At 60.3% G+C, this 51,008-nt stretch carries 48 protein-coding genes; 32 read left to right on the top strand and 16 right to left on the bottom strand.

The window, feature by feature from the left end; all coding sequences use genetic code 11:
• Positions 1 to 127: 127 nt before the first annotated feature.
• Together ACW9IB_RS19895 and ACW9IB_RS19900 are read right to left on the bottom strand one after the other, a co-directional pair.
• A complete protein-coding gene (locus ACW9IB_RS19895) occupies positions 128 to 1,348 on the bottom strand; it encodes a CaiB/BaiF CoA transferase family protein (protein WP_457415087.1) in 1,221 nt (406 codons plus the stop codon).
• Between the two features lie 13 nt (positions 1,349 to 1,361).
• A complete protein-coding gene (locus ACW9IB_RS19900; RefSeq protein ID WP_457415088.1) occupies positions 1,362 to 2,543 on the bottom strand; it encodes an acyl-CoA dehydrogenase in 1,182 nt (393 codons plus the stop codon).
• Between the two features lie 157 nt (positions 2,544 to 2,700).
• Here ACW9IB_RS19900 and ACW9IB_RS19905 point away from each other — a divergent pair, with 157 nt between their 5' ends.
• From ACW9IB_RS19905 to ACW9IB_RS20000, 20 genes are all read left to right on the top strand, one after another.
• Positions 2,701 to 3,594 carry a LysR family transcriptional regulator gene (locus tag ACW9IB_RS19905; RefSeq protein WP_457367343.1) on the top strand — a complete coding sequence of 298 codons (894 nt, stop codon included), beginning with the start codon at positions 2,701 to 2,703 and terminating at the stop codon, positions 3,592 to 3,594.
• Between the two features lie 457 nt (positions 3,595 to 4,051).
• Positions 4,052 to 5,173 (top strand): Re/Si-specific NAD(P)(+) transhydrogenase subunit alpha, encoded by a 1,122-nt coding sequence (locus tag ACW9IB_RS19910; protein WP_457367344.1) that lies wholly within the window; start codon positions 4,052 to 4,054, stop codon positions 5,171 to 5,173.
• Positions 5,174 to 5,188: 15 nt separating this feature from the next.
• A complete protein-coding gene (locus tag ACW9IB_RS19915) occupies positions 5,189 to 5,509 on the top strand; it encodes an NAD(P) transhydrogenase subunit alpha (RefSeq protein WP_457367345.1) in 321 nt (106 codons plus the stop codon).
• Positions 5,509 to 6,945 (top strand): NAD(P)(+) transhydrogenase (Re/Si-specific) subunit beta, encoded by a 1,437-nt coding sequence (locus ACW9IB_RS19920; RefSeq protein ID WP_457415090.1) that lies wholly within the window; start codon positions 5,509 to 5,511, stop codon positions 6,943 to 6,945. The genes ACW9IB_RS19915 and ACW9IB_RS19920 overlap by 1 nt, the downstream gene beginning before the upstream one ends.
• A 179-nt stretch (positions 6,946 to 7,124) precedes the next feature.
• Positions 7,125 to 8,618 (top strand): acetyl-CoA hydrolase/transferase family protein, encoded by a 1,494-nt coding sequence (locus tag ACW9IB_RS19925; protein WP_457367347.1) that lies wholly within the window; start codon positions 7,125 to 7,127, stop codon positions 8,616 to 8,618.
• Positions 8,619 to 8,936: 318 nt separating this feature from the next.
• Positions 8,937 to 9,152 carry a DUF1127 domain-containing protein gene (locus ACW9IB_RS19930; RefSeq protein ID WP_003214752.1) on the top strand — a complete coding sequence of 72 codons (216 nt, stop codon included), beginning with the start codon at positions 8,937 to 8,939 and terminating at the stop codon, positions 9,150 to 9,152.
• 255 nt (positions 9,153 to 9,407) lie between these two features.
• Positions 9,408 to 9,593: a DUF1127 domain-containing protein gene (locus tag ACW9IB_RS19935; protein WP_457367348.1), complete on the top strand. Its 186-nt coding sequence runs from the start codon at positions 9,408 to 9,410 to the stop codon at positions 9,591 to 9,593.
• Between the two features lie 134 nt (positions 9,594 to 9,727).
• On the top strand, positions 9,728 to 10,048 hold the full coding sequence (locus ACW9IB_RS19940) for a DUF2388 domain-containing protein (protein ID WP_457415092.1): 321 nt from the start codon (positions 9,728 to 9,730) through the stop codon (positions 10,046 to 10,048).
• A 105-nt stretch (positions 10,049 to 10,153) separates the two neighbouring features.
• Entirely contained in the window at positions 10,154 to 10,462 is a 309-nt protein-coding gene (locus tag ACW9IB_RS19945; RefSeq protein WP_457415094.1) for a DUF2388 domain-containing protein, read from the top strand.
• Between the two features lie 26 nt (positions 10,463 to 10,488).
• Positions 10,489 to 10,809 carry a DUF2388 domain-containing protein gene (locus ACW9IB_RS19950; protein ID WP_457367351.1) on the top strand — a complete coding sequence of 107 codons (321 nt, stop codon included), beginning with the start codon at positions 10,489 to 10,491 and terminating at the stop codon, positions 10,807 to 10,809.
• Positions 10,806 to 12,767: a DUF7844 domain-containing protein gene (locus ACW9IB_RS19955; RefSeq protein ID WP_457415096.1), complete on the top strand. Its 1,962-nt coding sequence runs from the start codon at positions 10,806 to 10,808 to the stop codon at positions 12,765 to 12,767. The genes ACW9IB_RS19950 and ACW9IB_RS19955 overlap by 4 nt, the downstream gene beginning before the upstream one ends.
• Positions 12,768 to 13,104: 337 nt before the next feature.
• Complete coding sequence (locus tag ACW9IB_RS19960) at positions 13,105 to 14,412, top strand: CitMHS family transporter (RefSeq protein ID WP_457367353.1); 1,308 nt, start codon at positions 13,105 to 13,107, stop codon at positions 14,410 to 14,412.
• Positions 14,413 to 14,476: 64 nt separating this feature from the next.
• On the top strand, positions 14,477 to 15,244 hold the full coding sequence (locus ACW9IB_RS19965; RefSeq protein ID WP_457367354.1) for a TerC family protein: 768 nt from the start codon (positions 14,477 to 14,479) through the stop codon (positions 15,242 to 15,244).
• Between the two features lie 221 nt (positions 15,245 to 15,465).
• On the top strand, positions 15,466 to 17,124 hold the full coding sequence (locus ACW9IB_RS19970) for a Na/Pi cotransporter family protein (RefSeq protein WP_457415098.1): 1,659 nt from the start codon (positions 15,466 to 15,468) through the stop codon (positions 17,122 to 17,124).
• Positions 17,125 to 17,181: 57 nt separating this feature from the next.
• Entirely contained in the window at positions 17,182 to 18,567 is a 1,386-nt protein-coding gene (locus ACW9IB_RS19975; RefSeq protein WP_457415100.1) for a M16 family metallopeptidase, read from the top strand.
• 68 nt (positions 18,568 to 18,635) lie between these two features.
• The gene (locus ACW9IB_RS19980) at positions 18,636 to 19,667 is read left to right on the top strand and encodes a DUF5924 family protein (RefSeq protein WP_457415102.1); all 1,032 of its coding nucleotides are present in this window, start codon (positions 18,636 to 18,638) and stop codon (positions 19,665 to 19,667) included.
• A gap of 53 nt (positions 19,668 to 19,720) precedes the next feature.
• Positions 19,721 to 20,869 carry an MlaE family ABC transporter permease gene (locus tag ACW9IB_RS19985; protein ID WP_457367358.1) on the top strand — a complete coding sequence of 383 codons (1,149 nt, stop codon included), beginning with the start codon at positions 19,721 to 19,723 and terminating at the stop codon, positions 20,867 to 20,869.
• Positions 20,866 to 21,669, top strand: coding sequence for an ABC transporter ATP-binding protein (locus ACW9IB_RS19990; RefSeq protein ID WP_071490959.1), 804 nt, complete (start codon positions 20,866 to 20,868; stop codon positions 21,667 to 21,669). Before ACW9IB_RS19985 ends, ACW9IB_RS19990 begins: the two co-directional genes overlap by 4 nt.
• Before the next feature lies 1 nt (position 21,670).
• Positions 21,671 to 22,609, top strand: coding sequence for an MlaD family protein (locus ACW9IB_RS19995; protein WP_457367359.1), 939 nt, complete (start codon positions 21,671 to 21,673; stop codon positions 22,607 to 22,609).
• The gene (locus ACW9IB_RS20000) at positions 22,606 to 23,217 is read left to right on the top strand and encodes an ABC-type transport auxiliary lipoprotein family protein (RefSeq protein ID WP_457415104.1); all 612 of its coding nucleotides are present in this window, start codon (positions 22,606 to 22,608) and stop codon (positions 23,215 to 23,217) included. The genes ACW9IB_RS19995 and ACW9IB_RS20000 overlap by 4 nt, the downstream gene beginning before the upstream one ends.
• 92 nt (positions 23,218 to 23,309) lie before the next feature.
• Here the strand turns inward: ACW9IB_RS20000 and ACW9IB_RS20005 are convergent, their stop codons facing one another.
• From ACW9IB_RS20005 to ACW9IB_RS20025, 5 genes are all read right to left on the bottom strand, one after another.
• Positions 23,310 to 24,539: a nucleoside recognition domain-containing protein gene (locus ACW9IB_RS20005; protein ID WP_457367361.1), complete on the bottom strand. Its 1,230-nt coding sequence runs from the start codon at positions 24,537 to 24,539 to the stop codon at positions 23,310 to 23,312.
• A gap of 96 nt (positions 24,540 to 24,635) precedes the next feature.
• On the bottom strand, positions 24,636 to 25,967 hold the full coding sequence (gene gltP / locus ACW9IB_RS20010) for a glutamate/aspartate:proton symporter GltP (RefSeq protein ID WP_457415105.1): 1,332 nt from the start codon (positions 25,965 to 25,967) through the stop codon (positions 24,636 to 24,638).
• 726 nt (positions 25,968 to 26,693) lie between these two features.
• On the bottom strand, positions 26,694 to 27,161 hold the full coding sequence (locus ACW9IB_RS20015; protein WP_457367363.1) for an inhibitor of vertebrate lysozyme family protein: 468 nt from the start codon (positions 27,159 to 27,161) through the stop codon (positions 26,694 to 26,696).
• 2 nt (positions 27,162 to 27,163) lie between these two features.
• On the bottom strand, positions 27,164 to 27,328 hold the full coding sequence (locus ACW9IB_RS20020) for a DUF1328 domain-containing protein (protein WP_003170804.1): 165 nt from the start codon (positions 27,326 to 27,328) through the stop codon (positions 27,164 to 27,166).
• 80 nt (positions 27,329 to 27,408) lie between these two features.
• The gene (locus ACW9IB_RS20025; RefSeq protein ID WP_457415107.1) at positions 27,409 to 27,708 is read right to left on the bottom strand and encodes a hypothetical protein; all 300 of its coding nucleotides are present in this window, start codon (positions 27,706 to 27,708) and stop codon (positions 27,409 to 27,411) included.
• Positions 27,709 to 28,086: 378 nt separating this feature from the next.
• Here ACW9IB_RS20025 and algB point away from each other — a divergent pair, with 378 nt between their 5' ends.
• Positions 28,087 to 29,433: a sigma-54-dependent response regulator transcription factor AlgB gene (gene algB / locus ACW9IB_RS20030; protein ID WP_457367365.1), complete on the top strand. Its 1,347-nt coding sequence runs from the start codon at positions 28,087 to 28,089 to the stop codon at positions 29,431 to 29,433.
• A gap of 10 nt (positions 29,434 to 29,443) precedes the next feature.
• Positions 29,444 to 31,231, top strand: coding sequence for a KinB sensor domain-containing domain (locus ACW9IB_RS20035; RefSeq protein WP_457415109.1), 1,788 nt, complete (start codon positions 29,444 to 29,446; stop codon positions 31,229 to 31,231).
• Here the strand turns inward: ACW9IB_RS20035 and ACW9IB_RS20040 are convergent.
• From ACW9IB_RS20040 to ACW9IB_RS20065, 6 genes are all read right to left on the bottom strand, one after another.
• Positions 31,228 to 32,004, bottom strand: a complete 777-nt coding sequence (locus tag ACW9IB_RS20040; protein WP_457415111.1) for an N-acetylmuramoyl-L-alanine amidase — start codon at positions 32,002 to 32,004, stop codon at positions 31,228 to 31,230. The genes ACW9IB_RS20035 and ACW9IB_RS20040 overlap by 4 nt on opposite strands.
• Before the next feature lie 100 nt (positions 32,005 to 32,104).
• Positions 32,105 to 34,156 (bottom strand): diguanylate cyclase, encoded by a 2,052-nt coding sequence (locus ACW9IB_RS20045; protein WP_457415113.1) that lies wholly within the window; start codon positions 34,154 to 34,156, stop codon positions 32,105 to 32,107.
• A complete protein-coding gene (locus tag ACW9IB_RS20050) occupies positions 34,153 to 35,031 on the bottom strand; it encodes an endonuclease/exonuclease/phosphatase family protein (protein ID WP_457367369.1) in 879 nt (292 codons plus the stop codon). Before ACW9IB_RS20050 ends, ACW9IB_RS20045 begins: the two co-directional genes overlap by 4 nt.
• A gap of 9 nt (positions 35,032 to 35,040) precedes the next feature.
• Positions 35,041 to 35,676: a thiol:disulfide interchange protein DsbA gene (dsbA, locus tag ACW9IB_RS20055; RefSeq protein WP_457367370.1), complete on the bottom strand. Its 636-nt coding sequence runs from the start codon at positions 35,674 to 35,676 to the stop codon at positions 35,041 to 35,043.
• A gap of 169 nt (positions 35,677 to 35,845) precedes the next feature.
• Positions 35,846 to 36,451 (bottom strand): c-type cytochrome, encoded by a 606-nt coding sequence (locus ACW9IB_RS20060; protein ID WP_457367371.1) that lies wholly within the window; start codon positions 36,449 to 36,451, stop codon positions 35,846 to 35,848.
• Positions 36,452 to 36,484: 33 nt separating this feature from the next.
• On the bottom strand, positions 36,485 to 36,787 hold the full coding sequence (locus tag ACW9IB_RS20065) for a c-type cytochrome (protein ID WP_457415114.1): 303 nt from the start codon (positions 36,785 to 36,787) through the stop codon (positions 36,485 to 36,487).
• A 192-nt stretch (positions 36,788 to 36,979) separates the two neighbouring features.
• Between ACW9IB_RS20065 and yihA the strand changes: the two genes are divergently transcribed.
• A complete protein-coding gene (yihA, locus tag ACW9IB_RS20070) occupies positions 36,980 to 37,621 on the top strand; it encodes a ribosome biogenesis GTP-binding protein YihA/YsxC (protein ID WP_457367373.1) in 642 nt (213 codons plus the stop codon).
• A gap of 270 nt (positions 37,622 to 37,891) precedes the next feature.
• Here yihA and polA read toward each other — a convergent pair whose 3' ends face one another.
• Entirely contained in the window at positions 37,892 to 40,675 is a 2,784-nt protein-coding gene (gene polA, locus ACW9IB_RS20075) for a DNA polymerase I (RefSeq protein WP_457415116.1), read from the bottom strand.
• Positions 40,676 to 40,749: 74 nt separating this feature from the next.
• Here polA and ACW9IB_RS20080 point away from each other — a divergent pair, with 74 nt between their 5' ends.
• Together ACW9IB_RS20080 and ACW9IB_RS20085 are read left to right on the top strand one after the other, a co-directional pair.
• Positions 40,750 to 41,040: a DUF2782 domain-containing protein gene (locus ACW9IB_RS20080; RefSeq protein WP_457367375.1), complete on the top strand. Its 291-nt coding sequence runs from the start codon at positions 40,750 to 40,752 to the stop codon at positions 41,038 to 41,040.
• Positions 41,041 to 41,096: 56 nt separating this feature from the next.
• Entirely contained in the window at positions 41,097 to 42,050 is a 954-nt protein-coding gene (locus ACW9IB_RS20085) for a homoserine kinase (protein ID WP_457415118.1), read from the top strand.
• A 61-nt stretch (positions 42,051 to 42,111) separates the two neighbouring features.
• Here ACW9IB_RS20085 and ACW9IB_RS20090 read toward each other — a convergent pair whose 3' ends face one another.
• Positions 42,112 to 43,041 carry a zinc ABC transporter substrate-binding protein gene (locus tag ACW9IB_RS20090; RefSeq protein WP_457415120.1) on the bottom strand — a complete coding sequence of 310 codons (930 nt, stop codon included), beginning with the start codon at positions 43,039 to 43,041 and terminating at the stop codon, positions 42,112 to 42,114.
• 58 nt (positions 43,042 to 43,099) lie between these two features.
• Between ACW9IB_RS20090 and ACW9IB_RS20095 the strand changes: the two genes are divergently transcribed.
• Genes ACW9IB_RS20095 through ACW9IB_RS20110 form a run of 4 tightly spaced genes read left to right on the top strand, consistent with a single transcriptional unit; the run spans position 43,100 to position 45,899 of the window.
• Positions 43,100 to 43,582, top strand: a complete 483-nt coding sequence (locus ACW9IB_RS20095) for a Fur family transcriptional regulator (protein WP_457367378.1) — start codon at positions 43,100 to 43,102, stop codon at positions 43,580 to 43,582.
• On the top strand, positions 43,582 to 44,361 hold the full coding sequence (gene znuC / locus ACW9IB_RS20100) for a zinc ABC transporter ATP-binding protein ZnuC (protein WP_457415122.1): 780 nt from the start codon (positions 43,582 to 43,584) through the stop codon (positions 44,359 to 44,361). Before ACW9IB_RS20095 ends, znuC begins: the two co-directional genes overlap by 1 nt.
• Complete coding sequence (gene znuB / locus ACW9IB_RS20105; protein WP_457367380.1) at positions 44,354 to 45,142, top strand: zinc ABC transporter permease subunit ZnuB; 789 nt, start codon at positions 44,354 to 44,356, stop codon at positions 45,140 to 45,142. The genes znuC and znuB overlap by 8 nt, the downstream gene beginning before the upstream one ends.
• 37 nt (positions 45,143 to 45,179) lie before the next feature.
• The gene (locus ACW9IB_RS20110) at positions 45,180 to 45,899 is read left to right on the top strand and encodes a PA5502 family lipoprotein (protein WP_457367381.1); all 720 of its coding nucleotides are present in this window, start codon (positions 45,180 to 45,182) and stop codon (positions 45,897 to 45,899) included.
• A 99-nt stretch (positions 45,900 to 45,998) separates the two neighbouring features.
• On the opposite strand, the gene katE is transcribed toward ACW9IB_RS20110, so the two are convergent.
• Positions 45,999 to 48,212 (bottom strand): catalase HPII, encoded by a 2,214-nt coding sequence (gene katE, locus ACW9IB_RS20115; protein WP_457415123.1) that lies wholly within the window; start codon positions 48,210 to 48,212, stop codon positions 45,999 to 46,001.
• A gap of 193 nt (positions 48,213 to 48,405) precedes the next feature.
• On the opposite strand from katE, the gene ACW9IB_RS20120 reads away from it, so the two are divergent.
• The 3 genes from ACW9IB_RS20120 to ACW9IB_RS20130 are packed head-to-tail and all read left to right on the top strand — an operon-like array spanning position 48,406 to position 50,916.
• Positions 48,406 to 49,413: a methionine ABC transporter ATP-binding protein gene (locus ACW9IB_RS20120; protein WP_457415125.1), complete on the top strand. Its 1,008-nt coding sequence runs from the start codon at positions 48,406 to 48,408 to the stop codon at positions 49,411 to 49,413.
• Positions 49,413 to 50,087: a methionine ABC transporter permease gene (locus tag ACW9IB_RS20125; RefSeq protein WP_236411345.1), complete on the top strand. Its 675-nt coding sequence runs from the start codon at positions 49,413 to 49,415 to the stop codon at positions 50,085 to 50,087. The genes ACW9IB_RS20120 and ACW9IB_RS20125 overlap by 1 nt, the downstream gene beginning before the upstream one ends.
• 55 nt (positions 50,088 to 50,142) lie before the next feature.
• The gene (locus ACW9IB_RS20130) at positions 50,143 to 50,916 is read left to right on the top strand and encodes a MetQ/NlpA family ABC transporter substrate-binding protein (RefSeq protein ID WP_457415126.1); all 774 of its coding nucleotides are present in this window, start codon (positions 50,143 to 50,145) and stop codon (positions 50,914 to 50,916) included.
• The last annotated feature ends 92 nt before the right edge of the window (positions 50,917 to 51,008 follow it).

Below are 51,008 nucleotides of genomic sequence, written 5' to 3' on the forward strand. Positions count from 1 at the left end.
TCGACTGCGCCGGAAGTGGGGCGAATTATAGACAGATAAAATTCGCCGTCAACACTTAATTTGAGTTTCTATCAAATAACCAAGACCGACCCACACAGCATCGTAGCGACTATATAGAAGAGGAACTTCAAATAACCCCAGCCTCCCTAAGCGCCTCCACATTCGCCGCTCCCAACCCTAATACCTGCTGCAACACCTGGACCGTGTGCTCCCCCAACAACGGCGGTGCAAGACGATATTCCACGGGCGTCTTGGACAGCCGTATAGGACTGGCAACCTGAGGCACGCTCCCAGCCAAGGCATGGGGTAACTCAATCGCCAAACCGCGAGCCTTTACCTGAGCGTCCGCGAAAACCTGCGCCAAGTCATTGATCGGCCCACACGGCACACCGACTTGCTCCAGCAGCGAAACCCATTCTGCCGTCGTCTTGAACACTGTCGCTTGGCGAATCAGCGGAATCAGCTGCGCCCGATTGGCCACCCGCAGCTTATTGGTCGCAAACCGAGGGTCATCCGCCCACTGCGGTTGACCCGCCGCTTCAGCGAACTTGCGAAACTGCCCATCGTTACCCACTGTCAGAATGAAATCACCGTCAGCCGTAGGAAAATCCTGATACGGCACGATATTCGGATGCGCATTCCCCAAACGCTTGGGCGGCACGCCCGTCGTCAGATAATTCATCGCCTGATTGGCAAGGCAAGCCACCTGCACGTCCAGCAAGGCCATGTCGATATGCTGACCACCACCGTCATGATCACGATGGGCCAATGCCGCCAGAATGGCCACGGTCGAATAAAGCCCGGTCAGAATATCCGTCAGCGCAACCCCAACTTTTACCGGCCCAGCGCCCTCGTCCCCCTCAGGGCGCCCGGTCAGGCTCATCAACCCACCCAACCCTTGAATCATGAAGTCGTAGCCCGCTCTCGCGGCATAAGGCCCTGTCTGGCCAAAACCCGTGATCGAGCAGTAGATCAACTCCGGATTGATCTCCTTGAGCGACTCATAATCCAGACCATACGCCGCCAACCCGCCAACCTTGAAGTTCTCGATCAAGATGTCCGACTTGGCCGCCAAGTCACGCACCAGCTTCTGCCCCTCTGGCTGCGTGAAGTCGATCGTCACCGACTCTTTATTACGATTGGCCGACAGGTAGTACGCCGCCTCACTGGTATTCTCACCAGAGGCGTCCTTAAGAAAGGGCGGCCCCCATGCACGCGTATCATCACCACTGACCGGCCGCTCGACCTTGATCACTTCAGCGCCAAGGTCTGCAAGGATCTGCCCGGACCAGGGCCCCGCCAGCACCCGTGATAAATCCAGTACCCGTAGGTGCGAAAGCGCGCCCATGTCCGTGCTCCTATTAATAGAACGCCTGAAGACCGGTCTGTGCACGCCCCAAAATCAGCGCATGCACGTCATGGGTACCCTCATAGGTATTCACCACCTCGAGGTTAACGAGATGACGCGCCACTCCAAATTCATCGGAAATACCGTTGCCACCCAACATGTCTCGGGCCATGCGCGCGATATCCAAGGATTTCCCACACGAGTTACGCTTCATGATCGAGGTGATCTCCACCGCCGCAGTCCCCTCATCCTTCATACGCCCCAGGCGCAAGCAGCCTTGCAGGGCCAGGGTGATCTCGGTCTGCATATCGGCCAGTTTCTTCTGGACCAGTTGCATCGCAGCCAGCGGACGGCCGAATTGCTGGCGATCCAGGGTGTACTGGCGTGCGGTGTGCCAACAGAATTCAGCAGCCCCCAGGGCCCCCCAGGAAATGCCATAACGCGCCGAATTCAGGCACGTGAACGGCCCTTTAAGACCCCGGACATCCGGGAAGATATTTTCTTCCGGCACAAACACGTTATCCATCACGATCTCGCCGGTGATGGACGCCCGCAGACCGACCTTGCCGTGAATCGCCGGGGCACTCAGCCCCTTCCAACCCTTCTCCAGGACAAACCCTCGGATGTCACCCGCATCATCCTTGCCCCACACCACAAACACATCCGCGATAGGGCTGTTGGTGATCCACATCTTGGCGCCTGTCAGGCTGTAGCCACCGTCTACCTTGCGCGCCCGCGTAACCATCGCGCCGGGATCAGAACCGTGGTTGGGCTCAGTCAGGCCGAAGCACCCAATCCATTCGCCAGACGCCAGCTTCGGCAAGTACTTCTGCTTCTGCGCCTCAGTGCCAAACTCGTTGATCGGCACCATGACCAATGACGATTGCACACTCATCATCGACCGATAACCGGAGTCGACCCGCTCCACCTCACGCGCAATCAGCCCATAGCTGACGTAATTCAAGCCGCTGCCGCCGTACTGCTCGGGAATCATCGCGCCCAGGAGGCCGGTTTCACCCATTTCACGAAAGATGGCGGGATCGGTTTTTTCATGACGGAAAGCTTCGAGTACACGCGGCGCCAACTTGTCCTGCGCGAATTGCTCAGCGCTGTCACGCACCATGCGCTCTTCTTCGGTGAGCTGCTGATCCAACAGCAATGGATCGATCCAATTGAAGCTTGCCTTGCCAGCCATGAATGAGCCCTCGTTGAAAAATTCAAAAGTCGTGCATGGAGCCTAGGCCGGACGCTCACAGAGGGCAAACGAGGTTTGCGCATAGGGTTGTGCTAATTTCTCACTTCGAAACATTTCACAGGGGCGCAGCAGCGCTTGATCAGTGAGTACTAGGTACATGCGCAGAAAAATTCCCAGCACCACCGCCCTCGTCAGCTTTGAAGCTGCGGCCCGCCACGAAAGCTTTACCAAAGCGGCGAACGAGCTTTCCCTCACCCAGGGCGCCATCTGTCGGCAGATCGCCAGCCTTGAGGAGTTCTTGAGTGTCGAGCTGTTTCGCCGCTCGCGACGCGGGGTCAAGCTCACCGAAGCGGGACTCTCATACAGCCGTCGTGTTGCCGCGCAACTGGACGCCGTCGAGCGCGATACCCTGTCAGTCATGGGGCAACAGGGTGCAAACACCATTGAGTTGGCCGTCGTCCCCACTTTCGGCACTCAGTGGCTGATCCCACGCCTAAAGGATTTTCAGCGCCAACACCCTGAAGTCACGGTCAACCTCACCAACCGAACGCGTCCGTTCCTGTTTGCCGATACCGAATTCGACGCCGCTATCTACTTTGGGGATGCCGACTGGTCCGGCACCGAATCTCACAGGCTAATGGGAGAAAACCCCGTGCCCGTGTGCAGCCCGCGGCTATTGGGGACTCGAACACGGTTCAGCCCTCAGGAAATCGCCGAACTGCCATTACTGCAACAGACCACTCGGCCCTATGCATGGCGCCAGTGGCTCAACGCGCAACAGCTCAACGTTCCCCGCGACATGACAGGTCCTCGTTACGAGCTATTCTCGATGTTGTCCCAGGCGGCCATGCATGACATGGGAATTGCGTTGATTCCACCCTTTCTGATCCAGCGAGAGCTGGAGGAGCAGCGACTGGTCATCGCACACCCAGAGGCATTGAGCAGCTCAAAGGCCTATTACCTGATGATTCCCGAAAGAAAGGTCGAATCTGCATCCTTGCAAGCCTTTAGAGACTGGCTGATTGACCAGTCCCAACGTTATAACCCCTGAATTTAAAGGATATGGCCGATTCTTGACCCTGTAGTCAGATAAAAATAAGACCTACAGATATAAGTGAATGTCGCATTTAAACAGACTGTACTTGTCAGCCTGAAATCGACGTATTAGCCAGTAATTTCATGGCTTGTAGCGACTTTCACAAGCCAATGCACGACCATTCACGCCAATCATGGAAAAAGCCGTATAAATCACCTGAAACCCTTTAAACACTTGTATTTAAAGCGGTTATTTTGGCGTGTTGCGACAATCAGTCACAGGGTGACTTGTAGTTAATTTTTCGTCACCCGTCATAATCTCTTGAAGGCCGTAAAGTTCGCCTGCAAAATGCCGCGCCCCGCTGTCATTTCAGCGGGATCGTGCTGATCGGCCGCCCCAGCTGCGCCACTCACGGTGCACTGGCCTTTTTACAAAAAGATCAAAAGCAAAAAGATCATGCAGGAGATTTGACGTGCACATTGGTGTTCCTCTCGAAACCCAGACCGGTGAAACGCGGGTGGCAGCCACCCCGGAAACCATCAAGAAGCTGATCGGCCAGGGCCATAAGGTCACTGTACAAAGCGGAGCCGGCATTCAGGCCAGCGTCGTGGACAGTGCCTATGAAACGGCAGGCGCAACCATTGGCAGTGCCAGCGATGCGTTTGGCGCAGAGCTGATTCTCAAGGTGGTAGCCCCCAGCGACAGCGAACTTACGCTGATCAAAAGCGGCACTGTTCTGGTGGGCATGCTCAACCCGTTCAGCAACGAAACCATTAACAGGCTGGCCGAACGCGGCATCACCGCCTTCGCTCTCGAAGCGGCCCCGCGCACCTCGCGCGCCCAGAGCCTTGACGTGCTGTCCTCGCAAGCCAACATCGCCGGCTACAAGGCCGTGCTGCTGGCGGCCCATCACTACCCACGCTTCATGCCGATGCTGATGACCGCCGCTGGCACCGTGAAAGCTGCGCGCGTGTTGATTCTGGGTGCTGGCGTTGCAGGCTTGCAGGCCATCGCTACAGCGAAACGTCTGGGCGCCGTGATCGAAGCCTCCGACGTGCGCCCAGCCGTGAAAGAGCAGATCGAATCCCTCGGCGCCAAGTTCGTCGACGTGCCCTACGAAACCGATGAAGAACGCGAATGCGCCGTCGGCGTCGGCGGTTATGCGCGCCCGATGCCCACAAGCTGGATGCAGCGCCAGGCCCTGGCCGTGCACGAACGCGCCAAGCAGGCCGACATCGTCATCACCACCGCACTGATCCCGGGCCGCAAGGCACCGACCCTGCTCAGCGCCGACACCGTCGCGCAGATGAAACCCGGCTCCGTAGTGATCGACCTCGCTGCCGCCCAAGGTGGTAACTGCCCGCTGACTGTTGCCGACCAAGTGGTTGTCGAGCACGGCGTGACTATCTGTGGCCCGACCAACCTGGCCGGTGCAGTCGCCGCCGACGCATCAGCCCTCTATGCGCGCAACCTGCTGGACTTCCTGAAGCTGGTCTTCACCAAGGAAGGGCAGTTTGAAATCAACCTCGAAGACGACATCGTCGCCGCGTGCTTGATGTGCCGCGACGGCCAAGTCATCCGCAAAAACGCCTAAACAGGGATTCAGACGATGGAAGAGCTTATCTCCCCCGGTATCTACAACCTGATCATCTTTGTGCTGGCGATTTATGTCGGTTACCACGTGGTCTGGAACGTGACCCCCGCGCTGCACACGCCATTGATGGCGGTGACCAACGCGATTTCGGCAATCGTGATCGTCGGCGCCATGCTGGCTGCGGCCCTCACCGTGACCCCGCTGGGCAAAATCATGGGCACCCTCGCGGTGGCTCTGGCGGCGGTCAACGTGTTCGGCGGTTTTTTGGTGACACGTCGCATGCTTGAGATGTTCAAGAAGAAAGCCCCGAAAGTAAAAGAAGAGGCGTCCAAGTAATGAGCATGAATCTCGTCACGACGCTCTACTTGATCGCGTCGATCTGTTTCATCCAGGCTCTCAAGGGCCTGTCGCACCCAACCACTTCACGACGCGGCAACCTGTTCGGCATGCTCGGCATGGCGCTGGCGGTGTTCACCACCGTCGGCCTCATCTATAAGCTGGGGGCCGAGCTGGCAACTGCTGGCATTGGCTACGTGATTGTCGGCCTGCTGATCGGCGGCACCGCCGGGTCGATTATGGCCAAGCGCGTAGAGATGACCAAAATGCCGGAGCTGGTGGCGTTCATGCACAGCATGATCGGCCTGGCTGCGGTCTTCATCGCAATCGCCGCCGTGGTCGAGCCGCAGTCTTTGGGCATCGTCAAACACCTGGGCGATTCGATTCCTGCCGGTAACCGCCTGGAGCTGTTCCTCGGTGCCGCCATCGGTGCAATCACCTTCTCCGGTTCGGTGATCGCCTTCGGCAAACTGTCAGGCAAGTACAAGTTCCGCCTGTTCCAGGGCGCACCGGTACAGTTCGGCGGCCAACACAAACTGAACCTGGTTTTGGGCCTGACCACCCTCGGCCTGGGCCTGGTGTTCATGTTCACCGGCAATCTCACTGCCTTTGCGCTGATGCTGGCGCTGGCTTTCGTGCTTGGCGTGCTGATCATCATCCCGATCGGCGGCGCCGACATGCCAGTGGTCGTCTCGATGCTCAACAGCTATTCCGGCTGGGCGGCGGCGGGAATCGGCTTCTCGCTGAACAACTCGATGCTGATCATCGCCGGCTCTCTGGTGGGCTCGAGCGGCGCAATCCTGTCGTACATCATGTGCAAGGCGATGAACCGGTCCTTCTTTAATGTATTGCTCGGTGGTTTCGGCAATACCTCGGATGCCACGGCGGCAACCGGCTCAAAAGAAGCACGTCCGGTGAAGTCCGGCTCGGCAGACGACGCCACCTTCCTGCTGACCAACGCCGACACCGTGATCATCGTGCCGGGCTACGGTCTGGCAGTGGCGCGCGCGCAGCATGCCCTCAAGGAACTGACCGAAAAACTGACCCATCACGGCGTCACCGTTAAGTACGCCATTCACCCGGTCGCCGGTCGCATGCCCGGGCACATGAACGTGCTGCTGGCCGAGGCCGAAGTGCCTTACGACCAGGTGTTCGAGATGGAAGACATCAACTCCGAATTCGGCCAGGCCGATGTGGTTTTGGTACTGGGCGCCAACGACGTGGTCAACCCGGCTGCCAAGAACGACCCGAACTCGCCGATTGCCGGCATGCCGATCCTCGAAGCGTTCAAGGCCAAGACCATCATCGTCAACAAGCGCTCAATGGCCAGCGGCTATGCCGGCCTGGACAACGAGCTGTTCTACCTGGACAAGACCATGATGGTGTTCGGCGACGCCAAGAAAGTTATCGAAGACATGGTCAAGGCCGTCGAATAACACTGCTTCAGCGCAATACCCGAAACCCCGGCCTCTTGTAGGCTGGGGTTTTTTATTGCCGCATGAAACCCGACCAAAGGCTCTAAATCGCTGCCTGGCATTCGACCATGGTAGCGGGCCGAAATTTTTTGAAATCACTAAACTGCGCACCTTGCCTCCGTAGCCCGAGATAACAATCCATGTACCGTGATCGTATCCGCTTGCCTTCATTGTTGAACAAGGTCATGAGCGCGGCAGAGGCCGCCGCTCTGATCGAGGACGGCATGACCGTCGGCATGAGCGGCTTCACCCGTGCCGGTGAAGCCAAGGCCGTCCCCCACGCCCTGGCCGAACGCGCCAAGACCTCGCCGCTGAAAATCACCTTGATGACCGGCGCCAGCCTGGGCAATGACCTGGACAAGCAACTGACCGAAGCCGGCGTGCTGTCCCGACGCATGCCGTTCCAGGTCGACAGCACCTTGCGCCGCGCCATCAACGCAGGCGAAGTGATGTTTATCGATCAGCATTTGTCGGAAACCGTCGAACAACTGCGCAACAACCAGCTCAAGTTGCCGGACATCGCCGTGATCGAAGCGGTCGCGATCACCGAACAAGGCCATATCGTGCCCACGACCTCTGTCGGCAACTCGGCCAGCTTTGCGATTTTCGCCAAACAAGTGATCGTGGAGATCAACCTCGCGCACAACCCGAACCTGGAAGGGCTGCACGACATCTATATTCCGACCTACCGGCCAACCCGAACACCGATTCCATTGGTAAAGGTCGACGACCGTATTGGCAGCACCGCGATTCCGATCCCACCGGAAAAAATCGTCGGCATCGTCATCACCCAGCAAGCCGACTCAGCCTCCACCGTGACGCCGCCGGACGTTGACACCCAAGGCATCGCCAATCACCTGATCAACTTCCTCAAGCAGGAAGTCGAGGCCGGACGCATGACCAACAAGCTCGGTCCGTTGCAGGCCGGGATTGGCAACATTGCCAATGCGGTGATGTGCGGGCTGATCGAATCCCCGTTCGAAGCACTGACCATGTATTCGGAAGTGCTGCAGGACTCGACTTTCGACTTGATCGACGCCGGCAAGCTGAGCTTTGCGTCCGGCAGTTCGATCACGCTGTCGGAACGGCGCAACGCCGATGTGTTTGGCAATTTGGAGCGCTATAAAGAGAAGCTGGTATTGCGCCCGCAGGAAATTTCCAACCACCCGGAAGTGGTGCGCCGGCTGGGCATCATTGGCATCAACACGGCGCTGGAGTTCGACATCTACGGCAACGTCAACTCAACCCACGTCTGCGGCACGCGCATGATGAACGGGATTGGCGGCTCCGGCGACTTCGCTCGCAATGCTCACCTGGCGATCTTTGTGACCAAGTCGATTGCCAAGGGCGGCGCGATTTCCAGTGTGGTGCCCATGGTGAGTCACGTGGACCATACCGAGCATGACGTCGACATTCTTGTCACCGAAGTCGGTCTGGCCGACCTGCGTGGCCTTGCCCCAAGGGAGCGGGCGCGTGTGATCATCGACAACTGCGTACACCCTGCCTATCGCGATGCACTGAACAGCTACTTCACTGCCGCCTGCGCCCTCGGCGGGCATACACCTCACATCCTGCGGGATGCGCTGAGCTGGCACATTAACCTGGAAGAAACCGGGCACATGCTCAAGGGTTGATTGATACAGATTCGGGCTGATGCAAACACAGTTTCATCAGCTCGATTTCACCAGGGCTAGATTATTAAAAAACTGTACTACTGTACCGGCCTTTTCTTACCGAAATATCCTACCTCTCAGACTGAAAACACTTATTTTGCACTATTTCAGTGCAGACAAGTACAGTTGCCCCATTTACGAACAGTACAGCCCTCTTAAACAGTTAACTGGCCCCTCACAATACAGGTGAACTGTATCTAGAGAGTCTTGCCCGGGAAGAGGATCATTGGCATCAGTTAAACCACTACCTAATCCCGCCACAAGCGGAAGGATGTCATCATGGAACGTACACTCAGTTCCGATCTGTTCTTCGAAGAAAAAGCTGTAAACACCCAGGCTTCCCTGCCTTTGCGCGTTCTCGCCAACCTGATGTTGTGGCAGCGCCGCATCTCCAGCCGCCACCAACTGGCTCGTCTGGATTCGCGTCTGCTGGCTGACGCCGGTATCAGCGAAGCTCAACGCTACGAAGAGCTGAGCAAGCCGTTCTGGCGCTGATTGGCGCCCGCTGGCCCTGACCCGACGGGTTAACCGCCAGCACCCTGATTCGACAAGACAAAGCCCGCCCCGGGAAACCGGAGGCGGGCTTTGTTGTTTCTGGAGGTTTACCATCTTGAACAGATGTCGTTTTGAACAATAGGTACAGTTTAAAAAATATAACAGTTAAGCAGTACAATTTGACTTCTGTGTATCTGTATCGGTTACTGCATGCCCCTCAACATGGTGTCCCAATACCCTTGAAAGGTGCTCACCATGGATACGCACACCTCTTTCTTTAAGCGATGGTTACTCCGCGTCGCCTGCAATCTGGTCAGGTGGGCACGCCACGCTCAGGAGCGACGCCAGCTCGCTCAACTGGATCCCCGGGAATTGTCGGATGCGGGCATCAGTCAGGGCGACCGGATGGCCGAGCTGGCCAAGCCGTTCTGGCGTGACTGATCGGTCAAGGTACTTTCCGAACGGACAAACGGCGGATTAATATCCCGCCATCAGGTGGCGAACCTTTTGGAACAGGCGTCTGATCCACAATGGCTGCATTGCACCACCTCATTTGTCCATCCAGGAGCTATCCCATGTCTCGTCTTCGCCTGTTGAGCGCCGCCGCCCTCTTGACCTTGGCAGCCAACGCCAGTGCAACCAGCTTCATCGTGACCACCGACTCCATCGTCGGCGCCCTGAAAGCCACGTCCGACGCAAGCTCCGATGCCACTTCGTCCTTGCGCGACAACAAGATCGTGCGCGCCGCCCGTGACGACGCTGCCAGCTTTGTCGCCAGCGAAGGCGCCATTCGGGGCGTGAAGCTGGAAAGCGCCCTGGCACAGATTCGCCAACAGGCCCCGCAATTGAATGCAGCGACAGATACCCAACTGGCCCAGGCGATCCTGGCTATCTAAGCAAAGAGGTTGCGCCGGGAGTGCTCGCCGCTCCCCGCGCCTTCGCGCTGGCTCTCGCCCGGGCATTGCGCTAGCCTTGGCACTCGCTTTCCGTAGTCGAGTCCCATGGCTTTTTCTTACCGCCGTTTGATACTCCCTGTATTGTTTTGCGCCTGCGGGTCACCTTTGGCTTCGGCTTTTGACCTGACCACCCAGAACACCGTCGTGACCGCCTACGCCACCAGCAAGGTGACCTCTGCGCCCTTCGACAGGAAAGTGGTACTGGCCGCCCGAGAGGACGCTGCCGCGTTCATCGCCACTGACGGTCGATGGCGTGGGGCGAGGCTGGAATCCGCTCTGGACCGCCTGCGCCACATCCGGCCAAAACTTAACGCCAGCGACCTTGAACTGGCGCAAGCAATTCTCGTCCAATAATCATCTTTGTATTTCGGAGTCTTTCCATGCGTAGCCCGCTGATCGCCGCCGCTCTCGGCCTGCTGTTGTTGGCCGATGTCGCCCACGCACAAACCCTGAAGGCCACCAGTAACATCATCGTTCGCGCCTCGGCCCGCACGATCGATTTCACGTCCGATACCACCACCTCCATCCGCGACTCCAAAATCGTGCGCGAAGCCCACGATGACGCCGCCAGCTTCGTCGCCACCAACGGCGAAATCCGCGGCGCGCAACTGGAAGCCGCGTTCGACACCCTGCGCACCCGTGTGCCGGAAGCCCGTGACGCCTCTGACCAGACCCTCGCCGAAGCCATCCTCGCACTGTGAGGCGGCTCAACGCCTGGCTGCTGGCCGGGGCGGTACTGCTCAGCGCAGGTACCGCCCACGCCAGCCTGCAACTGCGGCTCAAGACCGAAGGCTTGAGCCCGGCCGAACAGCAGGCCAGCCAGACGTTGCTCGATGACGCGATGCGCGCACTGCCGCCGCGTTTCATCGAGCAGTTGGACCGGCGCATCGATGTCGGCTGGACCGACAAGATGCCCAAAAACGCCTACGGCCAGGCTTCGCTGGTGTCCGAACTGGACCTCAACAGCAACCTCTTGGCCGGCTTGACCGACGGCAGCGCCGCCAGTCAAAAAACCAACCGCCCCCACGGCACCGTGCGCGAGGAAATGCTCGCCACCGTGCTGCACGAACTCACCCACATTTATGACCGGGCGCGACTCTGGTCCGGCGACGAACGCGCGCTGATCCAGCGCTGCAGCCGCCAGAACAGCATCACCGGGCTGATCGGTCTGCCTGACCAATGTCGGGGCCAGAATGACCGTCGCTTCACCCTCAGTGATGACCCGCGCCTGCTGGACCTCGCCGGCTGGCCGCAATACGTGGGTCGACGCGGTGAGCGCGAGCAGCATAACCGCCAGGTGGCCCGCAGCCCGGACATCTACGAAACCACCAGCCCGCTGGAGTTCGTGGCGGTCAACATGGAGTACTTTCTCCTCGACCCGAGCTACGGTTGCCGTCGCCCCGCGCTGTTCCGCTATTACCAGCAACACTTCGGCTGGGCCCCGCCCAAACAGGACACTTGCGCCAAGACCTATGCATTCCTCAACGCCGGCAACGACTTCGCCAAGACCCCTCTGGGCCAGGTCGACCCGGAGCGGGTGTATGAAATCGATTACCTGTTGGCCGAAGCCAACCAGAACCTGGTAAGCCGCTGGGGCCACAGCATGCTGCGTCTGGTGATCTGCGCGCCTGGGCGCCCGCGCGGCCCGGATTGCCGGCTGGACCTCGACCAGCACCTGGTGCTGTCCTATCGCGCCTTCGTGGGTGATGTGCAGTTGTCGAGCTGGGATGGCCTGGTCGGTAAATACCCATCTCGGCTGTTCGTTTTGCCACTGGCCCAAGTGATCGACGAATACACCAAGACCGAATTGCGCGGCCTGGCTTCCGTGCCGTTGAAGTTGAGCCGGCAGGAAATCAACGACACCGTCGAACATGCCGCCGAAATGCACTGGAGCTACGACGGCAGCTACTACTTCCTGTCGAACAACTGCGCCGTCGAAAGCCTGAAACTGTTACGCAGCGGCAGCGCCAACCCGCAACTGACCGGCCTGGACAACATCACCCCCAACGGCCTGCTGGAAGTACTCCAGGCCCGCGGCCTGGCCGATACCAGCGTGCTGAACGACAAACGCGAGGCCTTGCGCCTGGGTTACCACTTCGACTCGTTCCGCGAGCGTTACCAGGCCATGTTCGATGTGCTGCGCAAACACCTGCCGATCAAACAAACCCAAGTCGAAGACTGGCTGTCACTCAGCGCCGAGGAGCGTCGCCAGTGGTTTGGCCAAGCGGACTTGCGTACCAGTGCCGCGCTGCTGTTGCTGGAGCAAGCCAGCTTTCGCAAGCAACTGATGCTGGCCCAGGACGAGGTCAAACAACGCTACCTCGGCGCCCGTGAACTGAAAAACGGCGGCATGGAGCAGGCCAACGCCACGCTGCAACAGATCCTCGCCAACAGTGGCTTCCTGAGCCGTCCGGCAGAACTGCTGGGTAGCGGCGGCTACGGTCTGCCACAGCCGTCCGAGTCCAAGCGATTGGAGTCCGAAAGCGCCGAGCGCCAGAAACAATTGCAGTCGCTGACGGGTGAACTGGACAAACAGGTGAGGGCGCTGCTGGACCCTTCCCGCGCAGCCGAAATCGCCGCCTGCGAGGCCAACCTCAAGCAGGTGGGCGAACACCTGCGGGCGCTGCATAAAGCCTCCGGCGGGCTCGAACTGCCCTAAAATGTGGGAGCTGGCTTGCCTGCGATAGCGGTGGGCAAGGCAACGATGCGGCGACCCGACAAGCCAGCTCCCACATTGAATCTCCATCTATTGAGTGATTGTGTTTTTTCCCTTCGTCACCTGTTTTTCCGGCGAAAGCTGGCTGAAAGCTTCCAGGACTAGGATCGCCCCCACTGTCGGCAACAGACCGGCTGTTAACAACAACAATGGTGATTCCCGATGTCCGCTCCTACCCGCCTTTTTGCCCCGACTCCACCCGCACGTCTCGTGACTTTCGTTCTGCGCTGACCCGACCCGGTTCGCCATTCCCTAGCCGCGCTACGCCTGGAGTACTCCTATGCTGACTTTCCTTGGCTTTGCCATGGTCATTACGTTCATGTTCCTGATCATGACCAAGCGCCTGTCCGCGCTGATCGCCCTGATCATCGTGCCGATCCTGTTCGCGCTGTTCGGTGGTTTCGCGCCGAAGATCGGCCCGATGATGCTCGAAGGCATCACCAAGCTCGCGCCGACCGGCGTGATGCTGATGTTCGCCATCCTCTACTTTGCCCTGATGATCGACTCCGGCCTGTTCGACCCGGCCGTGCGCAAGATCCTCAAACTGGTGAAGGGCGACCCCCTGAAAGTATCCGTTGGTACCGCCGTGCTGGCCCTGGTCGTGTCCCTCGACGGTGACGGCGCCACCACCTACATGATCTGCGTGGCCGCCATGCTGCCGCTGTACCAGCGCATCGGCATGAGCCCGCGGATCATGGCCGGCTTGATCATCCTCGCCGGTGGCGTCATGAACATGACCCCCTGGGGCGGCCCGACCGCCCGTGCCGCCAGTGCGCTGCATGTCGACCCCTCGGATATTTTCGTACCGATGATTCCGGCGATGCTGGCGGGTGTGATCGCGATCCTGGTGATCGCCTATATGTACGGCAAACGCGAACGGGCACGCCTGGGTGAACTGCACCTGCAGGGCGATGAAATCGACCACAGCGAAATCAGCGTGTCGCAGTACCCGGACGCCCGCCGTCCGAAGCTGATCTGGTTCAACGGCGCCCTGACTTTCGCCCTGATGTGCACGCTGATCGCCGGCCTGCTGCCGCTGCCTGTACTGTTCATGGTGGCATTCAGTATCGCGATGATCGTCAACTACCCGTGCCTGCAACAGCAAAAAGACCGCGTCGCCGCCCACGCCGGCAGCGTACTCGCCGTGGTCGGGCTGATCTTCGCCGCCGGTATCTTCACTGGCATTCTGTCGGGCACCGGCATGGTCGACGCCATGTCCAAGAGCCTGCTGGCCGTGATCCCGCAAGCCATGGGTCCTTACCTCGCAGTGATCACTGCGCTGGTGAGCATGCCGTTCACCTTCTTCATGTCCAACGATGCCTTCTACTACGGCGTATTGCCGGTACTGGCCGAAGCCGCCAGCCACTATGGCATCACCGCCGTGGAAATGGCCCGTGCCTCCATCGTTGGCCAGCCCGTGCACTTGCTCAGCCCGTTGGTCCCTTCGACTTACCTGCTGGTCGCCCTGGCGGGGATCGAATTTGGCGATCACCAGCGCTTTACCCTGAAGTGGGCAGTGCTGGTGTGCCTGTGCATAATGTTCGCCGCTTTGCTGATGGGGATTTTTCCGCTGTTCAGCACTCTATAATCCTACCGACTCACCGCGCGGCGCTGCAGCTGGCGCGGTTTAACACTTGCTCAAAGGAATACACATGGAATGGCTGACCAATCCGGAAATCTGGATTGCCTTCTTCACCCTGACGGCCCTCGAGATCGTCCTGGGCATCGATAACATCATCATGATTTCGATCCTGGTCAGCCGCATGCCCAAGCATATGCAGGCCCGCACCCGGATCTTCGGCCTGGCGCTGGCCATGGTCACGCGAATCCTGCTGTTGTTGTCGATCACTTGGGTCATGCAACTCACCGCCGACCTGTTCGTGGTCTTCGGCCAGGGCATTTCCGGTCGCGACCTGATCCTGTTCTTCGGTGGCTTGTTCCTGCTGTGGAAAAGCTCCCAGGAGATGTACCACGCCCTGGAAGGCGAAGATGAAACCCACGACGAACCGAAAGGCGCCGGCGGCAAGTTCATCTACACCATCGTGCAGATCGCGATCATCGACATCGTGTTCTCCCTGGACTCGGTCATCACAGCTGTCGGCATGGTCTCCCATGTGCCGGTCATGGTTGCCGCAATCATCGTCGCCGTGCTGGTGATGATGCTGGCCGCGGGTACCATCAGCGCGTTCATCGACAAGCACCCGTCGCTGAAAATGCTGGCCCTGTCGTTCCTGCTGGTAGTGGGTACCGTGCTGATCGCCGAATCCTTCGACGTGCACGTACCAAAAGGCTACGTCTACTTCGCCATGGCGTTCTCGCTGGCGGTGGAAGCGGTGAACATCAAGATGCGCACCGCCATCGCGAAAAAGAAGAAACAACAGGACCCGGTGAAACTGCGCAAGGACATTCCGGGTCAATAACCCGAACGCCGCGTGATCATTCCCGCGCTCTGCGTGGGAATGCCTCGTGGGACGCTCTGCGTCCCGCAGGTTTCATGACAGTTTTGTTTCAATCCCCACTTCAGCTATGCGATGCTGGCGCAGAGCCCATTCGCCAACTACAGCTTAAGTACAAGACGTAGAGCGGCACGCGGCAAATTTCCTTCGCCCTGATTGGGGCGCACCCACACGGGGGGCCGAGCATGCTGACCTTGCTCAATCTGCTTTCCGCCGTGACCCTGTTGATCTGGGGCACGCACATCGTCCGTACCGGCATCTTGCGGGTCTACGGCTCCAACTTGCGTCAAGTCATCGGGCAAAACATGTCCAGGCGCTGGCTGGCATTTGTCGCCGGCATCCTGGTGACCGCCATGGTGCAAAGCAGCAACGCCACCGCAATGCTGGTCACGTCTTTTGTCGGCCAGGGCCTGATGGGCCTCACCCCCGCATTGGCCACCATGCTCGGCGCCGATGTCGGTACCGCACTGATGGCGCGGGTACTGACATTTGACCTGTCCTGGCTGTCGCCGCTGCTGATCTTTCTCGGGGTGATCTTCTTCCTGTCGCGCAAGCAGACGCGGGCAGGGCAGATGGGACGTGTCGGCATCGGCCTCGGGCTGATCATCCTCGCCCTGCAACTGATCGTCGAAGCGGCCGGGCCGATTACCCATGCCCAGGGCGTGAAGGTGCTGTTCGCGTCACTGACCGGCGACATCCTGCTCGACGCCCTGGTCGGTGCCCTGTTCGCGATGATTTCCTACTCCAGCCTGGCCGCCGTCCTGCTGACCGCCACCCTGGCCGGTGCCGGTGTAATCGGCTTGCACGTCGCCATCGGCCTGGTGATCGGCGCCAATATCGGCAGCGGTGTGCTGGCCTTTCTCAGCACCAGCATGCAAAACGCCGCCGGTCGTCAGGTGGCCCTGGGCAGCCTGTTGTACAAACTGATCGGCCTGCTGCTGATCATCCCGGTCCTTGATCCGCTCGTACGCTGGATGGATGGCCTGGACTACAGCGCCCAAGGCATGGTCATCACCTTCCACCTGCTCTACAACGTCAGTCGTTGCCTGATCCTGCTGCCCACAATCAGCCCGATGGCACGCTTGTGTGCCTGGCTGCTGCCCGAGCGCGAAGAGAGCAACGGCAAGGCCAAGCCGCGCCACCTCGACCTGGCCGCCCTGACCACGCCCAGCCTGGCGTTGGCCAACGCGGCGCGGGAAACCCTGCGCCTGGGCGACCTGATCGACAATATGCTCGGCGCCATGCAGGAGGTGTTGCGCGGCAAACAAACCGCCATCACCCAGGAAATGCGCAGCCTCAGCGATGACGTCGAATCGCTGTACAGCGCGATCAAACTCTACCTGGCGCAAATGCCCCGGGAGGACCTCAGCGAGCAAGACAGCCGGCGCTGGGCGGAAATCATCGAGCTGTCGATCAACCTCAAGCTGGCCGGCGACCTGATCGAGCGCATGCTGCGCAAAGTCCAACAGCAGAAAACCTCGCAACGCCGGCAGTTCTCGGAAGTCGGCCTGGAAGAACTCACCGGCCTGCACAGCCAGTTGATCGCCAACCTGCGCCTGGGCCTGTCGGTGTTCCTCAGCGCCGACCCGGAAAGCGCACGCCAGTTACTGCGTGAGAAACGCCGCTTCCGCGCCCAGGAGCGCCGCCTGGCCCATGCCCACGTCAGCCGCCTGCAACGCAAAATCGTGCAGAGCCTGGAAACCAGCTCGCTGCACCTGGAACTGATTGCCGACATGAAGCGCCTCAATTCACTGTTTTGCAGCAGCGCCTATGTAGTGTTGGAAACGTCCGACACCGGCGCACTCTCCGCCGAAGATATTGCCGACATCACACATTCGCCCTGAACGGATGATGGCCCGTGAAGTCAGTTAACACTGACCTCACTCGCCAGGAAGCTTGTTATGCGTCGCCTGTTACTTGCCTGCCTGCTCGTGGGTTCTGCCCACACCTTTGCCTTTGACCGCCTGCAAGTCGAGGGTTACGCCCTGCCCAATGGCCTGCAATTGCTGCTCAAACCGGGCACCGAGCGCGGGCATGTGGCCATCCGCCTGGTGGTCGGCGTGGGCCTGGATGACTTCCGTTGCGAGGACAAGGAACTGCCGCACCTGCTGGAACATTTGCTGTTCAGCGGCATCGATGGCGGCGGCGAGGGCGATCTGGAAGACCGCATGCAAGCCCTGGGCGGCGAGTGGAACGCCTACACCAGCAATGCCGACACCACCTTCGTGATCGAGGCGCCTGCGCAAAACCAGCGCAAAGTGCTCGACCTGCTGCTGGCAATCCTGACCCGTACCGAACTGACCGATGCAAATATCAAGGCCGCCAAACAGGTGGTCGAACGTGAGGACGGCGGTCACTACTCACACCTGCAACGCCTGCTGGATCGCCAGGACCTGGGCCACAACGCCAGCAACCAGCTCGCAGTCGAACTGGGCCTCAAATGCGCCGAGCGCGCCGAGGTCGATCACTTGACCCGCGACCAGTTGGAGAGCCTGCGCAAAAACTGGTACGCGCCCAACAACATGACCCTGATCATCGTCGGCGACCTCGACAAGCTGCTGCCGGCCTACCTGGAACGTACCTACGGCCAGCTCGAACCGGTAGAGCCCAGCGAACACCTGCCACTCCCTGAAATCCAGCACGCCGCCGCCGACCGCCGCGAACTGATCCATGGCTGGCTCGGTGACGGCGCCAAGCTGCACTGGCTGTTCCCCGAGCCGGTACTGGACGATCAGCACGATGAAACCTATGACTTGCTCAAGGACTATTTCGACTGGGCGCTGTACCGCCAACTGCGCCTCAAGCACGCGTTGTCCTACGGTCCCTGGAGCGAACGGGAAGTACTCGGTGGCGTCGGCTTCCTCAGCCTGAACGCCGATCTCGAGCGCGAAAACCTCCCCGAAGCCGAACAGGTGCTGCGCGATCTCAAGGCCGACTTGCTCAAGAACGGCCTCGATCCAACGGTCTTCGCCCGCCTGCAACAAGCCGCCATCGCCCGCCAGGCCTGGGCCGTGCAAGGCAACAGCGCCCTGGCCGATTACTACTGGAGCGCATCCGGCGACTACAACAACGGCCACTTCAGTGACCCGGTCAAACGCATCAAGGCGGTGAGCCTGAAGCAAACCAACCAGGCTTTGCGCCAAGTACTCAACCAACCGGGCTACTGGCGCATCGAAAAGCCGCTGCTCAGCTATGACACGCTGACCTGGATCGGTGCCGCCATGCTCGGGCTGATCACCGTTGTGCTGATCGGCGTGCGGTCTTATCGCAAACGAGTTGCGCAATGAGGCACCGAACGACGGGCTAAGGCGTTATTCTGTCGGGGATTTTTCCTACCCAGACTGTGAACCGCCGAATGCCGAACCTGACCCGCCATATCCAGCGCATCCTTGAACTGATGAAGCGCTACCCAGGGGTGATTGCGCTCGGCGGTTTTATCTCGGGCGTGTGCAGTTTCATCCTGGTGGACCGCCAGCAGGGCATGGCCAGCTGGATCGCGGTGATCATGCTGGTGAGCTGGCTGTGGCTGATGCTGGAAAACAGCTTTACCCAGCTGTTCACCAAAGTCTTCAAGCGCGAAATTCCCGAACCCTTGCTGCGCTACGCGACCCAGATGATCCACCAGGAAAGTCTGTTCTTCGTGCTGCCATTCTTTTTCGTCACCACCGCCTGGAATAGCGGGCAATCGGTGTTCACCGGCTTGCTCGGCGCGGCGGCGCTGGTGTCGATCACTGACCCGCTGTATTACAAATGGCTGGCGCCCAAGCGCTCGCTGTTTCTCGCGCTGCACACCCTGACCCTGTTCGCCGCGCTGCTCACTGCGCTGCCGATCATCCTGCACCTGACCACCGCCGAGAGTTACAAACTGGCCCTCGGCGTCGCCATGGCCTTGTCGATCCCGAGCCTGGCAGTGAGCCTGCCGCTGCGCAGCCTCAAAGGCTGGGCGATGCTGCTGGGCGTCACCGCGGCGATCGGCTGCGCCGGCTGGTTCCTGCGCAGCTGGGTGCCGCCGGCCACCCTGTGGATGACCGAAGTGGCTATCAGCACCCAACTGCAGGACCGCACGCCCGGCGATGACCTCAAGGAAGTCAACGCCGCCCAGTTGCGCAGCGGCGGACTCTACGCCTACACCGCCATCAACGCCCCGCGCGGGCTGGATGAGCGGATCTACCATGTGTGGAAATTCAACGGCAAAGAGGTCGACCGCATTGCCCTGGATATCCACGGCGGACGCAAGGAAGGCTATCGCGCCTGGACCCACAAGCAGAACTTCCCGACGGATGCCGTGGGCCGCTGGCAAGTGCGGGTGCTGACCGAGGACGGACAGGTGATCGGGGTATTGCGATTCAACGTGACGGACACAGCACAAACGGACAACCCAAAGTAGGCCGGATCGTGCTATTACGTAGGAATTGTGGATAGCAGACACGCTCGGAGCTTATGACCAACAGTACGATGGCCGGCGCAGCCCACCTCGATACGTCCTCCGTTCCTCCGTTACTCAGGATTACGGGGGACTGGACACTTGCCCACTACACCCACCTGAAGAAGCTGTCGGACACCCTCGACGGCCAGTACGATGCCGGTGCCCGCATTGACCTCAATGGCCTCGGTGCCCTGGACACCGCCGGGGCGTCACTGCTGGTGGAGCTGCTGGGCCCGACCCGCATCGAACAGTCCGCCGAGCATAACGATTGCAGCTTGTCCGCCGCCGACCGCGCACTGCTCAAGACCGTCTACCGCTCCCTGAATGATTTCTGCGTGCCGGACAAGGCACCGGAAGAAGCCACTGGCATCCAGGTGCTGGCGCGGATCGGCCGGGCAGTGGACACCGTGTGGCAAGACAGCAAGAAACTGCTGGGCTTCGTCGGCCTGATCCTCGAGACCTTCGCCCGCAGCATTCTCAGGCCCCGGCGCTGGCGCGTCACACCGATGGTCGCCCATATCGAACAGACCGGTCTCGACGCCGCGCCCATTGTGGCCTTGCTGACCTTTCTGGTCGGCGCGGTGGTGGCCTTTCTCGGCGCTACCGTGCTCGAAAGTTTTGGCGCCACGATCTTTACCGTCGACCTGGTCGCGTTCTCGTTCCTGCGCGAGTTCGGCGTACTGCTCACCGCCATCCTGATGGCCGGCCGGACCGCCAGTGCCTTTACCGCACAGATCGGCTCGATGAAAGCCAACGAAGAAATCGACGCCATCCGCACCCTGGGCCTGGACCCGATGGAGCTGCTGGTGCTGCCCCGCGTACTGGCGCTGCTGGTGGCGCTGCCGATGCTGACCTTTCTGGCGATGCTCTCGGGCATCATCGGCGGCGGCGTGGTGTGCGCCGTGGCCCTGGATATTTCGCCGGCGATGTTCCTCTCGGTGCTGCATTCGGACATTGGCGTGCAGCACTTTGTGGTGGGCATGATCAAGGCGCCGATCTTCGCGTTCCTGATCGCGGCCATCGGTTGCCTGGAAGGTTTCAAGGTCAGCGGTAGTGCCGAGTCGGTCGGCGCCCACACCACCTCCAGTGTGGTGCAATCGATCTTTGTGGTGATCGTGCTGGACGCGGTGGCTGCACTGTTTTTCATGGAGATGGGCTGGTGAGTCGGCTACACCGGGCGCCCAGCGAGGCGGTGATTGAAGTGCGCGGCCTGTGCAATCGCTTCGGCAGCCAGAGCGTGCACGAAAACCTCGACCTGGACTTGTACAAAGGCGAGATCCTGGCAGTGGTCGGCGGCTCCGGCAGCGGCAAGTCGGTGCTGCTGCGCAGCATCGTCGGCCTGCGCCGCCCCAGCGAAGGGGAAGTGCGGGTATTCGGCAAGAACCTGCCAAGCCTGCCAGAACATGAACGCTCCCTGGTCGAACGGCGCTTTGGTGTGCTGTTCCAGAAGGGCGCGCTGTTCTCTTCGCTGACGGTGACCGAAAACGTCGCACTGCCGTTGATCGAACACGCCGGTCTCAGCCGCCGCGACGCCGAGCATCTGGCGGCGGTCAAACTGGCCTTGGCCGGACTGCCGTTGTCCGCCGCCGACAAATACCCGGCGTCGCTCTCCGGCGGCATGATCAAGCGTGCCGCACTGGCCCGCGCGCTGGCGCTGGACCCGGACATTTTGTTCCTCGACGAACCCACCGCCGGGCTCGACCCGATCGGCGCGGCGCAATTCGACCAGTTGATCCTGACCCTGCGCGACGCGCTGGGCCTGAGTGTGTTTCTGGTCACCCATGACCTGGACACGCTGTACACCATCACCGACCGCGTGGCGGTGCTGGCACAGAAGAAGGTATTGGTGGCCGACGCCATCGATGTCGTCTCGGAAACGGACGATGCCTGGATTCACGAGTATTTCCACGGCCCCCGAGGCCGCGCGGCACTGGATGCCGCCCAATCGCTCAACGAGGTATGACATGGAAACCCGAGCCCATCATGTGATGATCGGTTTGTGCAGTGTGATCGTGGTGGTCGGCGCGATGCTGTTTGGCCTGTGGCTGGCCAAATCCAGCGTCGACACGGCCTTCCAGGACTACGAAGTGATCTTCAACGAAGCCGTCAGCGGCCTGTCCCAGGGCAGTTCCGTGCAGTACAGCGGCATCAAGGTGGGCGACGTCACCAGCCTGCGCCTGGACCCTAAAGACCCGCGCCGCGTCCTGGCCCGCATCCGCCTGGCCGGCCAGACGCCGATCAAGGAAGACACCCAGGCCAAGCTCGCACTCACCGGCATCACCGGTACCTCGATCATCCAGCTCAGTGGCGGCACACCGCAAAGCCCCGAACTCAAGGGCAAGGACGGCGAATTGCCGCAGATCATCGCCTCGCCGTCGCCTATCGCGCGCCTGCTCAATAACAGCAACGACCTGATGACCAGCGTCAACCTGCTGCTGCACAACGCCAATCACATGTTCTCCCGGGAGAACGTCGAGCGCCTGAGCAACACCCTGGACAATCTGCAACAAACCACCGGCGCCATTGCCGACCAGCGCGGCGATATCAAGGTGGTGATGCAACAACTGGTACAGGTGAGCAAACAAGCCAGCGCAGCGCTGGAACAGACCACCGTGTTGATGCGCAACGCCAATGGCTTGCTCAACGAGCAAGGCAAACAAGCCTTCGGCAGCGCGGAGCAAGCCATGAAATCCCTGGAGCAAAGCACCGCCACCATCAACACCTTGCTGAGCAACAACAAGGACTCGGTGAACAGCGGCATGCAGGGCCTCAATGAACTGGCGCCGGCGGTGCGCGAACTGCGCGAAACCCTCGCGTCGCTGCGCGCCATTTCCCGCCGCCTGGAAGCCAACCCCAGCGGTTACCTGCTGGGCAGCGACAAGAACAAGGAGTTCACGCCATGAAGCGTGCTTATCAAGTGATCGTCCCCGTGGCGCTGGCCCTGATCAGCGCGTGCTCAATCCTGCCCAAAGCCGACCCTTCCAACGTGTATCGCCTGGCCAGCGCACAGACGTCCAGCCAGGGCACCCCAGTCAGTTGGTCACTGCGTGTGAACAAGCCGCAAACCAGCGAGTTTCTCGACAGCCCGCGCATCGCCGTGGTGCCCAATGGCGATCTGATCAGCAGCTATGCACAGTCGCGCTGGAGCGATCCCGCGCCCGTGCTGCTGCGCAACCGCTTCATGGATGGTTTCCAGCGCGATGGCCGAGTGACGCTGCTGAGTACCGACGAGACCAATCTGCAGGCCGACTATGAGCTGGGCGGGCAATTGCAGGCGTTCCAGAGTGAATACCACGGCAGCGCGGTGGAGGTAGTGATTCGACTGGATGCGCGGTTGGTGCGTGGGAGTGATCAGCGGATCATTGCCAGTCGGCGGTTTGAGGTGAGGCAGCCGGTGGCAGATACCCAAGTGCCGGAGGTGGTGGCCACGTTTGGGCGGGCGGGGGATCAGTTGAACAAGCAGGTGGTGGATTGGGTGGTGCAGCAAGGCAATAGTGCTGCGAAACGCTGAGGGCCTCTTCGCGGGCAAGCCCGTTCCCACATTTTTGATTTGTAAACCAGTCAAATGTGGGAGCCGGCTTGCCTGCGATATCAATTCAAGCCTTAACCAAAGAACCAGTAGCACACCGCAATAGCTGCCACCACACCGGCAAACTCCGCCAGCAACGCACACCCCACCGCATGCCGGGCGCGCTGGATGCCTACCGAGCCGAAGTACACCGCCAACACATAAAAGGTGGTTTCCGTGCTGCCCTGGATCGTCGCCGCCGCCAGTGCCGGGAAGCTGTCCACACCCTGGGTCTGCATGGTTTCGATCAGCAGCGCCCGCGCGGCACTGCCGGAAAACGGCTTGACCATCGCCGTCGGCAAGGCGTCGACGAAGCGCGTGTCCAGGCCGGTCCACGCCACCAGATGGCGAATGCCTTCCAGGCCGAAGTCCAGTGCGCCGGACGCACGCAGCACGCCGACGGCACACAGCATCGCCACCAGGTAAGGCAGCAGGTTCTTGGCCACGTCGAAGCCTTCTTTGGCGCCTTCGACAAACGCCTCGTACACCTTCACCTTGCGTAACGCGCCGATTACCAGGAACAGCATGATCAGACCGAACAGCGTGAGGTTGCCGAGGATCGACGACAAACCCGCCAGCGCCGTGGCAGACAGCGTCGCCAGCAACGCCATGAAACCGCCCAGCACCAGCGCCCCCGGAATCAGGTAGGCCAGCACCACCGGATCCCACAGGCGCAGGCGCTGCATGATCGCCACCGAAAACAGGCCGACCAGGGTCGAGGCGCTGGTGGCCAGCAGAATCGGCAGAAACACCAGCGTCGGGTCCGGCGCGCCTTGCTGCGCGCGGTACATGAAGATAGTCACCGGCAGCAGCGTCAGCGAGGACGCATTGAGCACCAGGAACAGAATCTGCGCATTGCTCGCGGTGTTGGGGATGGGGTTGAGTTCTTGCAGCGCCTTCATCGCTTTCAAGCCGATGGGCGTCGCGGCATTATCCAGGCCCAGTCCATTGGCGGCAAAGTTGAGGGTGATCAAGCCGATGGCGGGGTGGCCGGCAGGCACTTCCGGCATCAGGCGGCGGAACAGCGGGCCAAGGGCCTTGGCCAGCCAATCGACGATTCCGGCTTTTTCGGCAATGCGCAAGAAGCCCAGCCACAAGGTCAGGGTGCCGAACAACAGCACCATCACTTCCACCGACAATTTGGCCATGGCAAAAATGCTTTCGACCATCGCCGCGAAAATACCGGCGTTACCGCCGACCAGCCATTGCGCCAGTGCCGACACCGCTGCCACGACAAAGAAGCCAAGCCACAGGCCATTGAGCATCAGTTGAATCCCCCGAATGATGGGGCGAATGATAGCGGGGCTGGCAGAAACGACAAACCCCGGATTTTCCGGGGTTTGTTCAGCATCACACGCGTATCAGCCGCGGCTGATCTCGCCGACCGGCAAGGCTTCCTTGCTGCGCCAGTGCGGCAGGGAGTTCCAGTAGCGCTGGCCCTTGGCCTCGTCGTACATGCCTTCCCAACGGGCGATGACCAGCACGGCCAGAGCGTTGCCGATCACGTTCAGAGCGGTGCGCGCCATGTCCATCACACGGTCGACGCCGGCAATGAACGCCAGGCCTTCCAGCGGAATGCCAACACTGCCCAGGGTGGCCAGCAGCACCACGAAAGACACACCCGGCACACCGGCGATGCCTTTGGAGGTAACCATCAGGGTCAGCACCAGCATCAGTTGCTGGCCGATCGACAGGTCGATGCCGTACAGCTGGGCGATAAAGATCGCAGCGATACTCTGGTAGAGCGTCGAACCATCGAGGTTGAACGAGTAACCGGTCGGGACCACGAAGCTGCAGATGGCCTTGGGCGCGCCGTAGGCTTCCATCTTCTCGATCACACGTGGCAACACGGTTTCGGAGCTGGCGGTGGAGTAGGCCAGCACCAGCTCATCCTTGAAGATGCGCATCAGCTTGATCACCGAGAAGCCGAACAGGCGTGCGATCAGACCCAGTACCACAAAGGCGAAGAACAGAATGGCCACGTAAACCAGGATCACCAGCTTGGCCAGCGGCAGCAGGGAGGCAAAGCCGAAGCTGGCGACGGTCACGGCGATCAGCGCAAACACGCCGATCGGGGCGTACTTCATGATCATGTGGGTGACTTTGAACATGCTCTCGGACACGCCCTGGAACATATTCACCAGCGGCTCGCGCAGCTCGGGTTTGAGGCTCGACAGGCCCAGACCGAACAACACCGAGAAGAAGATGATCGGCAGCATTTCGCCACGGGCCACGGCGGCGAAGATGTTCGACGGGATCAGGTTGAGGATGGTCTGGATGAACGCATGCTCATGCTGCACTTCCGCCGCAGTGGCGGTGTACTTGGAAATATCGACGGTACCCAGGGTACTCATGTCGATGCCGGCACCCGGGTGGAACAGGTTTGCCAGCAACAAACCGACCACGATGGCGATGGTGGTGACGATTTCGAAGTAAAGGATGGTTTTGACACCGATACGCCCAAGCTTTTTCGCGTCACCGACACCGGCAATGCCGACGATCAGCGAGGAAATCACAATCGGGATCACGATCATCTTGATCAGGCGGATAAAGATATCGCCCGCCGGCTGCAACACATTGCTGATCCACCAGGCCTTTTCAGCACTGAAATGGTTGAGCACTGCGCCGATTGCGATCCCCAGCACCAGGCCGATGAGGATCTGCCAGGCGAGGCTTAGCTTTGCCTTCTTCATGTCATTACCCTTACTTCAAGTGGACTTAAGGCAGATGCGCCATCTGGAACGCCCGGGAGCGAAAAAATGTGTGCATCGGCCTCCGTAGAAGGTCACCGCCGCATGGCCGAAATGGCTTACCGGCAGGCGAAAAAAGGCGCAACTATTCCGATGCAAGGGATCGACGTCTAATGCCGTAAACGCCTACCCCATGCATAATCGGCATGAGTTTTTTTGGAAATATCTGTCCAAACGGTCAGTACAAATGTGACTTTTTTGCCGGCAAATATGCCGTGAACCGGCCAAAACCGGCTCGCGCAGAGATTCAGGACGTCTCGGGACCGTTGGCGGAAATGTCTGGAAATTCAGGTGTGCCACGTCAGAAATGTCCTATGACGCAGGCAAAACTTTATCGATAGATGGTCGCCGCGAAACACCAGGCAACGGTTCGCGACAGGCAAAATTGGAATTCTCGGCTATGCGATGCATGAGCGCGAAAATGACAGACACAAGCCCGTCGCAAGTTCAGCAAGCCTCGGACTTGTGAACTTGCGTCGCAGCTTTTCGCCTGACCCGGCCCTTGCGCAGGCACTCCCTGTACCCGTAGGTCACGCCGATCCCATTCGATCAGAACAACCCGGCCCCCTGGTCATGCACCGCCCTTGGCGAGCGGCGCAGACAGAAAGAAGCGTGAGGCTTCTTTCTATGGACGCAGGCTCCGTGGCCGACTAAAGCGTCGGACGGAACCTAGTACCAATTCGGGTCTTTCTTCAGCTGCTCCATCAGCAGCTTTTGCATGCCTTCATCCGGCTTACCGATGTATCGGTAATCGGCGTGCCGCGTGGGGGATTTGTCCGCCGGCAGGCCAGCAGGAACCTCCACCAACATGGCGTAGGCGTCTTTCTTGTCGAAGCTGAAGGCCACGATCAAGCGCTTGTTCAGACAACTGTCTGCGGTTTCGCAGAGTGGCCCGACCAAGTACTTATCGCCATCTTCTTCAACGGCGTTCATTTGCTCCGCCGCACCCGACAGGTTCATTACCCACTCGGGCAGGCGCTCTTCTTTCTTCACCACGCCTTGCCAGGTTTCGCGGTACTGCGGGTCCGCAGTGAGCAATTCGTTGGCCCGGGCCTGGCCGTCGTTGGCGGCCATTGCCCAGCCACTGCCGCCCAGAAGCAGGACGGCAGCCATGGCCTTGAGGGACAGAGTGGTCATAATCAGCCTCGGCCGCGACGACCAAAGAAGAACGAAGCGATGAACATCACCAGGAAGACGACAAACAGGATCTTGGCGATACCCGTGGCGGTGCCCGCGATACCACCGAAGCCCAGGACAGCAGCCACAATGGCGATGATCAGAAATGTGATTGCCCAACTCAACATGGTGATTCTCCTTACGCTTTCATAGAGGTAACAGCGGTAGTGCCAGACGGACGCTCAACACAAACGGTCGTCTTTCTTGCTTAGAACACCCAGCGTTCCTCAGTAGGGAGCGCGTTCAGGGTGGAATCTTGCCCAGCCACTCTCAACTGTGGCGCCGTCACATCTGCAACTGCGCTGCCAACGGAATGGCTCTCAATAGGACGGAAGTGGGTCTGGGTCATGGCCGGGCGCGAGAATTGCGGGATTTGCTGCTGACTCTGCTGCCAATGCTGGATTTGTTGGCTGGCAATCAAAGTGACCATCAGGGCCAGGCTGGCGAACAGGCCTTGCTGCAAGCGCAGGGGCGATACGTACAACTGGCTGAGGGCTTGGCGAGTCATGCTGCATTTCTCCCGCATTCTGATTATTCGTTGGGAGAGGTATTGCAGAGCGCATGCCAGGTTTTTTACAAAATAAAACCTAACAAAATCAAAGAGTTAAATATTATCGATCGTCCATACGCCTAGCATCCTGCACGATGACCCGCCCAGGGCCGTGCGAAATGCACGATCACCAGCGGTCGGCTCGATGGATCGAAAGGGAGTGGAACGCTGCCGAAGTGGCAAGACGGCATGAAAAGGCCATCAGCCGGGGCTTTGCGGGCAGTCACGCAGAATAGATGCACAGCCAGGCCGTTTATCGATCAGAATAAACCATGCAACTTGCCCGATTATTCCGGGACTAACCAAGATCACTCAATATTAAGGAGCGCGGGACAGATGGAATCAGCCAAGGAGCTTCAAGGCCGCATTCTTTTAGTGGATGACGAATCCGCGATCCTTCGCACTTTCCGCTACTGCCTGGAAGATGAAGGCTATACCGTAGCCACCGCCAACAGTGCCGCCCAGGCCGATGCGCTGATGCAACGCCAAGTGTTCGACCTATGCTTCCTGGATCTTCGTCTGGGCGAAGACAATGGCCTGGACGTACTGGCCCAGATGCGGATTCAAGCCCCGTGGATGCGCGTGGTGATCGTCACGGCCCATTCGGCGGTCGATACGGCGGTCGATGCCATTCAGGCGGGTGCCGCCGACTACCTCGTCAAACCCTGCAGCCCTGATCAACTGCGCCTGGCCACCGCCAAGCAGTTGGAGGTGCGTCAGCTCTCCGCGCGACTGGAAGCGCTGGAAGGCGAAGTCCGTCAATCCAAGGACGGTCTCGACTCCCACAGCCCATCGATGATGGTGGTGCTGGAAACCGCGCGCCAAGTGGCGGGTACGGACGCGAATATCCTGATCCTGGGTGAGTCAGGCACCGGTAAGGGCGAGTTGGCCAGGGCCATCCACGGTTGGAGCAAGCGCTCGAAAAAATCTTGCGTGACCATCAACTGCCCGTCGCTTACGGCGGAACTGATGGAAAGCGAGCTGTTCGGCCACAGCCGCGGCGCATTTACCGGCGCCAGCGAGAGCACCCTGGGCCGGGTGAACCAGGCGGATGGAGGAACGCTGTTTCTCGATGAGATCGGCGATTTTCCCCTCACATTGCAACCAAAATTGCTGCGATTCATCCAGGACAAGGAATACGAGCGGGTGGGCGACCCGGTCACCCGACGTGCCGATGTGCGTATCCTCGCCGCCACCAACCTGAACCTCGAAGACATGGTGCGCGAAGGGCGCTTTCGCGAAGACTTGCTCTATCGCCTCAACGTCATCACCTTGCACCTGCCACCCCTTCGCGAGCGCAGCGAAGACATCCTGACCCTGGCCGACCGCTTCCTGGCGCGCTTCGTCAAGGAATACGCGCGACCGGCCCGTGGCTTCAGCGATGAGGCACGGGAGGCACTGCTCAATTACCGCTGGCCGGGCAATATCCGCGAGTTGCGCAACGTGGTCGAGCGCGCCAGCATTATCTGTGCGCAGGAGAAGGTCGAAATCAGCCACCTCGGGATGGCCGAACAGCCGACCAACAATGCCCCTCGCATCGGTGCGGCGCTGAGTCTGGATGAGCTTGAGAAGGCGCACATCGGCGCAGTACTGGCAACCAGCGACACTCTGGACCAGGCGGCACGCACCTTGGGCATCGATGCATCGACGCTGTACCGCAAACGCAAACAGTACAACCTGTGAGCGACACCCTATGAAACTTGCGATGAAACTGCGCACTCGGTTGTTCCTGAGTATTTCAGCGTTGATTACCGTCGCCCTGCTGGGATTGATCCTGGGGCTGGTCAGCGTCATGCAAATGGCCAAGAGCCAGGAATCGCTGATTCGCAGTAACTTCATCACCCTGGACCTGGGACTCAAACTGCGCCAGAGCCTGGGCGACCAGTTGATCATGATGCTGGAGAAACGCCCTGACCCCGAAGCACTGCAAAACTCCAAGCAGCGCTACTTCGACCTGCTTGACCAAGGCATCGCCCACGAGCAGCGAGACGGCAAAAGCACTGGCTTCAGCCAGGCCCGCGTCGACTATCAGAACCTGTTGAGCGCATTCGATGAGTCCCAGCAAGCCTCGCCGCCCTCCGGCAGCAAGGAGAAACTCACCGAAACCTTCAATGTTCTGCGCAATGGCCTGATCGCCGAGCACAAACAGGCGCTGGCGAACATCAGTAGCAGCGAACACAAGTCCCGCGAGCGGGCTCTGTTGATCGCCGGCCTGTTAGGGCTGGTGGGGCTTGCGGTTTTGATCATCGGCTTTGTCACGGCCCATGGTATTGCGCGACGTTTCGGCGGGCCGATCGAAGCACTGGCCAAGGCCGCAGACCGGATCGGGCAGGGCGATTTTGAGGTGACGCTACCGATTTCCTCGGCCGCCGAGATGAACCAGCTGACTCGTCGCTTCGGCATCATGGCCGAAGCGCTGCGCCAGCATCAGGCAACCAACGTAGACGAACTGCTGGCCGGCCAGCAGCGTTTGCAAGCCGTGCTCGACAGCATTGACGACGGCCTGTTGATGATCGACCGCCAAGGCCGCCTGGAACACCTCAACCCCGTGGCACAGCGCCAGCTGGGCTGGGACGAGGAACGACTCGGCCAAGGACTAGGCGAAGCATTGGTGCGCCCGGAGCTCGACGAGCAACTGCAATTGGTACTGCGAGGCGGCAACCTGGAACGGGCGCCAGAAGACCTGGAAGTGGAAGTCGACGGCGAGCTGCGCCTGCTGACCTATAGCCTGACGCCGGTGAGCCACACTCAGGGGCATATCCTCGGCGCCGTGATGGTGCTGCATGATGTGACCGAGCAACGCGCCTTCGAACGCGTACGCAGTGAATTCGTCTTGCGCGCGTCCCATGAACTACGCACCCCGGTAACCGGCATGCACATGGCCTTCGGCCTGTTTCGTGAGCGCGCGAAGTTTCCGACAGAGTCCCGCGAAGCAGACCTGCTGGATACGGTAAACGAAGAAATGCAGCGCCTGATGCAGTTGATCAATGACTTGCTCAACTTTTCGCGCTACCAGAACGGCCTGCAAAAGCTGACCCTGGGACCCTGTGATGTCACTGACCTGCTCGAACATGCCCAAGCGCGCTTTGCCGAACCGGCCAACGCGCAACACATCGAACTGCTGGTAGAGGTGCAACCCGACTTGCCCCATTTGTATGCCGACCAGGCACAGCTGGAGCGCGTACTCGACAACCTGCTGGGCAATGCACTGCGACACACGGCTGAAGGCGGACAGATTCATCTGCAAGCACGACGCCATGGCGAACGAGTAATCATCAGCGTCGAAGACAACGGCGAGGGCATTGCCTACGGGCAGCAAGGGCGGATCTTCGAACCCTTCGTTCAGGTTGGCCGCAAGAAAGGCGGCGCAGGCCTGGGCCTGGCACTGTGCAAGGAAATCGTGCAACTGCACGGCGGCCGCATGGGGGTGTATTCACGGCCGGGGCAGGGTACGCAGTTCTATATGGCGCTACCGCTCTAGCGACGGTTCAACGCTCGCAGGATAGCGGCACTTTCAGCATCCGGCGTGCCATCGAACAGTGACGGGCGGAAGTGCATCTGGAACGCCGCAATCACGTGGCGCGTGGCGACATCCAACTCACCGGTTTGCGGTGTCGGGTAGCCCAATTGGGCCAGCTCTTCCTGGAACCAGGTGATGCTGGGCATTTCGGCAGCGTATTCAACCTGAAAACGCGCCACGGCCTGGGCGTCCGGCCAGACCCCCAACCCTTCTGCAGCGAGGCGCTTCCACGGGAACAGCGGGCCAGGGTCCAGTTTGCGCAGCGGCGCAATGTCGCTGTGACCGATGATGTTTTTTGGGTCGATCCCGTTGCGCTTGCTGATGTCCTTGATCAACACCACCAGGGACTTCACCTGCGCCTCGGAGTAGGGGTACCACACCCGGCCAGTGGGTGTGTCTTTGTAGCCGGGGTTCACGATTTCGATGCCGATAGAGCTGGAATTGAGCCAGGTGCGCCCCATCCACTCGCTTTCCCCCGCGTGCCAGGCGCGCTGACTTTCATCCACCAGCTTGTAGATGGTGCCGGAGGCGTCATCGCCGATCAGATAATGGCTGCTGACCTGCCCGTGGGTGAGGAGTGCCAGGGAGCGTTCCAGGTTGGTTGAGGTGTAGTGAACGACGATGAACTGCACGCGGTTATCGTGGTTGACCGAAGGGTGGCTGGTGTCCATGCGCGGGCCGCTGGCGCAGCCGGCGAGCAGGAGAAAGACAAAGGCGTAGAACAAGGATTTCATGGCGGAAGGCATTACACTGAAGACGATAATGCAACAGTGTAACGTACGGCTTGCAGCCCGGCGGTCAAATCCGGGCTTTATATACAAAATGGAACAACTTTCAGGCCGCCTTCACCTGATTGCGCCCCGAGGCCTTGGCTCGGTAAAGCGCATCATCGGCACGCTTGAGCGCCAGCTCGCTGCGCTCGCCCGGCTCGAACTGTGCCACCCCCATGGAGACCGTGATGGTCACCGGCTCGCCCTTGAAATGGAACGGGCACGCCTCGATCGCGGCACGCAGGACCTCACCTACGGCCAAGGCATCCGCCAGGGTCGAGTGGGGCATCAGCAGCACGAATTCCTCACCGCCAAAGCGCGCAATGAAGTCGGTGGAGCGCAGGCGTTTGCGCAGCACGTTGGCGATGATCTTCAGCACCTTGTCACCGGCCAGATGGCCATACCCGTCGTTGATGCGCTTGAAGTGATCCAGGTCCAGCATGGCCAGCGACAGGCTGTTGCCATGCTGGTGCCAGGCGTTGACCTCGTAATCCAGGCGCTCGCTCCAGGCGGCACGGTTGGGCAGGCCGGTAAGAGGGTCGATCAGAGCTTTCTGGCGTTGCACTTCCAGGTGTTCGCGATACCCTTGGGCCTCCTGCTCCATATTGGCCACCCGCTCCGCAAGCCCCTTTAGACGTGCCGCCACTTCGTGTTCGCGTTGGTCCCGCTGGCGCTGGTGTTCGTCCATGGTACCGAGCAGTCCCTCGAGATGGCTCTCCAGCACCTGCTTGAGGCTATCCAGGTCGGCGGCGTCCTGTACGCTGCTCTGCAACCCGTCGACCTGTTCACGAATCTGCGTATCCAGCTCGCGCGCGGCGGAGCTACTGTCGGCATGCCCCTCGCTGGCGACCTGCAAATGCCCCTGGAACGCCTCGAGCCGCTCATTGAGCTGCTTGAGGTAAGCCTCGAACTCATGCTGGCCGCTGTCGGTGATCGCCAGCATCAGCACCGCCAGATCATCGAGGATCGGCAGCAGTTCGTACCAATTCAAGCCGTGGGCAAGACGTTCGCGCATGGCCTCGGCCTGGGGTCGGTGGCGCTCGGGTAGGGACAGGTCTTCCAGCAGGCCCAACAGGGTGTCTTCGATGTGCTTGGCCACGGAGCTGTAGGAAGGCTCCGGCGTGTCGGGCAGGGCATAGCCGCTATCCGATTGCAGCTCATCGGGGTCGGGCTCTTCTTTTTCCTGCACAGGTGGGAGGGAAAGACTGCCGATCACCGTTTCGTCCGGTGTATCGACCTGCACAGGCGGGCTTTCGATAAAGGCCGCGAGCGCACTTTCGGGTGCCACAACCTCCACCGGTTGCTCGATCACAGGCTCCACAGGTGGCGCCGGCAAGGCAACAGGTGCCGCTTGCACTGGCGCCTCGAAGACCGGCGCGTCAATAACAACCTCGACAGCCTTGCTCACTGCAACCGGTTCCGGCTGCGGATTGACCTCAACCTGAGGCAACGGTGCAAAGGCGCGCAAGGCTTGTTTCAGCTCTTCGGAGGACTCCGGCTCCACGGGCTCGGAAACCGGCTTGGGCGTAGTCGGTGGCGTAACCTGAGGCAATACGGGCTCGCTTGCCTGGGGTTCGTTCGCGACGTCACGGGCACCAAACAAGCGTTGCAGCAGACCCGGCGCAGCACGTGACGCCTCGCCCTCCGGCTCCAGATTGTTCAGTGCCTGCCCTTGCAAGCCACTCAACTCACTGAGCAGCAGCGGAATTTCCCGGGCCTGTCCGACACGGCTGTCCAACTGCTTGGCAAAGGTCTTCAACGGGCGGGCCACCTCGCGGGGCAGCGGCAGCTTTTGCAGTTGTGCGACCAACGAGGTCAACGCCGTGCTGATCTGATCAACCCGGGTTTCGCGACGCTGCTCCGAGTCGAGCACGGCTTTTTCCAAGCGCGGCAACAAGGCGGCAAGGGCGGCGTCCATATCGTCCGTTCGGACAACGTCGCGCATTTCCTTCATGCATTGGTCGACCGCGCGGTCGGTGCCTTCAGCCGCCAGCGTGCTGCGCACCAGACCACGACGCAACAGGTCGAGGCGCGCAGCCCAGCGTCGCTCGAGTTTTTCTTGCTGCTCGATGCTTTTTAGGTATTTCTCTTTCCAGCGCTGGGCGTCGTCGCTCATGCAAGGGGTCCGCGAGGGCCTGGGCTCAGCGCGGGCAATGCATCAACCGTGAGCGAACCCGGCAGACGAATCTCTACCGCGACCGGCAGGTGATCGGAGATGGGCTGCGCCAGCACTTGCACATTTTCGAGTGTCAGGGTCGGGCTGAGCAGGATATGGTCAAGACAGCGTTGCGGGCGCCAACTGGGGAAGGTTGCTTCGGCTTGCGGTGCCAACAGCCCAAGGTCACGCAACGGAGAATTCTGCAACAGGTCGTTGGCATGGGTGTTCATGTCACCCATCAACACCTGGTGTTTGTAACTGCCAATCAGCTCGCGGATATAGCCCAATTGCAGGGTGCGGGTACGTGCACCCAGCGCCAGGTGCATCATCACCACCACCAAAGCTTCCGGGCCTTCACCGAAGCGTACGAGGATCGCGCCACGGCCCTTGGGGCCCGGCAATGGGTGATCTTCAATGGCCGTCGGCTTCAGGCGACTGAGCACGCCGTTGCTGTGCTGAGCCAGGCGCCCAAGGTTGCGATTGAGCTGTTGATACCAGTAGGGGAATGCGCCGAGCTGGGCCAGGTGTTCGACCTGATTGACATAGCCGGAGCGCAAACTGCCGCCGTCGGCTTCCTGCAAGGCAACCAGATCGAAGTCGTTGAGCAGGTCGCCGATCTTTTGCAGATTACCGGCACGCCCATGATGAGGAAGCAGATGCTGCCAACCACGGGTAAGATAGTGCCGGTATTTTTCGGTGCTGATACCCACCTGGATATTGAAGCTGAGAAGACGCAGCCGACTGTCTGCCGGCAGGCCCGTGGACTCCAGGTGATGCTCATTGACCTGCGGGTCATGCAGGCCAACGACACGTTCGGTACCTCGGCGGCGCATGAAGCCCCCTTACTTGGCTGCGCGCTCTTTGGCGATCAGCTGGTCGGCAACATTGAGAGTCTGCTCAGGACCACCGGAAGTGCCCAGGTCGAAACGGTATTTCCCGTTGACGATCATGGTCGGTACACCTTGCACACCGTACTTCTGCGCCAGCTCTTTAGCCTGCTTGATCTGGCCCTGGATGGCGAAGGAGTTGAAGGTGGCCAGGAACTTGTCCTTGTCGACACCCTGGGTGGCTACAAAGTCAGCCATTTCGTCCGGCTTGGTCAGGCGCTTGCCTTCTTTCTGGATCGCATTGAACACGGCGTTATGAACCTTGTGCTCCACACCCATGGCTTCCAGGGTCAGGAACAGTTGGCCGTGGGCATCCCAAGGGCCGCCGAACATGGCGGGAATGCGTTTGAAGTTCACGTCGGCAGGCAGTTTTTCGATCCATGGGTTGATGGTCGGCTCAAAGGCATAGCAGTGCGGGCAGCCGTACCAGAACAGCTCCACCACTTCGATCTTGCCGGGTACCGAGACAGGCACCGGGTTGGCCAATTCAACGTAGGTTTTACCGGCTTCAAGCGGCACGTCGGCAGCTTGCGCGGTCACACCGAAGAGGCTGGCAGTGACGAGAGCGGCGCTGAGGATCAGATTACGCATGCTTTACTCCTGGACAAATAAAGTCGCCTCACGCGACCTTTGTTGTGACAGGTCTGCGCGGGCATGAGTTCGTTAGTGTAACGGCACCAGCCACAAAAAAGGGCGGCCGGAGCCACCCTTTTTATGCTTGCATCGAGAGATTAATCGAGCGTTAACCGTCGTATTTGTATCAGTGCAGACCCTGGATGTACTGGGAAAGTGCCTCAATGTCCTTGTTGCTCATTTTATTGGAGATGGTTTGCATGATTTTGGCATCGCCGTCGTTGGTGCGATTACCTTCACGGAAGTCCGTCAGTTGCTTGGCGATGTACTGCGCATGCTGGCCGCTCAAGTGCGGGAAGCCAGCAGCGGCAAGGCCTGCGCCGTTAGGCGAGTGACAGCCGATGCACGAAGGCATGCCCTTTTCCAGGTTGCCACCACGGAACAGTTCTTCACCGTGCGCCACGACGTTTGGATCGGCAGCTCCCACACTGCCCTTCTGGCTGGCAAAATACGCCGCAATGTCGGCCATGTCCTGATCGCTGGAGTTGGCGAGCAAGCCGGTCATTTCCAGTACCGTGCGCTTGCCGTCCTTGATGTCGTGCATCTGCTTGGTCAGGTAGCGTTCGCCCTGGCCCGCCAGTTTGGGAAAGTTTGGCGCCGGGCTATTGCCATCCGGCCCGTGGCAAGCACCACACACGGCGGCTTTCGCCTGGCCCGCAGTGGCGTCGCCTGCAGCATGGGCAACACCGGTGATGCCCAAGGTCAACAGCAGACTCACGATCAGTTTGTTCATCAGCTAATCCAACTACGGCTAAGGGTTTAAGAGTTATCTACCGGGTTTACTCACCATCAACTCAATGATGGCCTGGTAATCCTCAGTACTGCAGTCCATGCACAAACCACGCGGCGGCATTGCCTTGAAACCCTGGGTCACGTGCTGCACCAACGTGTCCATGCCCTGCGCCAGTCTTGGCGCCCAGGCTGCCTGGTCACCCCGCCTGGGGGCATTGGGCAGTTGGCCGGCATGGCACGCCACGCAAACTCGGTTGTACACCGCTTCCGGATCCTGTGTAGCCTGAGCGCCGTAAAACGGAATCAGGACACCGAAAGCCAGCAACCACTTGGTCATACGTCGACCATTTCAGGGTTTGAGAGCGTTTTGCGTTCTAATGCGCAATATAGGTCTATCGCTCCCGTGAACCTCATCCTTCGCTGGGACAAAGCACACACAAAATCTGCGGCATTATATACTGGCGCTACTGAAACGGAAACGACACCGCTTGCCGCACCCTTTATCGGCACCGCCCACATCGGAAATCTCATGCAACTCAAGAATCCCATCCTCGGCCTGTGCCAACAGTCCACGTTCATGCTCAGCGCCGCCAAAGTTGACCAGTGCCCCGATGACGAAGGCTTTGAAGTCGCCTTTGCCGGCCGTTCCAACGCGGGTAAATCCAGCGCGCTGAACACCCTGACTCACGCCAGCCTGGCGCGCACGTCGAAAACCCCGGGGCGCACGCAGCTGCTCAATTTCTTCAAGCTAGACGATGATCGGCGTCTGGTCGACCTGCCGGGCTATGGATATGCAAAAGTCCCAATCCCGCTCAAGCAACACTGGCAGCGTCACCTGGAGGCTTACCTGGGTGGCCGGGAGAGCTTGAAGGGGTTGATCCTGATGATGGATATCCGTCATCCAATGACCGATTTCGACCTGTTGATGCTCGATTGGGCTGTCGCCAGCGGCATGCCAATGCACATCCTGCTGACCAAGGCGGACAAGCTGACCTACGGCGCCGCCAAGAACACATTGCTCAAAGTGCAATCCGAGATCCGCAAGGGTTGGGGTGAGGCCGTCACCATCCAGCTGTTCTCGGCGCCCAAGCGCATGGGGCTGGAAGAGGCTTACACCGTGCTGGCGGGCTGGATGGAGTTGGCGGACAAGGGCGCGGAAGTCGCGGAATAACTTTCCTGCGGGCAAAAAAAACCCCGGACTTCGTATGGGGAGGGGAAGTTCGGGGTTCAAGTTCCGGACCGCTAGGGCGGGGTCCAGATATCTGCCAACACTTAACACAACATAGGAGCATTGAAGGGCTTCACCACCCATTCAGTAACTCTGAGTAGCAGTTCACGGGTTAAGTTCCGGGCACTTCAAAAAACTATTGGAAATAACTGACGGCAATATCTGATCTAAAGCACTCTGCCACCACCCAGCGTAGTGGCAGAACCCGCGAAATCAGTGCGCTTCATCCCAATTGTTGCCCACGCCCACTTCTACCAGCAGCGGTACATCCAACTGTGCCGCAGCACTCATGTGCTCACGAATCTTCTCACTGACCTCAGCCACCAGGTCCTGCCGCACCTCCAGCACCAGTTCGTCGTGCACTTGCAGGATCACCTTGGCGTCCAGGCCGGACTCGGTCAGCCAGTTATCCACCCGTACCATAGCCTTCTTGATGATGTCTGCCGCCGTGCCCTGCATCGGCGCGTTGATCGCCGTGCGCTCGGCAGCCGCACGCTCTTGAGGCTTGTTGGAGTTGATATCCGGCAAGTACAGGCGACGCCCGAAGAACGTCTCGACATAGCCCTGGTCAGCAGCCTGGGCACGGGTGCGCTCCATGTACTCGCGAACCCCGGGATAGCGTGCGAAGTAGACGTCGATATACGCCTTGGCCGTCTTGGTGTCGACGCCGATATCCTTGCCCAGCTTCTGGGCACCCATGCCGTAGATCAGACCGAAGTTGATCGCCTTGGCACTGCGGCGCTGGTCAGATGTGACCTTGTCCAGCTCAACCTTGAACACTTCGGCCGCCGTGGCGGTGTGCACGTCCAGGTTGTCACGGAAAGCATTCATCAGCCCTTCGTCCTTGGACAGATGCGCCATGATCCGCAGTTCGATCTGCGAATAGTCCGCCGCCAGCAGCTTGTAGCCCTTGGGCGCGACGAACGCCTGGCGAATCCGCCGTCCTTCGGCAGTGCGCACCGGAATGTTCTGCAGGTTCGGATCACTGGACGACAAGCGTCCCGTCGCCGCCACTGCCTGATGATAAGAGGTGTGGATCCGCTGAGTACGCGGGTTGATTTGCTCCGGCAGCCGGTCGGTGTACGTGCTTTTGAGCTTGCTCATGCTGCGGTACTGCATCAGCACCTTGGGCAGCGGGTAGTCATCTTCGGCCAGCTTGGCCAGCACCTCTTCGGCGGTGGACGCCTGGCCCTTGCCGGTTTTCTTCAGCACCGGCATGCCGAGCTTCTCGTAGAGAATCGCCCCGAGTTGCTTGGGTGAGCCAAGATTGAACTCCTCTCCGGCGATCTCGAACGCCTGACGCTCCAGCTCGACCATCTTGTTACCCAGTTCGACGCTCTGGATACCCAGCAGCTCTTTGTCGACCAGCGCGCCCTGGCGCTCGATACGCGCCAGCACCGGTACCAGCGGTATCTCGATGTCGGTCAGCACGCCGGCCAGGCTCGGTATGGCTGAAAGCTGTGCAAACAGTTCCTGGTGCAAGCGCAGTGTCACGTCGGCATCTTCCGCCGCGTAAGGCCCGGCCTGCTCCAGCGGGATCTGATCGAACGTCAGCTGCTTGGCGCCTTTACCGGCGATGTCCTGGAAGGCGACGGTGTCATAGTCCAGATACTTCTTGGCCAGGCTGTCCATGTCATGCCGGGTCGCAGTGGAGTTGAGCACGTAGGATTCGAGCATGGTGTCGAACGCGATGCCTTGTACGGAAATACCCTGCGCAGGATCACCGCCGAGAGCGCAGTTGGCCAGGATGTTCATGTCGAACTTGGCATGCTGGCCCACCTTGAGCTTGGTCGGGTCTTCCAACAGGGGCTTCAGGGCCCGCAGCACGGTGTCGCGGTCCAGTTGTTCCGGCGCGCCGATGTAGGAATGGGTCAGCGGAATGTAGGCCGCTTCGTGGGGTTGCACGGCAAAGGAAACCCCCACCAGTTGAGCCTGCTGGGCGTCGATTCCCGTCGTCTCGGTATCGAAGGCAAACAATTTGGCGTCGTTGAGCTTCTTCAGCCACACATCGAACGTCGCTTGATCGAGGATCGTGGTGTAACTCGCCTCAACCGGCGCCACCGCGACCGCCTCAACCGGCGCCTCAGCCGCAGGAGCGGCGCTTAGCTCCACCCGCTTGGCATCACGCAGGATCTCATCGCTCCAGCTCTTGAATTCCAGCAGGGTGTACAGCTCCAGCAGCTTTTCGCGGTCCGGCTCGATCAGGTGCAGGTCATCCAGACCTACGTCCAGCACCACATCACACTTGATCGTTGCCAACTGGTAGGAAAGAAACGCACTCTCCCGATGCTCTTCGAGCTTGGCCGGCAGCGTCTTGGCACCGCGGATAGGCAGGTTCGGCACGATATCCAGTTGCTCATAAAGCTCTTTGATGCCGCCATTCACGCCTACCAGCAAACCGGACGCGGTCTTCGGCCCAATGCCCGGTACACCCGGAATGTTGTCGGACGAATCGCCCATCAGCGCCAGATAGTCGATGATCTGCTCGGGAGCGACGCCAAATTTCTCCTTTACGCCCTCGATGTCCATCGAACTACCGGTCATGGTGTTGACCAAGGTAATGTGCCCGTCCACCAGTTGCGCCATGTCCTTGTCACCGGTGGAAATCACCACCGGTCGGCTGGCGGCCGCGCTGCTGCGGGCCAGTGTGCCGATCACGTCATCGGCCTCGACGCCCTCGACGCACAACAGCGGGAAACCCAGGGCGATGACGCTCTGATGCAGCGGCTCGATCTGCAGGCGCATGTCGTCGGGCATGCTCGGGCGATTAGCCTTGTATTCGGCGTACATCTCATCGCGAAAGGTCCCACCCTTGGCGTCGAAAACAACGGCAAACGGGCTGTCCGGGTACTGCTTGCGCAGGCTTTTGAGCATGTTCAACACGCCCTTGACCGCGCCGGTGGGCAGGCCTTTTGAGGTGGTGAGCGGTGGCAGCGCATGGAAGGCGCGGTACAGATACGAAGAACCGTCCACCAGGACGAGGGGGGCTTGGCTCATGAGCAGGATCAACCTTTTCGGCGGGTCAGGCGCTAGAATAGCCGGACCAATGACGACAAAGGGACAAGGTTATCATGCGTACAGCGAATCGCTTGTTGTTGACCGGCTTGATTGCATTCTTGCCGCTGGCCGCCACGGCAGCCGACACCGCACCCTCGAGTGACCCGGATGTGACGATCCGCACCGAAGGCGACAAGGAAATCCGGGAATACCGCCAAAACGGCTTCCTGTACGCGATCAAGGTAACCCCGAAAGGCGCCCCGCCGTACTTCCTGGTACGTGCGGACGGAACCGATGCGAACTTCATCCGTTCCGACCAGCCGGATATGCTGATCCCGTCATGGAAGATCTTCGAATGGAAATGATTTCTTAACTTCAATTGGCGCCGCACACCGCGGCGCCCGTACTGGCAGTTTTAACCATGTCTGTGTTCACCCCCCTGGCTCGGCCCGAGCTGGAAACCTTTCTCGCCCCTTACGGCCTCGGCCGCCTGATCGACTTCCAGGGGATTGCCGCCGGTAGCGAAAACACCAACTTCTTCATCAGCCTGGAACAAGGCGAGTTCGTACTGACCCTGGTCGAGCGCGGTCCTGTCGCGGAAATGCCATTCTTCATCGAACTGCTCGACGTGCTGCACGATGCCGACCTGCCCGTGCCGTATGCCCTGCGGACCACCGAAGGCGTAGCCTTGCGCGAGCTGAAGGGCAAGCCGGCGCTGCTGCAACCGCGCCTGGCCGGCAAACACATCAAGGACGCCAACTCGCAACATTGCAGCCAAGTGGGTGAGCTGCTTGGCCACCTGCACCTGGCGACCCAAGGCGACAACGTGCTGGAGCGCAAGACCGATCGCGGGCTGGATTGGATGCTCAGTGAAGGCACGCAGCTGATTTCGCACTTGAACGACGCCCAGCAGCGCCTGTTGCAGGACGCACTGACCGAGATCGAAGCCCACAAAGCCCAAATCCTCGCCCTGCCGCGCGCCAACGTGCACGCCGACCTGTTCCGCGACAACGCCATGTTCGAAGGCACGCATCTGACAGGCCTGATCGACTTCTACAACGCCTGCTCCGGCCCGATGCTGTACGACGTTGCGATTGCCCTGAACGACTGGTGTTCGGACGCCGATGGCGTGATCGACGGGCCACGCGCGCGCGCGTTGCTGGGTGCCTACGCCGCCCTGCGGCCCTTCACCGCCAAGGAAGCCGAGTTGTGGCCGACGATGCTGCGCGTGGCGTGTGTGCGCTTTTGGTTGTCACGCTTGATTGCAGCGGAATCCTTTGCCGGGCAAGACGTGTTGATCCATGACCCAGCGGAATTCGAGCATCGACTGGCGCAGCGTCAGCAGGTCACCCTGCAACTTCCGTTAGCGCTCTAAAACGCCACTCGGTCAATGTGGGAGTGGCAAGCCAGCTCCCACATGGATCAGCCGGTCTGAGTCAGAGCGACTCCAGGCAACCCGCCAAATCATTCCCCAACTTCTCCAGCACCTGCTCATACCCCTGGGCGGTGGCTGGCGTGTAGCCGCCCAACGCATCCAGCTCAGCCAGCTTCACCGGCAGGCCAGTCACCAGCGTTTCAGCCAGGCGCGGGCGCAACGGCGGCTCGCTGAACACGCACGTCTTGCCCACCTCCTGCAAACGCGTACGCATCGCCGCTACATGCTGCGCGCCCGGTTGCACTTCGGCAGCAACACTGAACACACCGGCGTGTTTGAGCCCATAGGTGTCTTCGAAATAATCAAACGCCTCGTGGAACACGAAGTAGGGCTTGTCGCCAATCCCGGCCAAACGCGTTTTCAGCCGTGCATCCAGAGCGTCCAGACGGCCAGCGAACGCCTTCGCATTGCTCTGGTAACGCGCGGCGTTGGCCGGGTCGGCGGCACTCAGGTCGGCAGCCATGCGTGCAGCGATCACGCGCGCATTGACCGTCGACAGCCACAAATGCGCATCCAGGCTGCCTGGGCGGTGATCGTGATCGTGTTCGTCGGCTTCATCGGCGTGTGAGTGGCTATCTTCGGCGAAACGACGCAGTTTCATCCCCGGCAAATCCTGTACTGCGACCGTTGGTGCTGTACGACCTTTCAACACGCGCGGCAGGAAGCTCTCCATATCTGGGCCAATCCAGTACAGCAGGTCCACCGATTGCACGCGCCGTACGTCGGATGGGCGCAAGGCATAGTTATGCGGCGAAGCGCCCGGCGGCAGCAGCACCTCTGGAACGGCTACGCCGTCCTGCACAGCGGCGGCGATCAACTGCAGCGGCTTGATGCTGGTCAGCACCTTGACCTCGGCCTGAGCGACGCCGCTCATGAACAAACTGGTGACAAATACGACAAAAACGGGAAAAAGTCGGGACACGATGACCACTCAATGGTGTAGGAACGGGTAACATAATAACGTCTCTATCAAATGTCTGTCGCCGCTCATGCCTAAAACACCGCTTGCCAGCCGTCCCCACGACCACTCTCACTGCGTCCACACCGCGCTGTCAGAGGCCGATACCCTGTGCACACAGAAGGGTCTGCGCCTGACCGCCCTGCGTCGTCGCGTGCTGGAACTGGTGTGGCAAAGCCACAAACCGCTGGGCGCCTACGACATTCTTGGCGTGCTCAGCGAACAGGACGGCCGGCGCGCCGCGCCACCGACCGTCTACCGCGCGCTGGATTTCCTGCTGGAAAACGGCTTGGTGCACCGCATCGCCTCGCTGAACGCCTTCGTCGGCTGCAGCCACCCGGAGCACGCGCATCAGGGCCAGTTCCTGATCTGCCGCGAGTGCCACGCCGCCATCGAGCTCGAACAAAAAAGCATCAGCGACGCCATCATCAAGAGTTCCACCGAGGTTGGCTTCCAGGTCGAGGGGCAAACGGTTGAAGTGGTCGGCCTCTGCTCAGGTTGCCAGGGGGCTTGATGAGCAATGCGTTAATCCGCCTGGAGCAGGTCGGGGTCACGTTTGCCGGGCAAAACGTGCTGGACAACATCGCGCTGAGCGTGGAGCCCGGGCAGATCGTCACCCTGATCGGCCCCAATGGCGCCGGCAAGACCACCCTGGTGCGCGCCGTACTCGGCCTGCTCAAGCCCGACAGCGGCAGCGTCTGGCGCAAGCCCAGGCTGCGCGTCGGCTACATGCCGCAAAAGCTCCACGTGGACCCGACACTGCCGTTGTCGGTGTTGCGCTTCCTGCGCCTGGTGCCGGGTGTGGACCGTGCCCGGGCACAAGCGGCGCTCAAGGAAGTCGGTGCCGAACAGGTCATCGACAGCCCGGTGCAAAGCATCTCCGGCGGCGAAATGCAGCGCGTGCTGCTGGCCCGCGCCCTGTTGCGCGAACCGGAACTGCTGGTGCTGGATGAACCCGTGCAGGGCGTCGACGTGGCCGGCCAGGCCGAGCTGTACAGCCTGATCACCCGTCTGCGCGACCGCCATGGCTGTGGCGTGCTGATGGTTTCCCACGACCTGCACCTGGTCATGAGCACCACCGATCAGGTGGTGTGCCTCAACCGTCACGTGTGCTGCTCCGGCCACCCGGAACAGGTCAGCGGCGACCCGGCATTCGTCGAGCTGTTCGGCAAGAACGCGCCAAGCCTGGCGATCTACCACCACCATCACGACCACGCCCATGACCTGCATGGTGCCGTGGTTGACGATCCCGCCGCCCCTCACGTTCATGGAGATAGCTGCAAGCATGGCTGATTTTCTGCTCTACGCCCTGCTCGCAGGCTTGGCTTTGGCACTGGTAGCAGGCCCGCTGGGCTCGTTCGTGGTCTGGCGCCGCATGGCTTATTTTGGCGACACGTTGTCGCACGCCGCGCTCCTGGGCGTGGCCCTGGGCTTTTTGCTGGATGTGAGCCCAACTCTCGCCGTGACCGTGGGCTGCCTGCTGCTCGCGGTGTTGCTGGTCACCCTGCAACAGCGTCAGCCACTGGCTTCCGATACGTTGTTGGGTATCCTGGCGCCGAGCACCTTGTCCCTGGGCCTGGTGGTACTCAGCTTCATGCACGAAGTGCGCATCGACCTGATGGCCTACCTGTTCGGCGACCTGTTGGCCATCAGCACCACGGACCTTGCGTGGATCCTCGGCGGCAGCGCAGCCGTGCTGGTGCTGCTGGTGTCGCTGTGGCGCCCGCTGCTGGCGATCACCGTGCATGAAGAGCTGGCCACCGTGGAAGGGCTGCCCGTGCCGACCCTGCGCATGGCCCTGATGTTGTTGATCGCCGTGGTGATCGCTGTCGCGATGAAGATTGTCGGCGTATTGTTGATCACATCGCTGCTGATCATTCCCGCAGCCGCCGCCCAGCGCCACGCCCGTTCACCGGAGCAAATGGCGATCGGCGCCAGCCTGCTGGGGATGCTTGCAGTCTGTGGGGGCCTGGCGTTGTCCTGGTTCAAGGACACGCCAGCCGGGCCATCGATCGTGGTCACGGCCGCCGCCCTGTTTCTGCTGAGTTTTGTCCTGCCCCGTCGAGGGGTGTAGACTTGCTCGCTTTTTGCGCAAATAGAGAGTCGCAGGAATGAAGCCGTTCACCTCCCGTTATCTGCTCCTTGCCGCATTTTCCCTGCTGCTGGGCGCCTGTCAAAGCACACCGCCCGCCGCCCCCGAGGTGCCGGACGCCCGTGCTGCGGCCATCGCACAGCTGGAGCAAAACCTCGCCAGCAGCGAGCTGGCCACCGCCGAAGACGAACTGGCCGCCTTGCAGGCCCAGTCGCCCAACGACCCGACCCTGGAACCCTACCAGCGCCAATTGGCCGAGGCCTACCTGCAGCGCAGCCAGATCGTGTTGCAAAAAGGTGATGTCAACGCCGCCGCCACGGCCCTGAGCCGAGCCCGCGCACTGATGCCCAAGGCGCCCGCGCTGACCGGCGGCGTAAACAGCGCCATCACCCACGCCCGCAAAGCCGAGCTGGACAAGGCCGAAGCCGCCCTGAAAGCCGCCGAAGCCAAACCGGCCGCCAAAGTCATCGACCCGGCCGCGCAGAGCACCACCGTGGCGTTGAACATCAACGATATCGAAGAACTTCGCCACCAACTGGATGCGATCGCCACCGATGTGGTGAATTACCAGTGCGAGGTGAGCATCCAGGCGCCGCGGACCCAGGATTATCCCTGGTTGGCCACGTTGCTGACCAAGCGAGTCAAGCGCATTGACGCTGGGTATGACTTGAAGATTCACCGGCAGATCCTGAAGCATGTGCCGGCGCAAGTTGTGTTGATTCCGCACAAATCGGAATGAAGCAAAAGCATCGCAGGCAAGCCAGCTCCCACCTTTGAACTGTGAATACATTCAGAGGTGGGCTTGCCTGCGATAACAGTCTGATAAATCACCAGATCCTTAAGCCGGAATCGCCTTGGCCTTCGCCTCCCGGTCCCAAACCCGATGCTGGGCGATGGCTGCAACGAATGCCTTCAACGCCTTGGCATCGCCACCCACGATCAACCCCGCATCCGCCTCCAGCCGCAACACCGTCAACAACTGCTTCGCCTCACCGGCCAGGGCAATCGCCTTCAGATGCTTGTAGGCTTCCAGCAGATAATGCAGCGCGACGCCATCTTCGCCCAACGCCTTCACCGATGCAGCGCCTCCCGGCACGAACACCGCGTCGAACGCTACCGACGGCAAGCCCTCCATGGACGCGTCCACCTTCAGGCTCTTGCCATCCGCCGTCATGACCGGCGCCGAGGTCGGCCCGAGCAACTTGGCATGGGCACCCTCGGCCTCGAGCACTTTCTTCAAGGCTGCAATCGCCGCCCCATCCACGCCGTTGGCCGCCAGAATCGCGACTTTGCGCGTTTTGATGTCGCCCGACAGCAAATTGGCCTGACTCAGCGCCGGCGAGCGTGAAAGAGAAGTCTCGCGCGGCGCCACGGAGCCCTTCTTCGGCACCGGCAAGCCGAGGTTCTGCGCCACACGCTTGGCCAGCTCGAGGTCGATATTGGCGAGGATCTCATTGACCTGGCGCGCACGAATGAACTCACGTTCGACCTTGCCCAACTCAAAGCTGTACGCCGCGATGATGTGCTCTTGCTCATGCTTGGTCATGCTGCGAAAGAACAGGCGGGCCTGGGAGAAATGATCGCCAAAGGATTCGCTGCGCTCACGCACTTTATGGGCGTCGATACGCTCGTGATACGACTCGAAACCGCCGTCCTGTGCGGCGGGCGGCGTTTCCTTGGGCCAACCGCCATCGATCGAATTCGGCTCGTAAGAGGCGCGCCCTTTATCGACGGTGATGCGATGCATGGCATCGCGCTGGCCGTTATGAAACGGCGACACCGGCCGGTTGATCGGCAACTCATGGAAATTCGGGCCACCCAGTCGGCTGATCTGCGTATCGGTGTAGGAAAACAACCGACCTTGCAGCAGCGGATCATTGGAAAAATCGATGCCCGGTACGATATGGCCAGGGCAGAACGCAACCTGTTCGACCTCGGCAAAGTAGTTATCCGGGTTGCGGTTAAGCACCATCTTGCCCAACGGCGTGATCGGAACCAGCTCCTCGGGGATCAGTTTGGTCGGGTCCAGGATGTCGAAATCGAAAGCGTGCTCCTTGTCTTCGGGGATCACCTGGACGCCCAACTCCCATTCCGGGTAATCGCCACCCTCGATGGCTTCCCACAGGTCACGCCTGTGGTAGTCGGTATCTTTGCCTGCGAGCTTCTGCGCTTCGTCCCACACCAGAGAACAGGTGCCGACCGTTGGGCGCCAATGGAACTTGACGAAATTGGACTGCCCCTTGGCGTTGATGAAACGGAAGGTGTGCACGCCAAACCCCTGCATGCTGCGAAGGCTCTTAGGAATGGCCCGGTCGGACATGGCCCAGATCACCATATGCGCCGATTCCGGCTGCAATGACACAAAATCCCAGAAGGTATCGTGCGCCGAGCCGCCTGTGGGAATCTCGTTATGCGGCTCAGGTTTGACCGCATGCACGAAGTCGGGAAACTTGATGGCGTCCTGTATGAAAAATACCGGCATGTTGTTGCCCACCAAGTCGAAGTTGCCTTCGTCGGTGAAGAACTTCACGGCAAAACCGCGCACGTCACGCACCGTATCGCCGGAGCCCCGCGGGCCCTGCACCGTGGAAAAGCGTACGAACACCGGCGTTTTGTGGCCGGGATCGCGCAGGAACCCGGCCTTGGTCAAGGCCGAATGGTTTTCATAAGACTGGAAGTAGCCATGGGCGCCGGTACCTCGGGCGTGGACGATGCGCTCCGGAATGCGCTCATGGTCAAAATGCGTGATTTTTTCGCGCATGATGAAGTCTTCCAGCAGCGAGGGCCCGCGCGCACCCACCTTCAAGCTGTTCTGGTTGTCGGCAATCTTCACGCCCTGGTTGGTGCGCAGGGCCTGGCCGGTGGCATCGGAACGAAAGGTTTCAAGGCTTTGCAGCTTGGCGTTGGTATTGCCACGGTCCAGCGTGTCAGTGCCGGCAAGCTCACTGTTCGGCGGGGTAACGGGCTTCTTGGTACTCATCAGGCATGACTCCTTATCCAAAGTGGCCAGAGCGGTCCCCGGCTCGTTTGAGCGAAAACCCAGGCACGGCACCTGGGAAAACGAGTTGCCTAACTAGTGACTGATGGGGTTTTGGGCCGTTCCTTTTTTATGACCTTTGATTGCGTTATTGCCAAATCGCTGGATGAATACGAAATAAATGCTAAGAAACGCTATACGGACAGGCTAAAATGCGCGCCCGGCTAACCGCTGATCCCTTTTCCATGCGCCCCACAAGGTTCGCTACGTGATCGAGTTTCATAACGTCCATAAAACCTACCGCGTCGCCGGTAAGGATATCCCCGCACTGCACGCCACCAGCCTGCGTGTCGAGAACGGCCAGGTGTTCGGCCTGATCGGCCATTCGGGTGCGGGCAAAAGTACGCTGTTGCGCCTGATCAACCGCCTGGAGCAACCCAGCGGCGGCCAGATCCTGGTCGACGGCGAAGAAGTCACCGCCCTGGACGCCAACGGCCTGCGCCGTTTCCGTCAGCAGGTCGGGATGATCTTCCAACACTTCAACCTGCTGGCGTCCAAGACCGTCGCCGATAACGTGGCACTGCCGCTGACCCTGGCCGGCGAGCTGTCGCGCAAGGAAATCGACCTGCGCGTGGCTGAACTGCTGGCGCGCGTTGGCTTGTCGGACCACGCAAAAAAGTACCCGGCGCAACTGTCGGGCGGCCAGAAACAACGCGTCGGCATCGCCCGCGCCCTGGCGACCAAGCCAAAGATTCTGCTGTGCGACGAAGCCACCAGCGCCCTCGACCCGCAGACTACCGCCTCGGTCTTGCAACTGCTGGCCGAGATCAATCGCGAACTGAAGCTGACCATCGTGTTGATCACCCACGAAATGGACGTGATCCGCCGTGTCTGCGACCAGGTGGCCGTGATGGACGCCGGCGTGATCGTCGAGCAAGGCTCTGTTGCCGAAGTTTTCCTGCACCCCAAGCACCCGACCACCAAACGCTTCGTGCAAGAAGCCGAGCAGGTCGACGAGAGCGAGCAGCGTGATGACTTCGCCCACGTACCGGGCCGTATCGTGCGCCTGACGTTCCAGGGTGAAGCGACCTACGCGCCGCTGCTGGGCACCGTCGCCCGAGAAACGGGCGTGGACTACAGCATCCTCGCCGGTCGTATCGACCGCATAAAAGACATCCCCTACGGGCAACTGACCCTCGCCGTCACCGGCGGCGACATGGACGCCGCCTTCGCGCGCTTCACCGCCGCCGATGTCCACATGGAGGTGCTGCGCTGATGGAAACCCTGTTGAGTTTCTTCGCCAATATCGACTGGTCCGAAATCTGGCTGGCCACGGGCGACACCATGACCATGCTGTTCGGTTCGCTGTTTTTCACCGTGGTGCTGGGCCTGCCCCTGGGCGTGTTGCTGTTCCTGACCAGCCCACGCCAGTTGTTCGAACAGAAAGGCCTGTACGCCCTGCTGTCGCTGATCGTGAACATCCTGCGCTCGCTGCCGTTCATTATCCTGCTGATCGTGATGATCCCGTTCACCGTGCTCATCACCGGCACGTCCCTCGGCGTGGCCGGCGCGATCCCGCCGCTGGTCGTCGGCGCCACGCCGTTCTTTGCGCGGCTGGTGGAAACCGCTCTGCGCGAAGTGGACCGCGGCATCATCGAAGCCACCCAGTCCATGGGCGCCAGTACCCGCCAGATCATCACCAATGCCTTGCTGCCTGAGGCCCGTCCCGGCATTTTCGCGGCGATTACGGTGACGGCAATTACACTGGTTTCCTACACCGCCATGGCGGGTGTCGTAGGGGCCGGCGGCCTGGGCGATCTGGCGATCCGTTTCGGCTACCAGCGCTTCCAGACTGACGTGATGGTGGTCACCGTGGTGATGCTGCTGGTGCTGGTGCAAATTCTGCAAACCGTCGGCGACAAGCTGGTGGTGCATTTCTCTCGAAAATAACGGCCATTGCCGGCCCCCCCCCCGCCGGCACATGCCCGAACAAGGAGCTTGTTGGATGAAAAAACTACTGGTTGCTTTCGCTGCCGTTGCCGCGTTTTCCGCCCACGCCGCCGAGACCCTGACCGTCGCGGCCTCGCCGGTACCGCACGCGGAAATCCTCGAATTCGTGAAACCTGCCCTCGCCAAAGAAGGCGTGGACCTGCAGGTCAAAGTCTTCACCGACTACGTACAGCCAAACGTACAAGTGGCCGAGAAGCGCCTGGACGCCAACTTCTTCCAGCACCAGCCGTACCTGGATGAGTTCAACAAGGCCAAGGGCACCCACCTGGTCAGCGTCGGCGCCGTGCACCTGGAGCCCCTGGGCGCTTACTCCAGCAAGTACAAAAAGCTGGACGAACTGCCAAGCGGTGCCAACGTGGTGATCCCGAACGATGCCACCAACGGTGGTCGTGCGCTGTTGCTGCTGGCCAAGAACGGTGTGATCACCCTGAAGGACCCGAGCAACATCCTGTCGACCATCAAAGACATCACCGCCAACCCTAAAGGCCTGAAGTTCCGCGAACTGGAAGCCGCCACCCTGCCGCGCGTGCTGACCCAGGTCGACCTGGCGCTGATCAACACCAACTATGCCCTGGAAGCCAAGCTGGATCCTTCCAAGGACGCACTGGTCATCGAAGGCAGCGACTCGCCTTACGTGAACATTCTGGTGACCCGCGAAGACAACAAGGATTCGGACGCCGTGAAGAAGCTGGTAGCCGCCCTGCACACGCCTGAAGTGAAGAAATTCATCGAAGAGAAGTACAAAGGCGCGATCAAGCCGGCGTTCTGATCTCAACTGATCTTTGTAACACCGAAGATCAAAAAATGTGGGAGCGGGCTTGCTCGCGAATGCAGAGTGTCAGTCAATACATTCGTGACTGA

The organism is Pseudomonas sp. SDO524_S393 (assembly GCF_054071875.1).

Coding starts and splice junctions, on each gene's coding strand:
- ACW9IB_RS19895 (WP_457415087.1), bottom strand. CDS start 1,348: ATGGGCGCGCTTTCGCACCTACGGGTACTGGATTTATCACGGGTGCTG.
- ACW9IB_RS19900 (WP_457415088.1), bottom strand. CDS start 2,543: ATGGCTGGCAAGGCAAGCTTCAATTGGATCGATCCATTGCTGTTGGAT.
- ACW9IB_RS19905 (WP_457367343.1), top strand. CDS start 2,701: ATGCGCAGAAAAATTCCCAGCACCACCGCCCTCGTCAGCTTTGAAGCT.
- ACW9IB_RS19915 (WP_457367345.1), top strand. CDS start 5,189: ATGGAAGAGCTTATCTCCCCCGGTATCTACAACCTGATCATCTTTGTG.
- ACW9IB_RS19920 (WP_457415090.1), top strand. CDS start 5,509: ATGAGCATGAATCTCGTCACGACGCTCTACTTGATCGCGTCGATCTGT.
- ACW9IB_RS19925 (WP_457367347.1), top strand. CDS start 7,125: ATGTACCGTGATCGTATCCGCTTGCCTTCATTGTTGAACAAGGTCATG.
- ACW9IB_RS19930 (WP_003214752.1), top strand. CDS start 8,937: ATGGAACGTACACTCAGTTCCGATCTGTTCTTCGAAGAAAAAGCTGTA.
- ACW9IB_RS19935 (WP_457367348.1), top strand. CDS start 9,408: ATGGATACGCACACCTCTTTCTTTAAGCGATGGTTACTCCGCGTCGCC.
- ACW9IB_RS19940 (WP_457415092.1), top strand. CDS start 9,728: ATGTCTCGTCTTCGCCTGTTGAGCGCCGCCGCCCTCTTGACCTTGGCA.
- ACW9IB_RS19945 (WP_457415094.1), top strand. CDS start 10,154: ATGGCTTTTTCTTACCGCCGTTTGATACTCCCTGTATTGTTTTGCGCC.
- ACW9IB_RS19950 (WP_457367351.1), top strand. CDS start 10,489: ATGCGTAGCCCGCTGATCGCCGCCGCTCTCGGCCTGCTGTTGTTGGCC.
- ACW9IB_RS19960 (WP_457367353.1), top strand. CDS start 13,105: ATGCTGACTTTCCTTGGCTTTGCCATGGTCATTACGTTCATGTTCCTG.
- ACW9IB_RS19965 (WP_457367354.1), top strand. CDS start 14,477: ATGGAATGGCTGACCAATCCGGAAATCTGGATTGCCTTCTTCACCCTG.
- ACW9IB_RS19970 (WP_457415098.1), top strand. CDS start 15,466: ATGCTGACCTTGCTCAATCTGCTTTCCGCCGTGACCCTGTTGATCTGG.
- ACW9IB_RS19975 (WP_457415100.1), top strand. CDS start 17,182: ATGCGTCGCCTGTTACTTGCCTGCCTGCTCGTGGGTTCTGCCCACACC.
- ACW9IB_RS19980 (WP_457415102.1), top strand. CDS start 18,636: ATGCCGAACCTGACCCGCCATATCCAGCGCATCCTTGAACTGATGAAG.
- ACW9IB_RS19985 (WP_457367358.1), top strand. CDS start 19,721: ATGACCAACAGTACGATGGCCGGCGCAGCCCACCTCGATACGTCCTCC.
- ACW9IB_RS19995 (WP_457367359.1), top strand. CDS start 21,671: ATGGAAACCCGAGCCCATCATGTGATGATCGGTTTGTGCAGTGTGATC.
- ACW9IB_RS20000 (WP_457415104.1), top strand. CDS start 22,606: ATGAAGCGTGCTTATCAAGTGATCGTCCCCGTGGCGCTGGCCCTGATC.
- ACW9IB_RS20005 (WP_457367361.1), bottom strand. CDS start 24,539: ATGCTCAATGGCCTGTGGCTTGGCTTCTTTGTCGTGGCAGCGGTGTCG.
- gltP (WP_457415105.1), bottom strand. CDS start 25,967: ATGAAGAAGGCAAAGCTAAGCCTCGCCTGGCAGATCCTCATCGGCCTG.
- ACW9IB_RS20015 (WP_457367363.1), bottom strand. CDS start 27,161: ATGACCACTCTGTCCCTCAAGGCCATGGCTGCCGTCCTGCTTCTGGGC.
- ACW9IB_RS20020 (WP_003170804.1), bottom strand. CDS start 27,328: ATGTTGAGTTGGGCAATCACATTTCTGATCATCGCCATTGTGGCTGCT.
- ACW9IB_RS20025 (WP_457415107.1), bottom strand. CDS start 27,708: ATGACTCGCCAAGCCCTCAGCCAGTTGTACGTATCGCCCCTGCGCTTG.
- algB (WP_457367365.1), top strand. CDS start 28,087: ATGGAATCAGCCAAGGAGCTTCAAGGCCGCATTCTTTTAGTGGATGAC.
- ACW9IB_RS20035 (WP_457415109.1), top strand. CDS start 29,444: ATGAAACTTGCGATGAAACTGCGCACTCGGTTGTTCCTGAGTATTTCA.
- ACW9IB_RS20040 (WP_457415111.1), bottom strand. CDS start 32,004: ATGAAATCCTTGTTCTACGCCTTTGTCTTTCTCCTGCTCGCCGGCTGC.
- ACW9IB_RS20045 (WP_457415113.1), bottom strand. CDS start 34,156: ATGAGCGACGACGCCCAGCGCTGGAAAGAGAAATACCTAAAAAGCATC.
- ACW9IB_RS20050 (WP_457367369.1), bottom strand. CDS start 35,031: ATGCGCCGCCGAGGTACCGAACGTGTCGTTGGCCTGCATGACCCGCAG.
- dsbA (WP_457367370.1), bottom strand. CDS start 35,676: ATGCGTAATCTGATCCTCAGCGCCGCTCTCGTCACTGCCAGCCTCTTC.
- ACW9IB_RS20060 (WP_457367371.1), bottom strand. CDS start 36,451: ATGAACAAACTGATCGTGAGTCTGCTGTTGACCTTGGGCATCACCGGT.
- ACW9IB_RS20065 (WP_457415114.1), bottom strand. CDS start 36,787: ATGACCAAGTGGTTGCTGGCTTTCGGTGTCCTGATTCCGTTTTACGGC.
- yihA (WP_457367373.1), top strand. CDS start 36,980: ATGCAACTCAAGAATCCCATCCTCGGCCTGTGCCAACAGTCCACGTTC.
- polA (WP_457415116.1), bottom strand. CDS start 40,675: ATGAGCCAAGCCCCCCTCGTCCTGGTGGACGGTTCTTCGTATCTGTAC.
- ACW9IB_RS20080 (WP_457367375.1), top strand. CDS start 40,750: ATGCGTACAGCGAATCGCTTGTTGTTGACCGGCTTGATTGCATTCTTG.
- ACW9IB_RS20085 (WP_457415118.1), top strand. CDS start 41,097: ATGTCTGTGTTCACCCCCCTGGCTCGGCCCGAGCTGGAAACCTTTCTC.
- ACW9IB_RS20095 (WP_457367378.1), top strand. CDS start 43,100: ATGCCTAAAACACCGCTTGCCAGCCGTCCCCACGACCACTCTCACTGC.
- znuC (WP_457415122.1), top strand. CDS start 43,582: ATGAGCAATGCGTTAATCCGCCTGGAGCAGGTCGGGGTCACGTTTGCC.
- znuB (WP_457367380.1), top strand. CDS start 44,354: ATGGCTGATTTTCTGCTCTACGCCCTGCTCGCAGGCTTGGCTTTGGCA.
- ACW9IB_RS20110 (WP_457367381.1), top strand. CDS start 45,180: ATGAAGCCGTTCACCTCCCGTTATCTGCTCCTTGCCGCATTTTCCCTG.
- ACW9IB_RS20125 (WP_236411345.1), top strand. CDS start 49,413: ATGGAAACCCTGTTGAGTTTCTTCGCCAATATCGACTGGTCCGAAATC.
- ACW9IB_RS20130 (WP_457415126.1), top strand. CDS start 50,143: ATGAAAAAACTACTGGTTGCTTTCGCTGCCGTTGCCGCGTTTTCCGCC.